Origin of the sequence: Streptomyces anthophorae, assembly GCF_049310305.1 — a bacterium.
Classification (GTDB): domain Bacteria; phylum Actinomycetota; class Actinomycetes; order Streptomycetales; family Streptomycetaceae; genus Streptomyces.
This window is the reverse complement of record NZ_JBLWQQ010000001.1, coordinates 7,947,723-8,003,124: the sequence shown is the minus strand read 5'-3', so window position 1 is coordinate 8,003,124 and position 55,402 is coordinate 7,947,723. Positions and strand designations below refer to the sequence as shown.

The 55,402-nt window shown below is 71.6% G+C and carries 55 protein-coding genes (2 of these 55 only partly in view); 33 read left to right on the top strand and 22 right to left on the bottom strand.

The features are described 5' to 3' along the window. The 3 genes from ACNYS0_RS36325 to ACNYS0_RS36315 all read right to left on the bottom strand — a co-directional run. A protein-coding gene (locus ACNYS0_RS36325; protein ID WP_422479981.1) for a DUF6421 family protein crosses the window boundary here: on the bottom strand, positions 1-845 show its 5' portion. 565 nt of this gene lie to the left of the window's left edge; only the first 845 of its 1,410 coding nucleotides appear in the window; it begins with the start codon at positions 843-845; its stop codon lies beyond the left edge, outside the window. An 81-nt stretch (positions 846-926) separates the two neighbouring features. After that, positions 927-1,931 (bottom strand): alpha/beta hydrolase, encoded by a 1,005-nt coding sequence (locus ACNYS0_RS36320; RefSeq protein ID WP_422479979.1) that lies wholly within the window; start codon positions 1,929-1,931, stop codon positions 927-929. Positions 1,932-1,990: 59 nt separating this feature from the next. Beyond that, positions 1,991-3,175 (bottom strand): LLM class flavin-dependent oxidoreductase, encoded by a 1,185-nt coding sequence (locus ACNYS0_RS36315; RefSeq protein WP_422479977.1) that lies wholly within the window; start codon positions 3,173-3,175, stop codon positions 1,991-1,993. Between the two features lie 143 nt (positions 3,176-3,318). On the opposite strand from ACNYS0_RS36315, the gene ACNYS0_RS36310 reads away from it, so the two are divergent. From ACNYS0_RS36310 to ACNYS0_RS36295, 4 genes are all read left to right on the top strand, one after another. Beyond that, positions 3,319-3,861 carry a heme-binding beta-barrel domain-containing protein gene (locus ACNYS0_RS36310; RefSeq protein ID WP_422479974.1) on the top strand — a complete coding sequence of 181 codons (543 nt, stop codon included), beginning with the start codon at positions 3,319-3,321 and terminating at the stop codon, positions 3,859-3,861. 26 nt (positions 3,862-3,887) lie between these two features. Beyond that, on the top strand, positions 3,888-4,490 hold the full coding sequence (locus ACNYS0_RS36305; RefSeq protein WP_422479972.1) for a PadR family transcriptional regulator: 603 nt from the start codon (positions 3,888-3,890) through the stop codon (positions 4,488-4,490). Between the two features lie 77 nt (positions 4,491-4,567). After that, positions 4,568-4,693, top strand: coding sequence for a hypothetical protein (locus tag ACNYS0_RS36300; protein WP_385764718.1), 126 nt, complete (start codon positions 4,568-4,570; stop codon positions 4,691-4,693). A 62-nt stretch (positions 4,694-4,755) separates the two neighbouring features. Further along, positions 4,756-5,439: a glycerophosphodiester phosphodiesterase gene (locus ACNYS0_RS36295; RefSeq protein ID WP_399238825.1), complete on the top strand. Its 684-nt coding sequence runs from the start codon at positions 4,756-4,758 to the stop codon at positions 5,437-5,439. Positions 5,440-5,473: 34 nt separating this feature from the next. Here the strand turns inward: ACNYS0_RS36295 and ACNYS0_RS36290 are convergent, their stop codons facing one another. Then, complete coding sequence (locus tag ACNYS0_RS36290) at positions 5,474-6,010, bottom strand: GNAT family N-acetyltransferase (protein WP_422479970.1); 537 nt, start codon at positions 6,008-6,010, stop codon at positions 5,474-5,476. 80 nt (positions 6,011-6,090) lie between these two features. Here ACNYS0_RS36290 and ACNYS0_RS36285 point away from each other — a divergent pair, with 80 nt between their 5' ends. From ACNYS0_RS36285 to ACNYS0_RS36260, 6 genes are all read left to right on the top strand, one after another. Beyond that, positions 6,091-6,483 (top strand): VOC family protein, encoded by a 393-nt coding sequence (locus tag ACNYS0_RS36285; protein WP_422479968.1) that lies wholly within the window; start codon positions 6,091-6,093, stop codon positions 6,481-6,483. A 251-nt stretch (positions 6,484-6,734) separates the two neighbouring features. Then, the gene (locus tag ACNYS0_RS36280) at positions 6,735-8,165 is read left to right on the top strand and encodes an NAD(P)/FAD-dependent oxidoreductase (protein ID WP_422479966.1); all 1,431 of its coding nucleotides are present in this window, start codon (positions 6,735-6,737) and stop codon (positions 8,163-8,165) included. 325 nt (positions 8,166-8,490) lie between these two features. Next, positions 8,491-8,799, top strand: coding sequence for a WXG100 family type VII secretion target (locus tag ACNYS0_RS36275; RefSeq protein WP_422479964.1), 309 nt, complete (start codon positions 8,491-8,493; stop codon positions 8,797-8,799). Continuing rightward, complete coding sequence (locus tag ACNYS0_RS36270; protein ID WP_422479962.1) at positions 8,796-10,097, top strand: putative T7SS-secreted protein; 1,302 nt, start codon at positions 8,796-8,798, stop codon at positions 10,095-10,097. The genes ACNYS0_RS36275 and ACNYS0_RS36270 overlap by 4 nt, the downstream gene beginning before the upstream one ends. 103 nt (positions 10,098-10,200) lie before the next feature. Continuing rightward, positions 10,201-10,767, top strand: coding sequence for a hypothetical protein (locus ACNYS0_RS36265; RefSeq protein ID WP_422479960.1), 567 nt, complete (start codon positions 10,201-10,203; stop codon positions 10,765-10,767). Between the two features lie 4 nt (positions 10,768-10,771). Continuing rightward, complete coding sequence (locus ACNYS0_RS36260) at positions 10,772-12,031, top strand: hypothetical protein (protein WP_422479958.1); 1,260 nt, start codon at positions 10,772-10,774, stop codon at positions 12,029-12,031. Positions 12,032-12,110: 79 nt separating this feature from the next. Here ACNYS0_RS36260 and ACNYS0_RS36255 read toward each other — a convergent pair whose 3' ends face one another. After that, positions 12,111-13,511: an MFS transporter gene (locus ACNYS0_RS36255; protein ID WP_422479956.1), complete on the bottom strand. Its 1,401-nt coding sequence runs from the start codon at positions 13,509-13,511 to the stop codon at positions 12,111-12,113. 357 nt (positions 13,512-13,868) lie between these two features. On the opposite strand from ACNYS0_RS36255, the gene ACNYS0_RS36250 reads away from it, so the two are divergent. Genes ACNYS0_RS36250 through ACNYS0_RS36240 form a run of 3 tightly spaced genes read left to right on the top strand, consistent with a single transcriptional unit; the run spans position 13,869 to position 16,680 of the window. Further along, on the top strand, positions 13,869-14,984 hold the full coding sequence (locus tag ACNYS0_RS36250) for a Gfo/Idh/MocA family protein (protein ID WP_422479954.1): 1,116 nt from the start codon (positions 13,869-13,871) through the stop codon (positions 14,982-14,984). Next, positions 14,981-15,946, top strand: a complete 966-nt coding sequence (locus ACNYS0_RS36245) for a DUF6807 domain-containing protein (RefSeq protein ID WP_422479952.1) — start codon at positions 14,981-14,983, stop codon at positions 15,944-15,946. Before ACNYS0_RS36250 ends, ACNYS0_RS36245 begins: the two co-directional genes overlap by 4 nt. Continuing rightward, a complete protein-coding gene (locus ACNYS0_RS36240; protein ID WP_422479950.1) occupies positions 15,940-16,680 on the top strand; it encodes a cupin domain-containing protein in 741 nt (246 codons plus the stop codon). Before ACNYS0_RS36245 ends, ACNYS0_RS36240 begins: the two co-directional genes overlap by 7 nt. Before the next feature lie 31 nt (positions 16,681-16,711). Here ACNYS0_RS36240 and ACNYS0_RS36235 read toward each other — a convergent pair whose 3' ends face one another. Next, the gene (locus ACNYS0_RS36235; protein ID WP_422479948.1) at positions 16,712-17,248 is read right to left on the bottom strand and encodes a MarR family winged helix-turn-helix transcriptional regulator; all 537 of its coding nucleotides are present in this window, start codon (positions 17,246-17,248) and stop codon (positions 16,712-16,714) included. A gap of 56 nt (positions 17,249-17,304) precedes the next feature. Beyond that, positions 17,305-18,969: an FUSC family protein gene (locus ACNYS0_RS36230; RefSeq protein WP_422479946.1), complete on the bottom strand. Its 1,665-nt coding sequence runs from the start codon at positions 18,967-18,969 to the stop codon at positions 17,305-17,307. 164 nt (positions 18,970-19,133) lie between these two features. On the opposite strand from ACNYS0_RS36230, the gene ACNYS0_RS36225 reads away from it, so the two are divergent. The 5 genes from ACNYS0_RS36225 (at position 19,134) to ACNYS0_RS36205 (ending at position 23,097) form a co-directional block, all read left to right on the top strand. After that, positions 19,134-19,691 (top strand): DUF5134 domain-containing protein, encoded by a 558-nt coding sequence (locus ACNYS0_RS36225; protein WP_422482868.1) that lies wholly within the window; start codon positions 19,134-19,136, stop codon positions 19,689-19,691. 86 nt (positions 19,692-19,777) lie between these two features. After that, positions 19,778-20,713 (top strand): M56 family metallopeptidase, encoded by a 936-nt coding sequence (locus ACNYS0_RS36220; RefSeq protein WP_422479944.1) that lies wholly within the window; start codon positions 19,778-19,780, stop codon positions 20,711-20,713. 63 nt (positions 20,714-20,776) lie between these two features. Next, positions 20,777-21,457: a phosphatase PAP2 family protein gene (locus ACNYS0_RS36215; RefSeq protein ID WP_422479942.1), complete on the top strand. Its 681-nt coding sequence runs from the start codon at positions 20,777-20,779 to the stop codon at positions 21,455-21,457. A gap of 33 nt (positions 21,458-21,490) precedes the next feature. Next, on the top strand, positions 21,491-22,186 hold the full coding sequence (locus ACNYS0_RS36210) for an HAD family hydrolase (RefSeq protein ID WP_422479940.1): 696 nt from the start codon (positions 21,491-21,493) through the stop codon (positions 22,184-22,186). Between the two features lie 194 nt (positions 22,187-22,380). Next, positions 22,381-23,097: a TetR/AcrR family transcriptional regulator gene (locus ACNYS0_RS36205; protein ID WP_422479938.1), complete on the top strand. Its 717-nt coding sequence runs from the start codon at positions 22,381-22,383 to the stop codon at positions 23,095-23,097. Here ACNYS0_RS36205 and ACNYS0_RS36200 read toward each other — a convergent pair. Beyond that, on the bottom strand, positions 23,085-24,584 hold the full coding sequence (locus ACNYS0_RS36200) for an LVIVD repeat-containing protein (RefSeq protein ID WP_422479936.1): 1,500 nt from the start codon (positions 24,582-24,584) through the stop codon (positions 23,085-23,087). The two genes, ACNYS0_RS36205 and ACNYS0_RS36200, sit on opposite strands and share 13 nt — an antisense overlap. A gap of 108 nt (positions 24,585-24,692) precedes the next feature. On the opposite strand from ACNYS0_RS36200, the gene ACNYS0_RS36195 reads away from it, so the two are divergent. The 3 genes from ACNYS0_RS36195 to ACNYS0_RS36185 all read left to right on the top strand — a co-directional run bounded on the left by ACNYS0_RS36195 (position 24,693) and on the right by ACNYS0_RS36185 (position 28,245). Further along, entirely contained in the window at positions 24,693-25,337 is a 645-nt protein-coding gene (locus tag ACNYS0_RS36195) for a DUF305 domain-containing protein (protein WP_422479934.1), read from the top strand. 82 nt (positions 25,338-25,419) lie between these two features. Then, entirely contained in the window at positions 25,420-26,772 is a 1,353-nt protein-coding gene (locus ACNYS0_RS36190) for a ferredoxin--NADP reductase domain-containing protein (protein WP_422479932.1), read from the top strand. An 87-nt stretch (positions 26,773-26,859) separates the two neighbouring features. Beyond that, positions 26,860-28,245: a nucleobase:cation symporter-2 family protein gene (locus ACNYS0_RS36185; RefSeq protein WP_422479930.1), complete on the top strand. Its 1,386-nt coding sequence runs from the start codon at positions 26,860-26,862 to the stop codon at positions 28,243-28,245. Here the strand turns inward: ACNYS0_RS36185 and ACNYS0_RS36180 are convergent. Then, positions 28,165-28,539 (bottom strand): ArsR/SmtB family transcription factor, encoded by a 375-nt coding sequence (locus tag ACNYS0_RS36180; protein ID WP_422479928.1) that lies wholly within the window; start codon positions 28,537-28,539, stop codon positions 28,165-28,167. The two genes, ACNYS0_RS36185 and ACNYS0_RS36180, sit on opposite strands and share 81 nt — an antisense overlap. A gap of 172 nt (positions 28,540-28,711) precedes the next feature. On the opposite strand from ACNYS0_RS36180, the gene ACNYS0_RS36175 reads away from it, so the two are divergent. After that, positions 28,712-29,794: an NADH:flavin oxidoreductase/NADH oxidase gene (locus tag ACNYS0_RS36175; protein ID WP_422479926.1), complete on the top strand. Its 1,083-nt coding sequence runs from the start codon at positions 28,712-28,714 to the stop codon at positions 29,792-29,794. Between the two features lie 55 nt (positions 29,795-29,849). Here the strand turns inward: ACNYS0_RS36175 and aztD are convergent, their stop codons facing one another. The 4 genes from aztD to aztB are packed head-to-tail and all read right to left on the bottom strand — an operon-like array spanning position 29,850 to position 34,159. After that, the gene (aztD, locus tag ACNYS0_RS36170; RefSeq protein ID WP_422479924.1) at positions 29,850-31,049 is read right to left on the bottom strand and encodes a zinc metallochaperone AztD; all 1,200 of its coding nucleotides are present in this window, start codon (positions 31,047-31,049) and stop codon (positions 29,850-29,852) included. A 34-nt stretch (positions 31,050-31,083) separates the two neighbouring features. After that, on the bottom strand, positions 31,084-32,049 hold the full coding sequence (aztC, locus tag ACNYS0_RS36165; protein WP_422479922.1) for a zinc ABC transporter substrate-binding protein AztC: 966 nt from the start codon (positions 32,047-32,049) through the stop codon (positions 31,084-31,086). Continuing rightward, a complete protein-coding gene (locus ACNYS0_RS36160; RefSeq protein ID WP_422479920.1) occupies positions 32,046-33,269 on the bottom strand; it encodes a hypothetical protein in 1,224 nt (407 codons plus the stop codon). The genes aztC and ACNYS0_RS36160 overlap by 4 nt, the downstream gene beginning before the upstream one ends. Continuing rightward, a complete protein-coding gene (gene aztB, locus ACNYS0_RS36155; protein ID WP_422479918.1) occupies positions 33,266-34,159 on the bottom strand; it encodes a zinc ABC transporter permease AztB in 894 nt (297 codons plus the stop codon). The genes ACNYS0_RS36160 and aztB overlap by 4 nt, the downstream gene beginning before the upstream one ends. 14 nt (positions 34,160-34,173) lie before the next feature. On the opposite strand from aztB, the gene aztA reads away from it, so the two are divergent. Beyond that, positions 34,174-34,917 carry a zinc ABC transporter ATP-binding protein AztA gene (aztA, locus tag ACNYS0_RS36150; RefSeq protein ID WP_422479916.1) on the top strand — a complete coding sequence of 248 codons (744 nt, stop codon included), beginning with the start codon at positions 34,174-34,176 and terminating at the stop codon, positions 34,915-34,917. A gap of 15 nt (positions 34,918-34,932) precedes the next feature. On the opposite strand, the gene ACNYS0_RS36145 is transcribed toward aztA, so the two are convergent. Together ACNYS0_RS36145 and ACNYS0_RS36140 are read right to left on the bottom strand one after the other, a co-directional pair. After that, positions 34,933-35,415, bottom strand: a complete 483-nt coding sequence (locus ACNYS0_RS36145; RefSeq protein WP_422479914.1) for a nuclear transport factor 2 family protein — start codon at positions 35,413-35,415, stop codon at positions 34,933-34,935. Positions 35,416-35,445: 30 nt separating this feature from the next. Beyond that, a complete protein-coding gene (locus ACNYS0_RS36140) occupies positions 35,446-36,258 on the bottom strand; it encodes a helix-turn-helix domain-containing protein (protein ID WP_422479912.1) in 813 nt (270 codons plus the stop codon). A gap of 118 nt (positions 36,259-36,376) precedes the next feature. Between ACNYS0_RS36140 and ACNYS0_RS36135 the strand changes: the two genes are divergently transcribed. After that, complete coding sequence (locus tag ACNYS0_RS36135; RefSeq protein ID WP_422479910.1) at positions 36,377-36,736, top strand: nuclear transport factor 2 family protein; 360 nt, start codon at positions 36,377-36,379, stop codon at positions 36,734-36,736. A 25-nt stretch (positions 36,737-36,761) separates the two neighbouring features. Here the strand turns inward: ACNYS0_RS36135 and ACNYS0_RS36130 are convergent, their stop codons facing one another. Next, entirely contained in the window at positions 36,762-38,705 is a 1,944-nt protein-coding gene (locus ACNYS0_RS36130) for an ATP-binding protein (RefSeq protein ID WP_422479908.1), read from the bottom strand. 181 nt (positions 38,706-38,886) lie between these two features. On the opposite strand from ACNYS0_RS36130, the gene ACNYS0_RS36125 reads away from it, so the two are divergent. Next, a complete protein-coding gene (locus ACNYS0_RS36125) occupies positions 38,887-39,939 on the top strand; it encodes an Lrp/AsnC family transcriptional regulator (RefSeq protein WP_422479906.1) in 1,053 nt (350 codons plus the stop codon). Positions 39,940-39,949: 10 nt separating this feature from the next. On the opposite strand, the gene ACNYS0_RS36120 is transcribed toward ACNYS0_RS36125, so the two are convergent. The 3 genes from ACNYS0_RS36120 to ACNYS0_RS36110 all read right to left on the bottom strand — a co-directional run bounded on the left by ACNYS0_RS36120 (position 39,950) and on the right by ACNYS0_RS36110 (position 42,484). Beyond that, the gene (locus ACNYS0_RS36120) at positions 39,950-40,723 is read right to left on the bottom strand and encodes an amino acid ABC transporter ATP-binding protein (RefSeq protein WP_422482867.1); all 774 of its coding nucleotides are present in this window, start codon (positions 40,721-40,723) and stop codon (positions 39,950-39,952) included. 61 nt (positions 40,724-40,784) lie between these two features. Beyond that, positions 40,785-41,573, bottom strand: coding sequence for an amino acid ABC transporter permease (locus ACNYS0_RS36115; protein ID WP_422434403.1), 789 nt, complete (start codon positions 41,571-41,573; stop codon positions 40,785-40,787). Between the two features lie 62 nt (positions 41,574-41,635). Further along, entirely contained in the window at positions 41,636-42,484 is an 849-nt protein-coding gene (locus tag ACNYS0_RS36110; protein WP_422482866.1) for a transporter substrate-binding domain-containing protein, read from the bottom strand. Positions 42,485-42,683: 199 nt separating this feature from the next. Between ACNYS0_RS36110 and ACNYS0_RS36105 the strand changes: the two genes are divergently transcribed. From ACNYS0_RS36105 to ACNYS0_RS36095, 3 genes are all read left to right on the top strand, one after another. After that, entirely contained in the window at positions 42,684-43,655 is a 972-nt protein-coding gene (locus ACNYS0_RS36105; protein ID WP_422479904.1) for a LysR family transcriptional regulator, read from the top strand. A 36-nt stretch (positions 43,656-43,691) separates the two neighbouring features. After that, the gene (locus ACNYS0_RS36100; RefSeq protein ID WP_422479902.1) at positions 43,692-44,135 is read left to right on the top strand and encodes an RrF2 family transcriptional regulator; all 444 of its coding nucleotides are present in this window, start codon (positions 43,692-43,694) and stop codon (positions 44,133-44,135) included. A gap of 109 nt (positions 44,136-44,244) precedes the next feature. Then, on the top strand, positions 44,245-45,423 hold the full coding sequence (locus ACNYS0_RS36095) for a globin domain-containing protein (RefSeq protein ID WP_422479900.1): 1,179 nt from the start codon (positions 44,245-44,247) through the stop codon (positions 45,421-45,423). 4 nt (positions 45,424-45,427) lie between these two features. Here the strand turns inward: ACNYS0_RS36095 and ACNYS0_RS36090 are convergent, their stop codons facing one another. Further along, complete coding sequence (locus tag ACNYS0_RS36090; protein ID WP_422479898.1) at positions 45,428-46,042, bottom strand: nucleotidyltransferase domain-containing protein; 615 nt, start codon at positions 46,040-46,042, stop codon at positions 45,428-45,430. A 134-nt stretch (positions 46,043-46,176) separates the two neighbouring features. On the opposite strand from ACNYS0_RS36090, the gene ACNYS0_RS36085 reads away from it, so the two are divergent. Next, positions 46,177-47,004, top strand: a complete 828-nt coding sequence (locus ACNYS0_RS36085; protein WP_422479896.1) for a transporter substrate-binding domain-containing protein — start codon at positions 46,177-46,179, stop codon at positions 47,002-47,004. A gap of 3 nt (positions 47,005-47,007) precedes the next feature. Here ACNYS0_RS36085 and ACNYS0_RS36080 read toward each other — a convergent pair whose 3' ends face one another. Next, positions 47,008-48,573, bottom strand: coding sequence for a M81 family metallopeptidase (locus ACNYS0_RS36080; protein WP_422479894.1), 1,566 nt, complete (start codon positions 48,571-48,573; stop codon positions 47,008-47,010). Continuing rightward, a complete protein-coding gene (locus ACNYS0_RS36075; protein WP_422479892.1) occupies positions 48,570-49,757 on the bottom strand; it encodes an ROK family transcriptional regulator in 1,188 nt (395 codons plus the stop codon). The genes ACNYS0_RS36080 and ACNYS0_RS36075 overlap by 4 nt, the downstream gene beginning before the upstream one ends. Positions 49,758-49,969: 212 nt before the next feature. Between ACNYS0_RS36075 and ACNYS0_RS36070 the strand changes: the two genes are divergently transcribed. The 4 genes in view from ACNYS0_RS36070 to ACNYS0_RS36055 are tightly spaced (at most 47 nt apart) and all read left to right on the top strand, a layout consistent with a single transcriptional unit that may run on beyond the window. Then, on the top strand, positions 49,970-51,811 hold the full coding sequence (locus tag ACNYS0_RS36070) for a peptide ABC transporter substrate-binding protein (protein WP_422479890.1): 1,842 nt from the start codon (positions 49,970-49,972) through the stop codon (positions 51,809-51,811). Then, positions 51,808-52,758: an ABC transporter permease gene (locus ACNYS0_RS36065; protein ID WP_422479888.1), complete on the top strand. Its 951-nt coding sequence runs from the start codon at positions 51,808-51,810 to the stop codon at positions 52,756-52,758. The genes ACNYS0_RS36070 and ACNYS0_RS36065 overlap by 4 nt, the downstream gene beginning before the upstream one ends. Continuing rightward, the gene (locus ACNYS0_RS36060) at positions 52,755-53,660 is read left to right on the top strand and encodes an ABC transporter permease (protein ID WP_422479886.1); all 906 of its coding nucleotides are present in this window, start codon (positions 52,755-52,757) and stop codon (positions 53,658-53,660) included. Before ACNYS0_RS36065 ends, ACNYS0_RS36060 begins: the two co-directional genes overlap by 4 nt. A 47-nt stretch (positions 53,661-53,707) precedes the next feature. Then, positions 53,708-55,402, top strand: the 5' portion of a protein-coding gene (locus tag ACNYS0_RS36055; RefSeq protein WP_426883768.1) for an ABC transporter ATP-binding protein. 339 nt of this gene lie beyond the right edge of the window; only the first 1,695 of its 2,034 coding nucleotides appear in the window; it begins with the start codon at positions 53,708-53,710; the stop codon falls past the right edge of the window.

Sequence of the window (55,402 nt, the reverse complement as noted above, 5' to 3'; positions counted from 1 at the left end):
TACATCCAGAACGGCTGGCGCTGCTTGATCATGAACGGGTCGAAGGGCAGGTCGCCGTGGCTGTGCGTGCGGTCGTGGACCATGTCCCACAGCACGAAGGCCTGCTGGCAGCGCTCCTGGTCGGCGACCATCTCCTCGATGTCCTTGGGCAGTTCGACGCCCAGGATGTCGACGGCCGCCTCGGTGACGCGGCGGAAGCGGGCCGCCTCGCGGTCGCAGAAGATGCCGCCCCAGGAGAAGCGCTCGGGGGCCTCGCGCACGGCGATCGTCTCCGGGAAGAGGACCGCCGAGTTCGTGTCGTACCCGGAGGTGAAGTCCTCGAAGGTGATGCCGCAGAACAGCGGGTTGTCGTAGCGGGTCGCCTCCAGCTCGGCGAGCCACTCCGGCCACACCATGCGCAGCGCGACGGCTTCCAGATTGCGGTCCGGGTTGCCGTTCTGCGTGTACATCGGGAAGACCACCAAGTGCTGGAGGCCGTCCCGGCGCTGGGCCGCGGGCTGGAAGGCGAGCAGCGAGTCCAGGAAGTCCGGGACCCCGAAGCCGCCGTCCGACCAGCGGCGCAGGTCGCGCACGAGCGCCTCGTGATACGCGGCGTCGTGCGGCAGCAGCGGGGCGAGCTCCTCGACCGCCGATATGACACGGCCCAGGATCCGCTCCGCGTCGGCCTTCGCCGGGGCGCCCTCGGCCTCGAAGTCGATCGACCCGTCCGCGCTCTGCAGGGGCCTGAACTCCTCCACGGCGTCCTTGAGCAACGGCCAGGCCGGGTGTTCCACCACCCTGGGTCCGACCACCTGGACCGGAGAATCCGTCCCCTCCGCGCCAGCCTGCACAAGAATTTCCGTCATGTCCCAACCTCCACGGGAGAACCTCGCGTAAGAACACCGTATGCGCGCGAGGTTCTCGACCACAAGAGGGACCTCCGGAAATTATCCTGCGCCACCCCCTAGATCACCGCTGTTTTTCCTGTGGCGAGCGGTGGCGGCGATCGCCTCTGTCGCGCCGGCCAGGGCCTGCCGGGCGTCGTCGAGGAGTTCGGGGAACCCGAAGAATCCGTGGAACATCCGCGGAAAGTGCCCCTCCGTGACCGCGACGCCCGCGTCCCGCAGCGCCTTGCCGTACGCGCGTCCCTCGTCGCACAGCGGGTCGCAGCCGGCGGTGACGATGTGCGCGGCGGGCAGCCCGGCGAGGTTCTCGGCCAGCAGCGGCGATACGTGGGGGTGGGCCGGGTCCCCGTCCGCGCCCAGGTACTGCTCGCGGAACCAGCCGCAGTGGGCGGCGCTGAGGAAGTAGCCCTCGGCGTTGGCGTCGAAGGAGCCGGACTTCTGGCGGGCGTCGGTGGCCGGGTAGACGAGGACCTGGCACGCGATGGCGGGGCCGTCCTCGTCGCGCGCGATCTGGGCGACGACGGCGGCGAGGTTCCCGCCCGCGCTGTCGCCCGCCACCGTGAGCGCCTCCGGGTCGGCGCCCAGCTCGGGCGCGTGGTCGGCGACCCAGCACACGGCGGCGTACGCGTCCTCCACGGCGGCGGGGAACGGGGCCTCGGGCGCGAGCCGGTAGTCGACCGACACGACGACGGCGCCCGCATCCCGGCACAGTGCACGGGCCGTGTGGTCGTGGCTGTCGAGGTCGCAGATGACCCAGCCGCCGCCGTGGAAGAAGACGACGACGGGGCGGGGACCCGGAGCGGCGTCAGGCTCCGGCAGGTACACGCGTACCGGTATCGCGGGCGCACCCGGCGGCCCGGGTATCTCGCGGTCCTCGACGGCCCCGACCACGGGCGCGGGGAACGGCGAATCCGGGGCCGCGGCGAGGATCCGGCGGGCCTCGGCGGCATCGGTGACGGCGCCGCCGAGGTCGGGGAAGGCGGCGGTGATGGCGTCGACGAGGGGCCGGGCCTCGGGGGCGAGGCGGTCGACCGGGTCGGGGGTCATGGGCGGCTCCTTGGTTCGGCGGTGGTTGCTACGTGGGTGGGCTGGGCAGGCGGGCCCGCTCAGCCGGGGGTGACGTCGCGGGGCTCTGCCCCGGACCCCGCGGGCTCTCGTCCAAGAGCGGGGCTCGATGTGCGGAAGTGCGGTATCACCTTCTCGCCCCACTGCCGCAGCGTCTCCATGCACGCCTCCTGCGGCACCGTACCCATCTGGATCAGGCACATGATCTCGTCGGCGCCCGCGTCGCGGAGCCGTTCGACGTACGCGATGGCGTCGTCGGCGGTGCCGTACGCGTGGTCGGCGTTGAAGGTGGCCGTGGCGGTGGGACGGACGGGGATGTGGTGCTCGTGGAGGCGGGCGACGACCTGCTCGGCGGCCCGGCGCATCTCCTCCGCCTCGTCCGCGCCCTCGACGACGGCCTCGTCGGGGATGCCCGCGCCGCCGTACCAGTGGCCGATGGACTGCGCGAAGAAGCGCTGACCGCGGATGCCGATGCTGCGGGCCGTCTCGCGGTCGTCGAGCACGATGGTCGGGCAGAGCACAGAGAAGTGGTCGTTCACGACGGAGGAGACATGACGCTCCGGGGTGCGGGCCGCGAGCGCCGCGTCGTAGGCGCCGCGCATGTCGGCGATCGCCTCCGGGCCCGCGAACCCCATCACCAGGGCGCCGACGCCGAGTTCGGCTGCCTGGCGCAGCGTCTCCGTGCGGCTGCACGCGAGGAAGAGCGGCGGGTGCGGGGTCTGCGCGGGGCGGGGCAGGATCGGGTGCGGGTCGATGTCGAGGAGCGGGCCGTGGTGCTCCAGCTCGTCCTTCTCCCACGCCTTCCCGATGATCCGCAGCGCCTCCTCGACCTCCTGCGTGGTCCGCTCCTTGTCGACCCCGCACAGCGACGTCTCCTGCGTGGTACCGCCGCGCCCCGCCCCGAGGTCGAGCCGCCCGCCGGACAACAGGTCGAGCATCGCGGCGCGTTCGGCCACGCGCGCGGGGTGGTTGAAGTTGAACGGCATGCACACCACGCCGTGCCCCACGCGGATCCGGGTGGTGCGCGCCGCGACCCAGGTCAGGAAGATCTCCGGCGCGGACATGTGCGCGTACCACTTGAGGGAGTGATGCTCGACCGCCCAGATCCGGTCGAACCCCATCTCCTCCGCGAACACGGCCTGTTCGACGCTGTCACGCAGCAGTTGGTGCTCGCGCTCGACGGTGGGGTCGGCGAGCTGGGCCTCAAAGATGACGGAGAACTTCACTGTGCCTCCCGTGGGTTGGGGCGCCATATGACTCATAGCTATATGACGACTCGTCATAGATGGGAAGGGTCGCGACGCTCCGCGCGGGCGGCCCGGGCACGCTCTACGCTTCCCAGGTAACCCCCTAGCCCCAGGAGTCATCCGTGTTCGACCCCGCACCCCCGCCCCCGTACCCGTACGCCGGGACCCCCGAGCCGCACCCCCTGCTCACGCCCGTTCTCGGTCTGATCGGGAGTTGGCACGGGCGAGGGCAGGGGGAATACCCCACCCTGGACGGGGACTTCGCTTATGCGCAGGAGGTGACGTTCAGCCACGACGGCAGGCCGTTTCTGCACTACGACGCGCGGGCCTGGCTGATCGACGGCGACGATGCCCCCGTGCGGCCCGCCGCACGGGAGAGCGGGTGGTGGCGGGTGCAGCCGGAGGGGCGCGTCGAGGCGCTGATCACGCAGCCCACCGGGATCGCGGAGGTACTGGTGGGGCAGGTCGTCGACGGGACCGTCGAGCTCGCGACGCACACCGTCGCCGGCACCCCGACCGCCAAGCAGGTCGACGCCACGGGGCGCCGCTACACGCTCACCGATGACGGGGCCCTGGCGTTCAGCCACGACATGGCGGCCGTCGGGCAGCCGCTCCAGCACCATCTCTCGGCGCTGCTGCGTCGCACGGAGGTCTTGCGCCCGTGACCTGAAGCTGGCTTCAATGCGGAGCCATGCCGACCACGCAGCTGCCGCCGACCGCCTGGGCCGTGCTCGGGCTGCTGTCCTTCCCGCCCGGCGAGCGGACCGGGTACGAGCTGAAGAAGTGGGCGGACGCGTCGCTGCGCTTCTTCTACGGCTCCCCCGCGTTCAGCCAGATCTACGCCGAGCTGCGCAGACTCGAACAGCTCGGCTACGCCACGTCCAGGCGCTCGGGTCCGGAGGAGCCGCGCACCAAGCGCACGTACGCCATCACGCGCGCGGGCAGGGACGCGCTCGCCGCGTGGGCGGCGGACGACCGGGACACGGCCGCCGTCTCGCTGCGGCACCCGGTACTGCTGCGGGTCTGGCTGGGGCATCTCGCCGCCCCCGAACGGCTGCGCAGGCTCGTCGAGGAGCATGTGGCGCGCACCGAGGGCGAGTTGAAGGAGGTGCGGGACGCGGCGGCGCGGGCGCAGGGCGTGGAGGCGTGGGCGCACCCGCAGATCGCGCTGCGCTGGAGCGAGCGGCACCTCGCGGCCGAAGTCGAGCTCGCGCGGGGCATGTTGGCGGACCTGGACGCGCTGTCCGGCTCCCCAGAAGTCAACGCCAGCGGGGACGCGCCCACCACCGGGTGAGCGGGCTCGCGCCGCGGGTGACCCGCCCGGTATGACGGCCGTACCCCCTGCCCGTACCGCCCGGAGGCGCATCCGCCATGAGTACCCGTGCCGTCCTCGTCGCCGCCGTGATCACTGGACTGATCCTCGGGGTGGTGGGCACCAGAACCGACGACTCCGGTCCTTCTCGCAGGCACGGTTCCCTCGCGCGGACGGCCCGTTAGTGTACGAGTCTGTCGCGTCCGCGCGGCAGCACCGAGCGCCAGTCGACGGAGGCGAGACGACCTTGAACTTCCTCACCATCGGGCATCGCGGAGCCATGGGTGTCGAACCCGAGAACACCCTGCGGTCCTTCGTCGCCGCCGAGCGCGGGGGCCTCGACATCATCGAACTGGACCTGCACCTGAGCAAGGACGGCGCGCTCGTCGTCATGCACGACGCCGACGTCGACCGGACCACGGACGGCCACGGGCCGATCGCCGAGAAGACCCTCGCCGAGATCCGCGGCCTCGACGCCGGACGCGGCGAGCGCGTACCCGTCTTCGAGGAGGTCGTCGACGCGGTCGGCACCCCGTTGCAGGCCGAGATCAAGGACACCGCGGCGGCGCGGGCGCTCGCCGATGTGATGCTGCGCCGCGATCTGGTGCACCGGGTCGAGGTGATCTCGTTCCACGACGAGGCGATCGCCGAGATCGCCCGGCTCGTGCCCGGCGTGCGCACGGCGCTGGTCGCCAGCCGCTACGGCACGGGCGTCGTCGAGCGGGCCGTCACCGCGGGGGCCACGACCCTGGTGCTCAACATCCGGCGGCTCACGCAGGAGATCGTCGAGCACGCCCGCAAGGCCGACCTGCGGATCATCGGCTGGGTCGTGAACACCCAGGACGATCTGCGGCTCGTGCGGGCACTCGGCCTCGACGGCGCGACCACGGACTACCCGGAGATCAAGCGGACGGGCCGCTTCACCGCGTGACGAACGGCGTGACCAGGCCTGACGAACGGCATGACTAGTCGGCGAGCGGCTTGACGAGCAGTTCGAACTTCAGGTCGTCGCGCTGCGGAATGCCGAAGCGCTCATCGCCGTACGGGAACGGGGTGAACCGTCCCGTACGGCGGTAGCCGCGGCGCTCGTACCAGGCGATGAGGTCCTCGCGGGCGTCGATCACCGTCATGTGCATCTCGCTGACGCCCCAGGTCTCGCGGGCCCTGCGCTCGGCCTCCGCGATGATCGTCTTGCCGAGCCCCGCGCCCTGCTGGGCGGGGCTGACCGCGAACATGCCGAAGTACGCGTGGTCCCCTCGGTGCTCCAGCTGGCAGCAGGCGACGACCGCCCCGTCCCGCTCCACCGTGAGCAGCCGGCTGTCGGGGTCCTCGATGACCTCGAGCACGCCCTGCGGGTCGGTCCGCTGCCCTTCCAGGATGTCCGCCTCCGTGGTCCAGCCGGCCCGGCTGGAGTCCCCTCGGTAGGCCGATTCGATGAGCGCGACGAGCACGTCGACGTCCTCGGGTTCGGCGTCACGGAAGGCGAGGTCGACGATGGTCATGGGGCGGTCTCCGACTTCTTGGGCGGCTGGCGTACGGGCGCGCCGTCGAGATTAACGCGACCGCACTACGCTGCGTCGGCATGGTTCACGTACTGAGCAGCAGGGTCCTGATCCGGCCGACCGACCCCGAGCGGTCGCGGGCGTTCTACGGGGAGGCGCTGGGCCTCGCGGTCTACCGGGAGTTCGGCACCGGGCCAGAGCGGGGCACCGTGTACTTCCTCGGCGGCGGGTTCCTCGAGGTGGCGGGCCGCGCCGCGGAGCCCGTGGTGCCGGGCCTCAAGCTGTGGATGCAGGTGGCGGACGTGCACGCGGCGCACCGGGAGCTGGCCGAGCGGGGCGTCACGGTCACCCGGGAGCCGGTCGAGGAGCCGTGGGGCCTCATCGAAATGTGGATCACGGACCCGGACGGCCACGAGCTCGTCCTCGTCGAGGTGCCGAGGGAGCATCCGATCCGGTACCGGCCGGGGATCTGAGGCCCCTGGACGCCCGCCCCTGACACCCTCCTCGCTCGAACGGCCTATACCGCGGCGTCCCGCGTACACGGTCGTTCGGGTGCGGTGGGGCGCGGGTGGGGTGCCTCGGACGGTCCCCTGATTCGCGTGCGGTGACCCGGCGGGGGACGGAGGATGGCGTGAGTTCGGGATTCGGGCGTGCCGAATCCGGATACGCAGGGATCGACGACGCATCACCGGTCCCACGCAGCCCACCCCAGGAGAGATCCGACATGACCACTCCGCGGAACACCAGCGCTTCCCGTTCGTCGTCCGTCCCCCGGATCCTGATCATCGGCGCGGGATTCGCCGGGATGGAGTGCGCGCACAAGCTGGAGAAGGAGCTCAAGCCCGGAGAGGCGGTGCTGCGGCTCATCAGCCCCACCGCGCACCAGCTGTACCTGCCACTGCTGCCGCACGTGGCCTCCGGCGTGCTCACGCCGCAGTCCGTGGCCGTGCCGCTGCGCCGGATGCTGCGGCGCACCCAGATCGTGCCGGGCGGCGCGATCGGCGTGGACCCGCAGGCGAAGGCCGTCGTCGTACGGAAGATAAACGGCGAGGTCAGCGTCGAGCACTACGACTACCTGGTGCTCACGCCGGGCAGTGTGACGCGCCAGTTCGACATCCCGGGCCTGGACAAGTACGCGGTCGGCGTGAAGACGCTCGCGGAGGCGGCGTGGATCCGCGACCACGTGATCACGCAGCTGGACCTGGCTGCGGCCAGCTCCGACCCGGCCGAGCGCGCGGCGCGGCTCCAGTTCGTGGTGGTCGGCGGCGGCTACGCGGGCACGGAGACGGCGGCGTACCTGCAACGCCTGACGACCGCCGCGGTCAAGCGCTATCCGGGGCTCGACCCGAAGCTGATCAAGTGGCACCTCGTCGATGTCGCGCCCAAGCTCATGCCGGAGCTGGGCGAGCGGCTCGGCGACAAGGCCATGGACATCCTGGAGCGGCGCGGACTGCACGTCTCGCTCGGGGTGTCGGTGGCGAGCGTCACCGAGGACACGGTCACCCTCACCGACGGGCGCGAGCTGCCCTGCCACACGCTGATCTGGACGGCAGGCGTCGCACCGAGCCCGCTGGTGGCGACCCTCGGCGCCGAGACCAACCGCGGCCGGCTCGTGGTGACACCCGAGCTGACCGTGCCCGGCCTCGACGGGGTGTTCGCGCTCGGCGACGCGGCCGCCGTGCCCGACATCGTCAAGGGCGGCGACGCGATGTGCCCGCCGACCGCGCAGCACGCGATGCGGCAGGGCTGGGCGGCGGCCCGCAACATCCTCGCCGCGGTGCGCGGCACCCCGCTGACGCCCTACCGGCACAAGGACCTCGGCCTCGTCGTCGACCTCGGCGGCATCCAGGCCGTGTCGAAGCCGCTGGGCATCCAACTGACGGGACTGCCCGCCCAGATCGTGGCACGCGGCTACCACATCGGCGCGCTGCGCACCCTGACCGCGCGCTTCCGCACGGCGGCCAACTGGACCCTCAACGCGGTCGCGGGCGACGACTTCGTCCGCACCGGCTTCCAACGCCACCGCCCCGCGACGCTCCGGGACTTCGAGATGACCGACGCGTACCTCTCCCCCGAGGAACTGCACGAGGTCGTGGCGGCACGGGTGGACGGCCGATCAATGTCACCGGAGAAGCCACACCTTCCGATCACCTGACGCCACTGGGGCGGATGGCCCCGTCCCTGTCGTCTTCTGGGCAGCCTCGATCTCGGGGCTGCCCACCTTCTTTCCCGACACCTTGAGCAACTGGCTGCCGGAGTTGGGGATTTGCTGACAGAGCTCCATCCTTTCGAGTGCTGATACCGAAGCCAGGGGCAGCCATCAGGACCGAGCCAGGATTCACGCAACCAGCACATCCTCCAGAACTCCCCCTCTGACCTGGGCACTTGGCGCCCCGACGACGCACAATCGGGGCCCCAAGATCGCGTAGACTCCCCGCTCGCCCGGTTCGGGCAATCAGGAAATGGCATGGGGGAGATCGATGACGGGGTATTCCGTCGAGCCAGAAGTGCTGCGTTCCGCGGCCAAGAAGATCCGCGACGCGGTGACCGGAGCGGACAAGGTCCATCTCGACAAAATCGCCGAGGACACACCCGACTTCGGCCATTCCGCTGCCGAGGTGGCGTTCGACGAACTGATGGCCACGTGGCACCAGGCGTTGACCAAGACCCTCAAGGACGACGGTGAGGGATCGGCCGACAAACTGGCCGACACCGCGCTCCAGTACGAACGCCAAGAGCAACTCGTCCACGGATCGTTCGCGACCCAGCCCGGGCCGGTTGTTCTGTGACGGCCAAACTGGGCGAGACCAGCGACCCGAAGGAACTCGTCCCCGGTGACCCGGCCCAGCTGTACGGATCCGCCGGACAACTGACCAAGAGAGCCAGTGCCGTTGAGGCCATCGGCGACGATCTGCGCTCCGTGCGCACGCCCGGATGGAACGGTGACGCCAGCGACGCCTTCTGGGACGACTTCTCGCCGCAGAAGAGCAAGTGGTACCGCGGCGCGGACTCATTGCGGAAGGCATCGTCCGCTCTTCAGGACTACGCCGGCGTACTCGAGTGGGGTCAGGAGCAGGCCGCGGAGGCCGCGGACCTGTACGACGCCGGTGACGAGGTCGGCGCCGAGGACAAGCTCGAGTCGGCGCGCAGCCAGGTCGAGTCGGCGGGCGACACGGCGAAGAAGCGGTTCGAGAAGGTCGGCGGTTCGGACTCCGACGCTCCCGCCTGGCTGTACTGGGCGGCGCAGGACGCGCAGTCCCAGGCCGGGGAGTCCGCGCTGTCCTTCTGGGAGTCGAAGCAGTTCGACCACAACCCATGGCGACTGCCTGGCCAGGCCGAGCCTCACGCGGGCGAGGAGGACAAGAGGGGCAAGTACTACAGGGGCTGGGGCGACAACCAGGACCAGCAGGCCACCGAGGAACGGCGCGACAAGGCCCTCGGGCTCAGCGCGGGCCTCGGGTCGGTCTCCGGCGACGCGAAGGTGTGGGGCGCGGCGGCTTCGGGACACGGCAGCGCGCTCGGCGGAGACGTGTCCGGACGGGCGAGCTTCGACACACTCGGCGTGGAGGGCAGCGCCGGGGCCGGGATCGAGGACAGCAGGCTTCAGGCTCAGGCGTCCGCGAAGGCGTACTTGGCGCAGGGTTCCGCCGAAGGCAAGTACGAGGCCGGGGTGTTCGAAACGTCCGGCAAGGCCACGGGGTTCGTCGGCGCCGAGGCGAACGCCGCCGCGTCCGTGGGCAAGGACGGCGCCCACGCCGGTGGCGAGGCATTCGCCGGGGCCAAGGCAACCGCGGAGGGGCATGCCTCCGTCGCTGGTGTCGGTGTCGGTGGCAGCGCCGAGGGCTGGGCGGGAATCGGAGCCGAGGCACACGCCGACGCCGGCATGAAGGACGGCACGTTGGTCATCGGGGCCGACGTCGGCGCGGCGCTCGGAGTCGGCGGGCATCTTGGCGGACAGGTCGAGATCGATCCCGGCAAGGTGGCCGACACCCTGGGAGACGCCGGGAGTGCCGCCAAGGACTGGACCGGCGACGCCAAGGACTGGACCGCGGACAAGGTCGACGCGATCGGCTCCGTCTTCGGATGAGTCGCCGGTGCGTGTCCGTTCCCCGACATCGGCACCGGCTTCGGCCATCACCCACGCGAACTGCTACGAATTGTGCACGTGCACGTCAAGGAGTTGATTCACCATGCCGGAGACCCTTCCGGTACCGCTGACCTGTGAGGTCCCACCGGGCTGGCAGTCGGCCCCGCCCGAGGAGGTCGGGGCTCCGCACGCCGCGTTCGTCGCCCTCCACCTCGCCTCGCGGGGCTCGGGCTTCGTCCCGAACATCACCATCACGGGCCGTCCCCGCGAAGCCGCCGTCGACCTGCACGAACTCGCCGACGAGTCCCTGCAGCGGCTGCGGGACACGGTGGGCCCCGTCGAGCTCGTCAAGCGCACCGATGTAGGCCCCGGCTTCGCGCAGGGACTCGCGGGTGCGGCCGGCGTCGTGCAGAACGTGCGGGTCTACGCGCAGCAGAACGGCCATCCCGTGCAGTTGTGCCAGAGCCAGGTCCTGCTGCTCGTCGAGGACGTTCACCGGCCTGACCGCTATGCCGAGTTCGAGATCGCGCTGACGGCACGGGCCGACCAACTGGACGAGGTCCTGGACGACTTCCAGGACTTCCTCCACACCGTGCGCCCGGTGGCCCCCGGGACGGAGTCAGGAACCGACGCCGGCGGGACGCCGACGCCGGGCGATGGGGAGGTGTGACGCCGTGTTCGCCTTCCTCGTCATTTTGGCATTCTGGTTGGTCTTCCTCGTCGTGACCTCACTGTGGCAACGGTGGCGACGCAACAGGGAGTTGGGCAAGTACGCGGAGCTGACCTCACGACTGGGGTGGCAGCTCGTCAAGAAGCCCTCGAACGGCGAAGCCGACCGGTTCCTGGGCGACGCGCCGTTTCCGGTCGGTTCCCGGAGGGGGGTGTCCTTCGAGGACTACTGCTACGGCCCCTACCGCGGGCGCGACGCGGCGGCGGTCGAGGGGCGTGTCGTCTCCACCTCCATGCCCCACGGCGACATGGGCGACGGATCCAGCGACGACAGCAGCAGCTCGACGTACGCCGTGTGGGCGGTCCAACTCCCGCACTCCGTCGGGGCGTTCACGGTGCAGCGCACCGGGACGCTGCGGCGGAAGTTCGGGGCGGGCGACGATGCGCTCATCGGGCACCCGGAGTTCGACGAGCGGTTCACCGTTCGAACGATCCAGCCGTCCGTCGCCGCGGCCGCGCTGAACGGGCCGCTCGCCGAGTTCCTGCTCAATGACCGGCGGGCCGCGAAGTACCCGCTGCGGTTCACCGACACGGAGCTGATCAGCTGGGACAAGGACGAGCAGTCGCCGAAGGAGATCGAGCCGGCGCTTGAGTTCCTGAACGACGTCGCCGATCTGGTGGCTGCCCAGCAGCCGGTCGGCGTCGGTGCCACGGGGCCCGCGTGGGGCCCGTCGGGTGCCGGTGGCGCCCAGGTCACGGATGGCAGCGCCGCACCCGCGTCCGCCGCCGAGGAGCTGATCGCCCTCGTACGTCAGCGGATCGCCGACTCCGGTGCCCCGTACCGCATCGAGCCCACGCAGTCGTGGTTCAACATCGTGCCGGATCCGGCGGACCCTCGCTGGCAGGGGTGCGACGAGGCGCGCGTGTGGCGCGTGACGCCGGACGCGGACAAGCGCAGGATCAAGGTCTCCTACGACAGTCACTCGCTCGGCCCCGACGGCAGCATGGGCCCCAGGTCCCGGAGCGGACAGGCCTATTGGAAGGACTTCGAGCGCGTGACCGATGCCGGGTCCACGGCCCTGGACCCGAGCCCGCGCAACAAGGACTTCGGTGTCGCCGTCGTGGCGCGGGTCGGCGCCGAGGCGGGGTGGCGGGGGCCGCGCAATGACGCCTGGCTCGGGTACATCCTGTTCGGCGTCATCGCCGTGAGTGTGCTCGGCGCGATCGCGGCAGGTCTTGCCGTGCTGACGGGCGCGGCGCACTGACGGACCGAAGCTCGACGAAAGGCTCGGCCGGGGTTTCCCGGCCGAGCCTTTCGCGTAGGCGGCGGGTAGAACCACCGCCTCACTTCCCCGCCGCCCGCACCTCCTCGTACGCCTCACGCGACAGCGGCTCCGCATCCCTGGCACCGAGCCGCTCCAGCGGGATCCGGTACGTCTCCGGGGACTTCCACGTCGCGACCGAGGCGACGACGGTGATGGCGAGGCAGAACGTGCCGATGGTGAGCGGCACGTTCGAGGAGCCGGGCGGCGCCACCATCGTGAAGATCGTCGGCAGGAACGCGACGATCGCCAGGCCGATGTTCTGCGCCAGCGCGAACCCGGTGACGCGGCGGGCCGCAGGGAACAGCTCCTGGAAGAAGCAGGCGAACGTGGCGTTCCAGGACTGGTAGGCGACACCCCAGGAGAGGACCGCCAGGAGGAAGGTCAGGGGCACGTTGCCGGCGCTGACCGCCCACAGGTACGGATAGCAGAGCAGGCCCGCCGCCAGACCACCCGCGATCATGATCGGGCGGCGCCCGAACCGGTCGGAGAGGTGGCCGAAGACCGGGACGACGAACATGCCCGCCACGTTCGCGGCGATCTGGATCCAGAGGTAGACGGTCGTGCTCATGCCGACGCCGTAGCCGGACTGCGTCGCGTAGGCGCCGCCGAACACCGAGACCGTGACGCCGATGACGTTGACGAGCGTCATGCACACCGCGCGGAGGATCTCGCGCCAGTTCTCCCGGAACGCCTCGACGAACGGCAACTTGCGCGCCTCGCGGCCGGTCTCCCCCTGCTGCTCCTCGAAGGCCTTCGTCTCCTCGACGCGCCGGCGGATCAGGAAGCCGGCGATGACCACCACGGCGCTGAGCACGAACGGGATGCGCCAGCCCCAGGACGTGAAGGCCTCGTCGGACAGCAGCATCGACATGGGCAGGAAGATCGCGGCGCCGAGGATCTGCCCGGCGACCGTTCCGTGCAGGGCGAAGCTCGCGAGGAAGCCGCGCCTGCCGTGCGGCGCGTGTTCGATGATCATCGCGCTCGCGCCGCTCAGTTCCCCCGCCACGGCGAAGCCCTGTACGAGGCGGACGAGGGTCAGCAGGATCGGCGCGATGATGCCGACCTGGCTGTATGTGGGCAGCAGCGCCACCACGAACGTGGAGACGCCCATCAGGAGCATGGCCAGGACGAGGACGTTCTTGCGGCCCTTCTTGTCTCCCCAGTGGCCGAGCACGGCGGCACCGATGGGGCGCGCGACGTAGCCCACGGCGTACGTGCCGAGCGACGCCAGGACGGCGATCGTCGCGTTGCCCTCGGGGAAGAAGATCCCGGGGAAGACGAGCGCCGCCGCCTGGGCGTAGATGAACCAGTCGTAGTACTCGAGGGCACTTCCGATCCAGCCGCTGGCCGCGGCCTTCCTCGACATCGCCCGCCCGGCGGCGGGTGTGTCCGCGGTACGCGACTCCTTTGACGCGGTCACGCTCATGGCTCTCCTTGGTGTGATCAGGCCACGGCACCGAGTGGAAAGTGCTTGCACGGCAGACGGTCGTCACCGTTCTTGAAACGCTCCATTGATGGCGGCCTTACGGCTCCGCGCTCGACGGCGACGGACGATCGCCCCGTAGGCGGGTACATACGAACCCGGGGCGTATGGCCCTGTCAATGGATTCCGGAAGCTTTCCCGTCGGGGAGCGCGATGAGATTGATTCGATTCAAAGTGACTACCGCTCCCCCGAACTCCCCCGCCCGGACCCCCTTGTCCGGACCCGCGCACCCCGCTTAGGGTCGACGCAACGGAAAGCGCTTTCCCTCCGACAGCTCTCCGCGAGGAACCCGCATGCCAAGCCCCGCCAGCCAGGGATCCCGTCTGCGTGCCGCCGTCGTCGGCACGGGCGGGATCGTCACCGGCAGCCACCTGCCCGCCCTCACCTCCCTGCGCGACCGCGTCGACCTCGTCGCCGCCGTCGACGTGGACCAGGACCGCCTCGACGGATTCCGCGCCCGGGCCGCCGACGCCGGGTTCGCGGACGTCTCCGCGCACACCGACCTGAACGACATGCTCGAAGCGGCGCGCCCCGATCTCGTCCTCATCGGCACCCCGCCGGTGTTCCACCGCGAGCAGACCGTCGCGGCACTCAAGTCCGGCGCCTGGGTGCTGTGCGAGAAGCCGCTCACCCTCTCCCTCGCCGAGTACGACGAGATCGCCGCCGCCGAGGAGGCGAGCGGCACCTACGCGTCCGTCGTCTTCCAGCACCGCTACGGCTCGGGCGCCGTGCACGCCCGCTCGCTGCTCACCGAAGGCGCGCTCGGCCGCCCGCTCGTCGCCCACTGCCAGACGACCTGGTACCGCGACGCCGCCTACTACGAGGTGCCCTGGCGCGGAAAGTGGGCCAGCGAGGGCGGCGGCCCCGTGATGGGCCACGGCATCCACCAGTACGACCTGATGCTGCACCTGCTCGGCGAGTGGACCGAGATCCGGGCGATGGCGGCCCGCCTGGTGCACGACACGGAGAGCGAGGACGTGTCGACCGCGCTCGTCCGGTTCAAGGACGGCGCCCTCGGTACGGTCGTCAACTCCGTGCTCTCGCCGGACGAGACGAGCCGCATCCGTATCGACTGCGAGAAGGCCACGGTCGAGCTGACGCACTTGTACGGGCACGGCAACGACGACTGGCGCTACACCCCGGCCCCCGGCAGCGAGCAGCCGCCCGCGCCCACCGCCGACGTGCCCAGCTCGCACACCGCGCAACTGGCCGCGCTGCTCGACGCGTACGACGCCGGCACCCGGCCGCCCGGCAGCGGCCGGAGCGCCCGCAGCACGCTGGAGTTCGCCGCCGCGCTCTACAAGTCGGCCTTCACGGGCGACACCGTCAAGGCCGGGGAGATCGGCCCCGGCGACCCGTTCTACGCCGCGATGCACGGCGACCACCCGGATTGGAGCCCGAAGCAGTGAGCAGCGCCCCGACCTCGCTGAAGGTCACACACGTCCACGGCGACCGCATCGTCGTGCGCGCCGCCGGCACCGACCTCTTCTCCTACGTCTACAAGCCCGACCCGGAGGCCTTCGAGGCCCGCAAGCCGTATGTGCACCCGCTGCGCACCCTGGGCGGCAACCTGGTCTCGGGCTACCGGCCGAACGACCACCGCTGGCACAAGGGCCTCCAGATGACGGCCAGCCACCTGTCAGGGCAGAACTTCTGGGGCGGCAACTGCTATGTGCACGGCGAGGGTTATCTGCCGCTGCCCGACCGGATCGGTTCGATGCGGCACGACGGCTTCGACGCGGTCGACGCGTCGGACGACGAGCTGTCCTTCGCCGAGCGCCTCACGTGGATCGAGAACGGGGGCGCCGACTGGGCCCGCGAGCGGCGCGGGGTGCGGGTGCACGGGGTGGACCCGGAGTCCGGCTCGTACGCCGTCGACTGGTCGATCGAGCTGACGAACACCCGCGCCGACGGTGAGGCGCTGCGCTTCGGCTCGCCGACCACGGCGGGCCGGGAGATGGCCGGGTACACGGGCCTCCAGTGGCGCGGGCCCCGCGACTTCACCGGCGGGACGGTCTTCGGTCCCGAGGAGTCGGCGGACGCGAGCGGGTCCGTGGCGACGTACGACGCGCCGGGCGCGCTGATGGGCACGCAGGGGCCGTGGCTGGCGTTCACCGCCGAGCACGACGACGTGGACGCCCACTCGACCCTGGTGTTCGCGCACGCTCCCGAGAACGCGGACGCCGTCCACGAGTCGCACTGGTTCGTGCGCGCGGAGCCGATCCCGACGGTCGCGTTCTCCTGGGCGTTCTTCGAGGAGTTCGCGCTGCCGGCCGGTGAGACGTTCCGCTACCGGTACCGGATCGTGGTCGCCGACGGCGCCTGGGACAGGGAGCGGGTCACCACGCGCCTGAAGGAGCTGGCGTGGTGAGCCTGGACAGGCCGTTGCCCGGGGGGATCGGCCTGTCCCACATCTCCGCGTACGACTGGCAGGCGGCGGACGGCGTCTGCGGCGGCAGCCCGCATCTGCACCTCGTGTGCACGGAGGCGTACGTGGTGACGGGCGGGCGCGGCGCCGTGCAGACGCTGAGCCCGGACGGCTACCGGGACACGCCCCTTGAGGCCGGTTCGCTGGCCTGGTTCGAGCCGGGCACGGTGCACCGCATGGTGCAGGGCGAGGATCTGCGGATCACCGTCCTGATGCAGAACAGCGGGCTGCCGGAGGCGGGCGACGCGGTGTTCACGTTCCCGCCGGAGTACCTGGCCGATCCGGAGAAGTACGCGGCGGCGGCCTCGCTGCCCGGTCCGGCGGGCCCGGAGGCGGAGGCCGCGGCGCGCCGTCGCCGGGATCTCGCGGTCGAGGGCTACCTGCCGCTGCGCGAGGCGTTGGCCGCGGGCGACGCGGAACCGCTGCGGGCGTTCCAGCGGGCGGCCGCGGAACTGGTCAGGCCGCGCGTCGCCGCCTGGCGCGAGCTGTGGCGCACCGGCGCCCTGGCCACGGCCGAGCGCACGGGGGCGCAGCTCGACGCCCTGGAGCGGGGCGACGCGGACGGCTATCTGGCCGCGTCGACGGCCCACACGGCGACACCCACGCGCCACGGCGGCCTGGGCATGTGCGGGCGACGTGAGGAGTACGGCATCGACGGGGCGACGGTGCCGCGCTGAAGACGCCCCGCCTGCGGGGACGGGCCCCTGACTATTGGGGCCCGCTCCCCAGCCGACCCTCCAGCTGGAGCAGCAACTCGCCCAGCAGGGAGCTGAGTTGCTGCTCCTTGCCGTCGGCGAGGCCCGAAAGGATGGAGCCCTCGTACGCGAGTTGACTCGGGAGCAGTTCGTCGACGAGGGCGCGGCCCTCGTCCGTCAGGCTGAGGTGGGAGACGCGGCGGTCGCGGGTGTCGCCGCGGCGGGAGACGAGACCGCGTTCCTGGAGCTGCTTGAGGCGCTTGGTGACGGCGGCGCCGGAGGCGAACGTCTCGCGGGCGAGGTCGCCGGGGGTGAGCTCGCGCCCGGTCCTGCGCAGCGTGCCGAGCAGATCGAACTCGGCCCTGGTCAGGCCCGCGTGCCGGAGCGGCGCGTCCTCGGCCTGCTGGAGCAGCGCGGCGCACCGGTTGATGCGGCCGATGATCTCCATGGGGCCGGTGTCGATGTCGGGGCGTACGGCCTGCCACTGCCGTACGACGGACGACACGATGTCGAGCGGCGCCGTTGCCGCCGAGCCTTGCTGCGTGCTCATGCCTGCCTGACCGGACCTTCCTCATGGGCCGAACGTTGTGCGTCCGCCACTATCCGCTACTTCTGGGCGCCCGCACCACTCGGGTCGCCGGCCATCGCCTGCCGCCGGACCGTGGCGGCGAGCGTACGGTGCCCGGACTGCTCGGCGGCGAGCACCCGCTCCTCGGGCAGGGCGCGCTGCCACCATTCGCCGGCGGCGGTGTCGGCGGCGGCGCGCAGCTCGACGAGGGCGGCGGTGAGGCCGCGGCGGGCCGTCTCCAGGGCGGCGTGGTCCGGGGTGGGCAGCGCGAGCGTGCGCTCGGCGGACTCGCGGGCGGTGTCGGTCGCGGCGAGGGCCTGTTCGATGCCGTCGGTGGCGCGCCGGTTGGTGACGGCGACGGCCGCGACGACACCGAGCACGGCTCCGACGAGGGTGTCGACGACGCGGTCGCCGATCAGCTCTCCGGGCGCCTGGTAGCGGGCGAACTCGGTGACGAGCAGCGCCATCGGCGTCACGCACAGGCTGCCCAGCCAGTAGTTGCGGGTGATGAGCGCCTCGGCCCCGAAGGCGCAGGCGAGGCAGCACAGCACGAGGGCGAGCCGGCTGGCGTGGGCGAGCGGGACGACGGCGGCGAAGACGAGCACACCGGCGATGTTGCCGACGACGCGCTGGATGCCGCGGTTCCAGGACAGCGCGAGGTTGGCCTGGTAGATCGAGGCGGCGGTGACGAGGGCCCAGTAGGGGCGGCCGACGCCGAGGGCGAGCGAGCCGTATCCGGCGAGGGCGCAGCCGACGACCGTACGCAGGGCGATGGGCAGCAGCGGCGAGCCGGGGCCGATGCGCCGCCACAGCGAGGGCTTGCCGACCGCGAGCTCGGCCTCGATGCCGAGGAGTTCGTCGTCCATTCCCGCGATGCGTGCGGGCCGCGGCACGGAGCCCGCCCCGCGCAGCCCGGCCGCCCAGGTGCGCAGCCGGTCCGCGTCGGCGTCGCCCGGCGCGGAGATGGCGACCTCGGCACGCAGCACGAGGCGCTCCAGGGCGCGCCGCGCCTCGGTGCGCGCGCCGGTGGCGAGCAGCGACTGCCAGGCGGCGTGCACGGCGGCGGCCGCGGCGCCGCGGGCGGGCGCGTGCTCGGGCCGCTCGACGTACGCGGCGGCGGCGTTCAGCGCGCGGGCGGTGGCGCGGCGCTCGGGTCCGTGCGGCCGGACGAGGGCGGGGGCCATGCCCACGATCCAGGACACGGCGCCGGCGGCCAGCGTCAGCGCGAGGTGGCCCGGCACCTGCCCGAGGGTCTGCGGCGCGAACAGCGTCGCGGAGCTGATGAACGTGAAGATCAGGTTTCCCGGCGGTCCGATCCGGGTGGCGTCGCACAGCGTCTTCTGGGCGGCGGCGAGCAGCGCACCGATGGCGACGAGGACGACCGCGGACGAGGTGAGCGAGGCGGAGACCAGGGCGATCGCGATGCTCGCGAGCATCCCGGCGACCACCCAGGCCAGGGCACGCGCGCGTGCCGCGTACGGGAGGTTGTGCCCGTACAGGGCGCACAGGCTGCCGGCCATCGTGTACATCGCCAGGTCGAGCCGGCCCAGGGCGAGCAGCGTCATGTTCGGTATCGCGGTGGCGACGACGACGCTGGTCGCGGGCTTGAGCCAGACGTCCGAGGGCTTGTTGAGGCGCAGCACTCCGGCGAGCGGGAGGCGGTGGACGGCGGGAGTGCGAGATGTCGGTGGTGTGCTGCTCATAAGAAAACCTTAGCAGGTGTTTTACCCGTAAAGGATTAGACGTGAGCGGATGCACACTCCGCCCGCGCGACCACCCGTGCTCCCCTGCGCCGACATGCGCCCCTGCCCGCCGGGGCATCTCCCTGACGGACACCGACGACGAGACGGACACGATGGGGGACCCGGTGCACGGACCGCTCTCGGCCGCCTGGCTGCTGGTCGCGCTCTGCGCGGCGACCGGCGCGTACTGCGTGCTGCGCCTGCGCAGCGACGTCGAGGAGCAGCGCCGCACGGCCGGCGGCGAGGCCCTGATGGGATTCGGGATGGCGCTGATGGCCGTCCCCGCGGCGGTGCTCACGCCCCCGCACTGGGCGTGGCTGCTGTACGCGACCGTGTTCGGGGCCGCCGCGCTCCGCGCGCTGTGGGCCTCCCGGACGGGGGCCCATCACCTGCACCACCTGGTGGGCACGTTCGCCATGGCGTACATGGCGGTGGCGATGGCCGTCCGCCCGGCGGCCCACGCACACCACGGCGGCGCGGGCGCCCCGGCCCTCACGGGCGCGCTGCTCCTCTACTTCACGGTCTACGTCCTGTGGTCGGGCGCCGGCCTCGTTCCCACCGCGGCCGCGAGGACCGCCACCGGCCCTTCGGCCGACACCGGCTGGGGCGACCGTCCGGAACTGGCGCGGGCGTGCCGGCTCTCGATGGGGATCGGGATGCTCGCGATGCTGCTGACGATGTAGCGGGCCGATCAACGAAACCGTGGCGTGCGTCACTTGACGCCCCAGGCCATACCCGTGGGTAGCGCTCGCCTCATAGGGTGACGGCCATGACGGTCCCCGTAGCACTGTTGCTGCTCGGCGCCCTGGCCGCCCTGGTCGCGCCGAGACTGCTCGCGCGCGCGGACTGGACGGAGCGGGAGCCGATCGTCGCGCTGTGGGCGTGGCAGTGCGTCGTGGCGGGTGTCCTGCTGTGCTGCGCCCTGTCGATGACGTTGAGCGCGGCGGCCGCCTGGAGCGCCGTGCGCGGCCACGTGTTCGCGGGGGCACCGCACGGCGTCGTGGACGCGTACGCGCTGCGCGCGGCCGGGCCGTGGGCGGCGACCGTCGCCGTGACGCTCGCCCTGGGCGGGGCGTGGACGGCGGCGATGCTGGTGCGCGAGGTGCGCGGCGCCCGCGCGAGGCGGCGCGCCCGGCGTGCCGAACTCCTGGAGCGCGCACCGCTGTTGCCCGGCGAGGAGCCGGGCCCCGACCGCCTCGTCATCCTGGAGGGCAAGCGCCCGGACGCCTGGTGGATGACCGGCACGACACCGCAGCTCATCATCACCACGGCCGCCCTCCAGCGCCTGAAGGGGCGTCAGCTGGACGCGGTGCTCGCGCACGAGATGGGGCACGCGCGGTGGCGGCACGACTGGCTGCTGCACTGCTCGGGCGCGCTGGCCTCCGGTTTTCCGCAGATTCCGGTGTTCGCCTCGTTCCGGGGCGAGATGCACCGCCTGGTGGAGCTTGCGGCGGACGATGTCGCCTCGCGCCGCTTCGGGCGCATGAGCATCGCCCTCGCGCTGGTCGAACTCAACGAGGACCGCGGGGTGTTCGGCCCCTGTCCGACCTCGCACGCGCAGGTCCCGCAGCGTGTGCACCGGCTGCTCGCGCCGCCGTCGCGCCTGACACCCGCGCACCGGCTGCGCCTCACGGCGGCCGCGGCGCTGATCCCGCTCGTCCCCCTCCTGGTCACCTTCGTCCCCGCTCTGCGGGCGCTGGGATAGCACCACGCCGCGCGGCCCACCGGGGATGGCCCGTGCCGCGCCCGATGAGCGAGGATCGTTCCCATGCACCCGGCACGGCTCGACTCCCCGCCCCGACGCCCCCGCCCCGTCCGCGCGCTCGCCACGGCGCTGGCCCTGCCCTCCGTACTCCTGCTCGTCCTGGTGGCGCTCCGCTGGAGCCCGCTGATGGACCTCGACCGGGACGTCGCCCGTTCACTGCACGGCCGGGCCCTCGCCGACCCCGGCGTCACGCAGGTCAACCGCGTCCTGACCGACTGGGTATGGGATCCGTGGACCATGCGGCTGCTGTGCGCGGTGATCGTGCTGGTCCTCGTGCGGAGATCGCGGGACTGGCTGCTCGCGGGCTGGGTGGCGGCCACCTGCCTGGTCGGCACGCTGCTGCAACAGGGCCTGAAGGCGGCCGTCGACCGGCCGCGTCCCGTCTGGCGCGACCCGGTGGACTCGGCGCACTACGCGGCGTTCCCCTCGGGACACGCGTTGACGGCGACCGTGGTGTGCGCGCTCGCCCTGTGGCTGCTGCGGCGGCACGGGGCAGGGCGCGCGCTGTGGCGCACCGCGCTCGCGCTCGCCGTGGTGTCGGTGCTCGGCGTCGGCCTGACCCGTCTGTGGCTGGGCGTGCACTGGCCCTCGGACGTGCTGGCCGGCTGGCTGCTCGGGGCGCTGACGGTGACGCTGTCCACGGCGGCGTACGACAAGTGGCTCGCGCCCAACGCCCGTGCTTGACCAGCGGGTTCGACGCGCCGGAGGATCGGCGGCATGACGATCAAAGCCGTGCTGTTCGACTTCTCCGGGACCCTCTTCCGCATCGAGTCCACCGAATCCTGGCTGCGGGCCGTGCTCGACGCGGCCGAACGGGCGCTGCCGGACGCGGAGTTCACGCGCGCCGTCGCGGGTCTGGAGGCGGCGGGGGCGCTGCCGGGCGGCAGCACGCACCCGGTGAACGTCCCCGCGCACCTCGCCGAGCTCGTCGCCGCCCGCGACGTGGACGCCTCGCGGCACCGCGCCGCGTACACGGGCCTGGCCCGCCAGGTGGCGCTGCCCGACGAGCGGCTCTACGACGCCCTGTACGACCGGCACATGACGCCGGACGCCTGGCAGCCCTACCCGGACGCCCACGAGGTCCTCGCCGGTCTGCGCGAGCGCGGCCTTCCGGTGGCCGTGGTCAGCAACATCGGCTGGGACCCGCGCCCCGTCTTCGTGGCACACGGCCTCGACCAGTACGTCGACGCGTACGTCCTGTCGTACCGGCACGGCGTCCAGAAGCCGGACGCCCGGCTGTTCACGGCCGCGCTGGAGGAGCTGGGAGTGGCGCCCGGCGACGCGCTGATGGTGGGTGACGACCGGCGCGCCGACGGCGGGGCCGCCGAGCTGGGCTGCGCCGTGCACTTCGTGGACCACCTGCCGGCCGAGGCCCGCCCCGACGGGCTGCGCCCGGTGCTCGGCCTGATCTGAGCCGCCTTCACCTGACGTCGCGGCACATGACGCGGCGGCACCTGACGCCCCGGCGCACGACGCAGCCGTATTCGGACGATCCCCCGCGTCGCCCGAATACGGCCGGCCCTCCCGCGCACACCACGCCCAACGGGCCGGTGGCCGGGAAGCGCTGAGTATAGTTGGCTGCGAGCCAGTCAACGCAGGAGTCAAGAATGTCCCCCCGCAGCGCATCGGTCAATGAGGAGTTGCGCCGACGTTCCCGCGAGCGGCTCCTGCGGGCGACGTTGGAGCTCGTCGGGGAGCGCGGGTACGACGCGACGACGCTCGGCGACATCGCGGACCGCGCGCGTTCGGCGCGCGGTCTGGTCTCGTACTACTTCCCGGGGAAGCGGCAGTTGCTGCAATCCGCGGTGCACCGGCTGATGCACCGCACGCTGGAGGAGGCGCTGGAGCGCGAGCCGCGTCCCGCGCCCGAGGACGGCGACGAGCGCCTGGCGCGCGCCATCGACGCGATCCTGGGGCTCGCCCGCGACCACCCGGTGCTGATGCGCACGCACATGGCGGGGATCCTCCAGGCCGAGGGCTTCGTGCAGTGCCCGGAGCAGCAGCGGCTCGCGGCGCTGCTGCGCGACACGGTCGTACGGCACGGGACGCTCGACGTGGACACGGACTATCCGATGCTGCGCGCCGTGCTCATGGGCGCCGTGTTCTCGATGCTCGTGCCGGGCGTACCGATGCGGTTCACCACGATGCGCGCCGAGCTGTTCCGCCGCTACGACCTGGAGTGGAAGTGGGGCTGCCCGCCGGACGACGAGGATGACGCGTCGTCCGACGGGAGCCCCGCCCACGGCGGACCGGCCGATTTCTCGCGCTATTTCGAGCCGCTGTCACCGGCCGTCATGGGTGAGCCGAACGGTCAGCCGAAGTAGTCCGGCTGCGTCTGGACGTTGAGCTCGCCCAGGCGGATCTTCGACGCCGGGTCGGTCCTGGCGTCCTTGATCTTCAGGACGTCGAAGCCCTTCGCGATGTCGTTCGAGAACACGTACCCGTTGTAGTAGTACGCCGACCAGGAGCCGCCCGTGGTCATCTTGTCCGTGGTGAGCGGGCCGCGCTCGAAGTAGCCGATCTCCTTGGGCTTCGAGGAGTCCGTGAAGTCCCAGACGGAGACGCCGCCCTGGTACCAGGCCTGCACCATGAGGTCCTTGCCCTTGACCGGGATCAGAGAGCCGTTGTGGGCGACACAGTTCTCGGTGTCGGCCTGGTGGCGCGGGATCTTGAAGTAGCTCTTGAAGACGAGCTTGCGCTTGTCGCCCTTGCCGGTGATGTCGTAGATGCCGTCGGCGCCGCGGTCCGGACCGATGGCCTCGTTGCAGGTGGCCGCGCCACCGCCGCCCAGCTCGTCGGTGAAGACGACCTTGTTGGCCTTCTGGTTGAAGGTCGCCGAGTGCCAGAACGCGAAGTTGACGTTGTCCTGGACCTGGTCGATGACCTTCGGGTTCTCCGGGTCCGCGATGGAGAACAGGATGCCGTCGCCCATGCAGGCGCCCGCCGCGAGGTCCTTGGAGGGCAGGACCGTGATGTCGTGGCAGCCGGTGGTCTTGGAGACGCCCGGGTTGGTGGGCGCACCGGGGTTGCCGCCGCCGTCCGCGCCCTCACCGGGGAACAGGACCGGGAAGTTCACGACGGCCGCCTTCTGCGGCGCGTTGCGGGGCACCTTGATGACCGAGATGCCGTCGTGCGGCGGCTGGCAGTCGGGGAACGTCGCGCTCGGCGAGTACGAGGAGACGTAGACGTAGACGTTCTTCTTCTCCGGCACCAGGGTGTGGGTGTGCGAACCGCACGCGGTCTCGACGGCGGAGACGTACTTCGGGTTCGCCTTGTCGGTGATGTCGAAGACCTTCATGCCCTCCCAGGACGACTTCTCGGTCGCCGGCTGGGTGGTGGAGGCGCAGGAGTCGTCGCTGCGGGAGCTGTCCGTGGACAGGAACAGCAGGTTCCCGGAGACGGAGACGTCGTTCTGCGAGCCGGGACACAGCACCTGGGCGACCGTCTTCGGCGCCTTCGGGTTGCTGATGTCGAAGACGCGGAACCCGTCGTAGTTCCCGGCGAAGGCGTACTTGCCCTGGAAGGCGAGGTCCGAGTTGGTGCCGGGCAGCGCGTCCTTGGGGATGTTGGTGACGTGCTCGACGTTGTCCGAGTGCACCACCTCGTCCTGGCCGGGTATCTCGCCGGCGGATATCGCCTTCTCGACCTCGGCCTCGGTGCTCTTCGACACGCTCTTGGGCGCCGCCGACTTGTCGCCCGGGTCGGGCGTGGCCGAGACGGGGCCCGCGGCGAGCAGCGCCGCGAGGAGTCCGGCCGCCGCGGTGGCAACTCCCAGGCGTCTGCGCCGTGTTCGGGGGGAGTACAGGGTCACTGTTGTCTCCTTGAGTGACGGTGACTTCGCTCGTACGTGAACGATTCACGGATCTCCCCGAGTATCGTCTTCCTCATGCACAGATCAATAGCTGGCAACGTAATCGTCATGAAAGTTACCGTCGCCGCGCTGGTGGCGATGTCGGCGCTGGCATTGACCGGGTGCGACTCCGGGGAGCCCGGCGGCGCCGACCGGGCCAACTCCCGGGCGTCCGACGGACCTTCGGTCATCGCGCCCGGCAAACCGGGCGACGCGGCCGAGACCCTGTCGGCCAAGGACGCGAAACAGCGCGGCACGGACGACACCCCGAACTCCGCCGACGTCCAGTACGCGCAGATGATGATCCCGCACCACGAGCAGGCCCTGAAGATGACCGAACTGGCCCCGAAGCAGGCCGAGTCGGAGCAGGTCAAGGGGCTCGCCGAGCGGATCACCGCCGCACAGGGCCCGGAGATCGAGGTGATGCGCGGCTGGCTGAAGAAGTACCACCGCGCCGCCTCTCCCGAGGGCCACCAGGCGCACGACACGATGCCGGGGATGGCGACGGCGGCCCAGCTGAAGAAGCTGCGGGCCGCCAAGGGCAAGGCGTTCGACGAGCTGTTCCTCAAGCTGATGATCACGCACCACCAGGGGGCCGTGACGATGGCCACGGAGGTCAAGAGCGGCGGGAACAACGTGCAGGTGGAGGAGATGGCGGACGATGTGATCGCGCAGCAGACCACCGAGATCGAGCGGATGCGCGACATGTCCTGAGCGCCCCGCCGCGCCCCCTCCCCCGCCGCCCCTCCCGGTGTCATGCTGAGACACATCAGCACCTCGGCGGAGGGAGCACCACGTGCCGCACATCGCCGTCGTCGGCTCGGGTCCGAGCGGGGTCTACACCGCGCAGGGCCTCGTGCGGCAGGACCGCGTCCCGGACATCCGCGTCGATGTGCTCGACCGGCTCCCCTGCCCGTACGGGCTCGTGCGCTACGGCGTCGCCCCGGACCACGAGAAGATCAAGTCGCTCCAGAACAACCTGCGGGCCGTCCTCGAGGACGAGCGGGTGCGCTTCCTGGGCGGCGTGGAGATCGGCCCGGCGCTGCCGCCCGCGAAGCTCCTGGAGCTGTACGACGCGGTGGTGTACTGCGTGGGCGCGGCGGCCGACCGGCGGCTCGGGATTCCCGGCGAGGGCCTGCCGGGCAGCTGGTCGGCGACCGACTTCGTGGCCTGGTACAGCGCGCACCCGGACGCGGTCGACGGCGGTTTCGTACGGGGTGTGCGCACGGCCGTCGCCATCGGCGTCGGCAATGTGTCGGTGGACGTGACCCGGATGCTGGCCCGCGGCGCCACCGAACTCCTGCCCACCGACATGCCGCGTGCCGCGCTCGACACCCTCGCCGCGAGCGAGGTAGAGGACGTGCACATGGTGGGTCGGCGCGGCCCCTCGCAGGCCCGCTTCACCACGAAGGAGCTGCGCGAGCTGGGCGGCCTCCCGGACACCCATGTACGCGTCGACGAGGACGAGTTGGCGCTCGACCCGGACTACGTCGACCCGTCCGCGCTGCCCGCCGCGCAGCGGCGCAACGTGGAGGTGCTGCGCGGCTGGGCCGCCGAGCCGCCACGGGGCGCGCGCCGCAGGATCCATCTGAGGTTCTACCTGCGGCCCGTCGAGGTGCTCGCGGGCGGCGACGGCCGGGTGGCCGGGGTCCGCTTCGAGCGGACGCGGCCCGACGGGCGCGGGAGCGTGACCGGCACGGGGAACTTCGAGACGATCGGCGCCGAACTCGTACTGCGGTCGGTGGGCTATCGCGGGGTGCCGCTGGAGGGCCTGCCGTTCGACGAGCGCGGCGGCACCGTGCCGCACGAGGCCGGACGGGTGCTGCGGGACGCCCGGGTGGCGCCGGGCGAGTACGTCGCCGGGTGGATCAAGCGCGGCCCGACGGGCGTGATCGGCACCAACCGGCCCTGCGCCAAGGAGACCGTCGCCTCGCTCCTGGACGATCTGACCGGCAGGGGAACCGGTGCGGGAGCCGGTGCCGCGCGGGACCCGCTGACCGGCCTGATCGCGGCCGGGGCGCGCCCCGTGCAGTGGGACGGGTGGCGGGCGATCGAGCGGGCCGAGGCGGAGCTGGGCCGAGGGCTCGGCCGCGGACCGGTGAAGATCCCCGACTGGGACGGCCTGTTGAGCGCGGCACGGGGGTCGTAGCCGAACCGGCGCGGTACGGAGGCGAGGACACGTAGCGGCAACACGAAGGAAATCAACAAAACGTTTAAGTTCACTACGTTCTCGTGCATGACAACGCACCCCGTGGACCAGGTCCCGCCCGCACGCCAGTTGGCGGCGTTCGGGCTCCAGCACGTTCTCGCCATGTACGCGGGCGCGGTCGCCGTGCCGCTGATCGTGGGCGGCGCGATGAAGCTGTCGCCCGCCGATCTCGCGTATCTGATCACCGCCGACCTGCTGGTGTGCGGCATCGCGACGCTCATCCAGTGCGTGGGCGTGTGGCGCTTCGGCATCCGGCTGCCGATCGTGCAGGGCTGTACGTTCGCGGCCGTGTCCCCGATGGTGCTGATCGGTACGACGGGCGGCGGGCTGCCGGCGATCTACGGCGCGGTGATCGTCGCGGGCCTCGCCATGATGCTCCTGGCCCCGGTCTTCGGGCGGCTGCTGCGCTTCTTCCCGCCCCTGGTCACGGGCACGGTGATCCTGATCATCGGCCTGTCGCTGCTGCCGACGGCGGGCACGTGGGCGGCGGGCGGCTCCGGCGCGAAGGACTTCGGGGAGCCGAAGAACATCGGGCTCGCGGCGCTCGTCCTGGTGCTCGTGCTGGGCGTGCAGCGCTTCGCGCCGCCCGCTCTGAGCCGGGTCGCGGTGCTCGTCGGCATCGTGGCGGGCACGGCGGTGGCGATACCCACCGGCTTCACGGACTTCTCGGCCGTCGGGGACGCGCACTGGTTCGGGATCAGCACGCCGTTCCACTTCGGCGCCCCGGAGTTCCACGCGGCGGCGATCGTGTCGATGCTGATCGTGGCCCTGGTGACGATGACGGAGACCACGGGTGACTTCATCGCGGTCGGTGAGATGACGGGCCGCCCGGTGGACCCGCGCGCGCTCGGCGACGGGCTGCGCGCCGACGGGTTCTCGACCGTCCTCGGCGGCGTCTTCAACACCTTCCCGTACACGGCGTTCGCGCAGAACGTGGGCCTCGTCGGCATGACGAAGGTGCGCAGCCGCTGGGTGGTCGCCGTGTCCGGCGGCATCCTGATCCTGCTCGGGCTGCTGCCGAAGCTGGGCGCGGTGGTCGCCGCGATCCCCTCGCCCGTGCTCGGCGGCGCGGGCCTGGTGATGTTCGGAACGGTCGCGGCGAGCGGCCTGAAGACCCTGTCGAAGGTGGAGTTCGAGGGCAACAGCAATCTGACCGTGGTGGCGGTCTCGGTCGCCGTCGGCCTGCTCCCGGTGGGCGTGCCGACGATCTACGAGCACTTCCCCAACTGGTTCCAGACGGTGATGGACAGCGGCATCAGCGCGGGCTGCCTGACGGCCATCGCACTGAACCTGCTGTTCAACCACCTTCCGCAGAAGGCGGGTTCGGCGCCGTCAGTTCCCGTCGAGCCGGTTCTCCTGCCGGGCGGCCGCGTCGAGGATGTGGTCCAGAAGGCCGGGGAAGAGCGCGTCTAGGTCGGCCCTGCGCAGCCCGTTCATCTTGGCGGTCCCCCGGTAGACCTGCTCGATCACCCCGGCCTCGCGCAGCACCCGGAAGTGGTGTGTGGTGGTCGACTTGGTGACGGGCAGGTCGAAGGCGGAACAGGACAGCTCGGCCTCCGCGGAGGCCGCCATCTCCCGGACGACGGCCATGCGCATCGGATCGGACAGCGCGTGCAGCACCGTTTCGAGCCGGATCTCCGCACGGTCGGGGTGCGCGAGCGTGCGACCGCCGGTGGCGGTGCCGGTGTGCGGTGCTGCGGCCGTCATGGACGACTCCCCTTCGCGGAGCGGTTGGCTGGATGCCTGCGGTACGTCACGGCTCATTGTACGAGAACCATCGTAGTTTGACACCTGCCGTACTACGGTGGCTATCGTACTAGCCGAGGCCTCGTCGCGATCCACGAGGCACATCCGCGATCCACACCGAATGGAGTCCGCCGTGAGCGCACTGTTCGAGCCCTACACCCTGCGGTCCCTGACCATCCCCAACCGCGTGTGGATGCCGCCGATGTGCCAGTACAGCGCGGCTCCCGAAGGACCGCTCACCGGTGCGCCGAACGACTGGCACTTCCAGCACTACGGGGCGCGCGCCGCAGGCGGCACCGGCCTGATCATCGTCGAGGCGACGGCCGTCTCCCCCGAGGGCCGGATCTCCCCGCAGGACCTCGGCATCTGGAACGACACCCAGGTCGAGGCCTTCCGCCGGATCACGTCCTTCCTGAAGTCGCAGAACACGGTTCCGGGCGTCCAGCTCGGTCACGCCGGCCGCAAGGCATCGACCGACCAGCCCTGGAAGGGCGGCGCGCCGGTCGGCCCGGACGCGTACGGCTGGGAGGCCGTCGCGCCCAGCGCGGTGCCCTTCGACGAGAAGCACCCGGTGCCCGCCGAGCTGTCGGTCGACTCGATCAAGGAGATCGTCCAGCAGTTCGTCGACGCCACCCGCCGCTCCCTCGACGCCGGTTTCCAGGTCATCGAGCTGCACGGCGCGCACGGCTACCTGATCGGCGAGTTCCTCTCCCCGCACTCCAACAAGCGCACCGACGAGTACGGCGGCTCCTACGAGAACCGCACCCGTTTCGCCCTTGAGGTCGTGGACGCGGTCCGCGAGGTGTGGCCCGAGGAGCTGCCGCTGCTCTTCCGCATCTCCGCGACCGACTGGCTGGACGGCGAGGAGGGCTGGACCGCCGACGACACCGTCCGGCTCGCCGCCGAGCTGAAGGCCCACGGCGTGGACCTCATCGACGTGTCGACGGGCGGCAACGCGGCCGGCGTCCGCATCCCGGTCGGCCCCGGCTACCAGGTTCCCTTCGCGGCCCGCGTCCGCAAGGAAGCCGGGGTCCCGGCCGCCGCGGTCGGTCTCATCACCGAGCCCGAGCAGGCCGAGAAGATCCTCGCCAACGGTGAGGCCGACGCGGTCCTCATCGGCCGCGAGCTGCTCCGCGACCCGTCCTTCGCCCGCCACGCGGCGCGCGAGCTGGGCGCCGAGAGCCACGTGCCGGACCAGTACCACCGGTCGGTCTGAGCGAACGGCCGGGTGCCCCCGCGATCCGCCGATCGCGGGGGCACCCGCGCATGTGTCAGTGCCCGGCCACCGCTCCGGACAGCTCATTGGTGCTCTTCGGCAGCGTCACGGACGTGAGCTTCTTGCCGGTGTCCAGGTCGATGGCGTGCAGGGCCTTCTCGCCGGGGTCGGAGACGTACGCCGTGTGGTCGCGGACGAAGAGCGTGGGCCTGGGCTGCTGCCAGTCCAGGGGCTCCCGCCACTCCCCCACGGCGTCGATCTTCTTCTCGATCTTTCCGGTCGCCGGGTCGATCACGTGGATCTTCCCGTCGGTGCCCAGGACCAGCGCCTCGCCCTCCGGGCCCCTGGCCAGCGAGCGGAACGAGTAGCTGGTCCCCAGCTCGACCAGGCGGAGCTTCTTCTTCTCCATGTCGACGAGGGAGACGCGCGTGGGACGTTCCAGCTCGGCCTCCTCGTCGGTCTTGTAGTCGCCGAGGAGGACCGGGGAGGCGTCGCTGCCGGCCTGGTTGCCGATGCGCCCGTAGTCGTCTGGGGCGTCGACCTTGGTGAACGTGCCGTCCTGGTAGATCAGGATGCCGTCCTCGCAGCCGACGCCGACCGCCTCGCCCTTGGCCGCGGCCTCGCCGTGCACGCCGGGGCACTTCTCGTTGCGCGCGATCTCCTTGTTGTCCTTGTCGAGGACGAGCACGCCGGTGCGTGTCTCCTTGTCCCCCAGGGTGCTGAGGAGTTCGCCGTTCTCCAGCTCGATGGCCACGCCGTGATGCGCCTCGGCCGAGGCGTAGGTGCGGCCCTCGGGCTTCTTTCCGTCGCTCAGGTCGGCGGGGTCGAAGACGTTGACCTCGCCGGTGCCGTCGGTGAACAGCGCGGTCCTGCCCGCGTGCCGCACGACGTGGCCCGGCTCCGAGCCCTTGTACGTGATGTCGGTGAGGCGCTGCTCGGCGGCGTCCAGGACGCGGAAGCCGCTGTCGGTGGAGACGACGACGTGGTCCTTGTCCCCGGCGGGGTTGAGGCGGTTGAAACCGGGCAGCTCGATCGTCCTGGCGAGCTTCAGGCTCTTGCCGTCGAGTATGTAGAGGCCGCCGTCGAAGCCGGCGACGAGCGGGTCCTTGATCGTGGCGGCGGGTGTGGCGTCCTTGGCCGTGGACGAGCTCTTGGTGTCGTCCTCGCTCCCGCAGGCGGTCAGCACCGTGGCGAACGCCAGGGCGCAGGCCGTTCCCCCGAGGGCTCTCCTGCGGCTGGTCCGGGTCGTGTTCACTTGTGTTCTTCCTTCCCTGTCGAACGTGGTGAGGTCAGCGGGCCGTCAGGCCCTTGGTCATCGCCGTCGTGTTGGCGCGCATCATCCGCAGGTACGTGTCCGCGCCCTCGCCCTCGGCCGTCAGGGACTCGGAGTACAGCTTCAGGACCTGGACCCCGCCGCCCATCTCCTTGCGCAGCACCTCGGCGAGGCGGGTGGGTTGGGAGGAGTCGGCGAACACGGTGCGCACGCCGGCCTCCTCCATGGCCTGCGTGAGGGAGCGCAGATCGGAGGAGCTGGGCGAGGCGAGGGTGGTGCCGCTGGGGACGACGGCGCCGACGACGCGGAGGCCGAAGCGGTCGGCGAGGTAGCCGAAGACGTGGTGGTTGGTGACGATCGCGCGCCGCTTCTCGGGGACGCGGTCGAAGGACTTCTCCATCCAGCCGCTGAGCTTCGCCAACTCCTTGTCGTAGCGGTCCGCTTGGGCGCGCACCGTACTGTCGTCGACACCGTCGACGTGCTCGGTGATCTGGTCGGCGATGAGTCCCGCGGCCTTGCGCATCCGGTCCGGGTCGGTCCAGAAGTGCGGGTCGGCCCGGCCGTCCCCGGCGTCGTCGCCGGTGTCGAAGGTGAGCGGGTCGACGGCCCTGCCGACCTCGAAGGCGGCGACGCCCGACTCGCGGGCGGCGTCCACGTGCCGCAGCACGTTCTCCTCCAGGCCGAGGCCGTTGTGGACGACGAGGTCGGCCCGTTCCAGGTCGGCGGCCTGCCGTGCGGAGAGGCCGAAGGAGTGCGGGTCGGCGTCGGGCTTCATGAGGACGGTGACCTCGGCCTGGTCGCCCGCTATCTCGCGGGTGACGTCGCCGAGGATGTTCGTGGTGACGACGATGTGGGGCCGCTCGCCCTCGGTGGCGCAGGCGGTCGCGGTGGCGGCGGCCACCAGGGTCAGCAGGCCGAGCAGCAGGCTGCGCAGCCGCGCCGAGCCCACGCGCACGCGCTTCTTCGCCTCGTCCGCGCTCATCGGCCGGTCTCCGCCATCAGTGCGGGTGCGATGTCGAGGTCGAAGGTGCGGGCGATGCGCAGGTCGTCGTTGTAGTCGACCTCGAACACCCGCTTGCCGTCGGGGTCGTTGACGTAGGCGCGGCTGCGGTCGACCTCGATGACGGGGGCGTTCCCGGTGTGCGGCTTTCCGGTCAGGAGTTCCTTCGTGCGGCCGGTCTCCTTCCCCGTCCCGGTGTCGTAGCCGTGCAGTCGGCCGTCGGTCTCCAGGACCAGCAGCGGCGCCCCTTCCCCAGCGGTGTTGGCGGCGACGACGGGTCCGGTGTCCACCCGCTTCCAGGAACGCTCACCGACGTCCAGCACCCACACGGAGTCGTCCGCCTGCGCGGTCAGGTTGTCGCTGCCGGGGCGCTGCCGGAAGTCGGCTGCTCGTTCGGCCTCCGGCACGTCCTTCTCGTAGGGGATGGACTCGGCGGTGAACCTTCCGTCCTCCTCGCGTACGAGCAGTGCGCCGTCGGCACAGCCGAACACGACACCTCTCCGGGTCACGGCGTCGCCCTTCGGGTCCTCGCACGTGGCGTCCGGCGTGGTGACACGCCTGCCCTTGCGGTCGAGGACGGTGAGCTCGGTGGCGTCGCCCTCGCCGACGAGGGCCAACAGGTGCCCCTCGTACGGGACGACGGGCCCGCTGTACGTTCCGGGCAGCGCGCGGGTGCGGACGATGTCGCCGTCGTCGAGCTCGCCGCGGTCGTAGAGGACGGCCCGCCCGCTCTTGTCGGTGACCGCGGTCACGGCGGCGTCGCCGCGCACCGATGACCCACTCCCGACGGGCAGTTGGCCCACGTCGCGGATGGCCGCGCGGTAGTAGTGGACGTGGTCGCCGTGGTCCACGGTCCAGGAGCCTCCGTCGAGGACGTGTGTGGTGCCGGAGGCGTGGAGGTAGCCGAAGCGGCCGTCCGTGGCGAGGCCGGCGGCGCCTGTGACCTCGTCCGTCCTCGTCACCTTGCCGGTGATGAGGTCGAGGACGCGGGTGCTCCCGCTGTCGGGGTCGTTGAGGAGGAGCCGGGACTGCTGCTCGGCGCCCTCCTTCGCACCCTCCACGTAGCCGTGCGGGGTGGCGGACGGCGAACTCGCCCCGGGCTTGCGGTCGTTGCCCTCCTGTGTCGCGCAGCCCGTGGCGAGCAGGGCGGTGAGCGCCAGTGGGAGCGGGGCCCACTTCGCGGCGTTGGTTCTGGCGGTCAAGACATTGCCTCCGACTTCCTGCGGTCGACTTCGAGTACGGGGGCGGGGTCGGCGGCGCCGCCGGGGCGGGCCCCGCGGCGGTGGCGGACTCCGGACGCGAGGTGGGAGAGGAAGAAGAAGCTCACCGCGAGCGCCGACACGGTGGCCCCCGCGGCCGTGCCCAGATGCCAGGACACGAGCAGCCCGCCGAAGGTGGCCGCGGAGCCGAGCAGCGCGGCGAGGACCATCACTCCGGGCACACCGCGCGCCCAGGGCAGGGCCGCAGCGGGCGGCGCGATCAGCAGGCCGAGGACGAGCAGCGTTCCGACGATGTGGAACGAGGCGACGATCGCGAGCCCGAGCAGTCCGAGCAGCACGGCATGCGCGAGCCGGGGGCGCAGCCCCAGCGTCCGGGCCTTGCGGGCGTCGAAGGTCAGGGCGAGGAAGGCCCGGTGACCGAGGAAGGCCACGAGGAGCGCCGCGCCCAGCGCCACGCCGAGCAGGGCGAGGTCCTGTTCGCGTACGGCGAGGACATCGCCGAAGAGGAAGCCGGTCAGGTCCACCGCGAAGGACTGCGAGCGCGACACGATGATGACACCGAGCGACAGCATGCCGACGAACAGCAGGCCGATCCCGGTGTCCCGGGAGAGCCGCCTCGCCCGGCCGAGGGCGGTCACGCCCGCCGTCATCACCGCCGCGCTCGCGAGCGCCCCCACCATCAGGTTCCCGCCGAACAGCGCGGCCAGCGCGACACCCGGGAGGAGCCCGTGGGACATCGCGTCCCCGAGGAAGGCCATTCCCCTGAGCACCACCCAGGTCCCGGCGAGCGCGCAGATCGCGGACACCAGGATTCCGCCCCACAGGGCGCGCTGCACAAAGGCCACCTCGAAGGGGGCCGTCAACCACTCCATGCGAGGACATTACAATGACAATCATGTTCAACAAACCGACTGCCCCGCCCTCCCCGCAGCGGAACGGGGACGGCCGCGTGCACCTCACCGATGTCTGCGCCGGCTATCCAGGACGCCAAGTTCTCCACCAACTCACCGCGCACATACCCGTGTTGGCGAGCGTCGCGCTCGTCGGCCCGAACGGCAGCGGGAAGTCGACGCTGCTCGGCGTGGTGGCCGGTGTGATCCGCCCCACATCGGGAGAGGTGCGGCATCGCGGAGAGCGGCGGCCGGCCTTCGTCCCGCAGCGCGGCGCCGTCGGGGACATGCTTCCCCTGACCGTGCGTCAGACGGTGGAGATGGGGCGCTGGGGCGGGCTCGGGGCGTGGCGCCGCCCGGGGCGCCGGGACCGGGCCGCCGTCGAGGCCGCGCTCGACCGGCTCGGCATCGGGGACCTCGCCGCACAGCAGTTGGGCGAGCTGTCGGGCGGTCAGCGGCAGCGCACGCTGATCGCACAGGGGCTCGCCCAGGAGTCCGACCTGCTGCTCCTCGACGAGCCGACCACGGGTCTCGACCCGCAGGCCCGCGACCGGATCGGGGCGCTGCTCTCAGGGCTCGCGGACGAGGGCGTGACCGTCGTGCAGGCCACCCACGACCTCGAAGCCGCACGCGCGGCGGACCTCTGCCTGCTGCTGCGCGACGGGCACCTCGCCGGACAGGGGCCGCCCGAGGAGGTGCTCACCGAGTCGGCGCTCGCCCGGGTCTGGCAGCCCGCGTGACCCCGGGCGCGCGATTCACCGGGTGCGGCCCACGTGTTCGGTCGGCCCGCCGAAGGGGAGGACCAGTGTCCGGCTCGCCATGCGCCAGTGGCCGTCCGTCCTGCGGAAGGTGTCTTCGTAGTGCCCGACGTTCGCGGGCGGCCGGGACGGGACGACCGCGTCACCGGTGTGGCCGTCGACCCGGTAGGTGGCGAAGTACGTGATGGCCGTGGCGGTGTCCGGTGAGTCGAGGGTGACCAGGATGTTCGTGCACATCCGCCGGGACAGGCGGTCGGCCGGGCGGCCGCCGAAGTAGGCGCGCAGGGCCTCCCTGCCCTCGATCCTGCGGCCGTCGTGGGGCCACTCCCAGACGCCGTCGGGGGTGAAGAGCTCGCAGACCGTGCCCGGGTCCCCGAGATCGAGACGGCGCACGAACTCCAGGATCAGCCGCTCGCAGGAGCGCTCCGCCAACAGGCGTTCCAGTGGGCCGAGTCCGTCCGGCGCGTCTTCCTCGATCATGTGCCAGTCCTACCAAGAAGGCCCGTGCGCCTACGAGTTGTTTTCGAAGCGGCTCCGCGTCGCGTCGTCCGCCGGCAGGAACGTCTCCAGGTGCAGCCCTTCGAGCGCCGCGTCGGCGGGCGTGGTGAGCTGCGCGGAGGTGCTGAAGAACCGCAGCGGTGCGGCGTCCGGCACGGTGAGTTCCAGCGTGAGGACGGGGCTGCCCGTGGGAGCGGTACGGGGCACCTCGGCAAGGTGTCGCGCGGTCTCATCGGCCAGCGCGAAGTGCCGCGGGTCATGGGTGCGTTCGGCGCGGTGGACCAGCTGGTGGTGCAGGTGGGAGGCCCACTCCGTGAAGTTGCGGATCCTCGGGGCCAGACCCTGCTCGTGCACGCACAGCCGGATGACGTTGATCGGGGGTTCGAGGAGCCGGGGCGCACACCCTTCGAGCAGCGCCGCCACGCCGTCGTTGGCGTCGACGACGTCCCAGTAGGTGTCCAACAGCAGGGCCGGGTAGGGCATATGGGCGTCGAGGAGCCCCCGCAGCCCGTCCATGACGACCGCGAGCGAGGCGTCCGCCAGGTCCCGGTCGCGGTAGTGCGGGGCGTAACCGCCCGCGAGGAGCAGCTGGTTGCGGGCGCGCAGCGGCACGTCCAGGTGGTCCGCCAGGTGCAGGATCATCTCGGGCGTCGGGTGCGCCCTGCCGGTCTCGACGCGGCTGAGGTGCCGGGTGGAGACGGCGGAGCGGTTGGACAGCTCCTGCTGGCTGAAGCGGCGGCGTTCGCGCCAGCCGCGCAGCAGCGGGCCGACCGTGCGGGCGTCCGGGGTGTCCGACGGGGCGAGGGAGTCCACGAGGGTGCTCATGACGGCAGCGTACGGCGACGGGGCGCGCCCTCCATGACCTCTGAGGTCATGGAGCCCGCGCCGCGGTGCGGCCAGTGTGGTGGACGTCAGCACACCACGGCACACCGGAGGTTCCACCATGACCGCACACCACGCCGTCGACGCCTACCTCGCCACCTGGAACGCGCGGGGTGAGCAGCTCACGAAGCTCGTCGCCGAGCACTGGGCGTCCGACGCCACCTACACCGACCCGCTGGCCGAGGTGGCGGGCCACACCGCGCTCGTCGCGCTGATCGAGGGAGTGCACGAGCAGTTCCCGGGCTTTGTGTTCACCGCAGTCGGCGACGTGGACGCCCACCACCGGCAGTTGCGGTTCCAGTGGGGCCTGGGTCCCGAGGGGGCCGAGCCGCCGGTGATCGGGTTCGATGTGCTCGTCCTGGACGAGGCGGGCCGGATCCAGGACGTGCGAGGCTTCCTGGACAAGGTGCCGGCGGCCTGACACCGCACCGCCCCGGCCGGACACCTCACGGGCCGGCCGCGCGGGCGTCGGAGCCCCTCCTCGTCCCGGCGCGCCCCCGGGCCACGGCGGCCGCGGCGCGCCTGGGCATCGACCGCCGGGGGCCGGCCGGGGAGGGCAGCGCCGCCTCCGCGCGACGGCGGACCGGTGCGCAGTACGCGGCCGCACGCGGGCCCGCGCCCCGCAACTCGTCCGCACTGCGCAGCAGTTCGGCGGCCAGAGTGGCCCGGCCGCGGGCCGCCGCGATGTCCGCGGCGAGTTCGGCGGTGCACGCGGCGCCCTCCGTGTCGTCGTGGGCGAGGTGGCTGTGCAGCGCGCGGCCCGCCTCCTCGGCGGCGACCTCCAGCGGGCCGCCCTCCCACCGCAGCAGCTCGGCCTGCGCGTGCCCGAGCCAGGCCTCGGCCCACGGGTCGTGCACCTCGGCCGCCCCCGACCTCGGCAGCACCAGTTCCTGCGCGGCCTCCGGGTCCGTACGGACCAGGGCGAGCGCCAGGGCCGCCCGGTTCCCGGCGCCTCCGGGCCCGAACCCCGGTGACTCGCCGAGGAGTTCGATGGCCGACCGGAACGCCTCGGCCGCCTCGCGGGCCCGTCCTTGGCGCAGCGCGGCGACGCCCCGGGCGTGGTCGAGCAGGCCGAGGCAGCGCTCGTCGCCGTCCCGCTCGGCCGCGAGCCGGCCGTCCAGGAGGGCGACCTCGGCGGCTTCGTCGTCGTCGCACAGCAGCTCCAGGTATCCGGCGAGCCACCAGGCACGGCCGGGGACCGGGTCCCGGTGCGGGCGCAGCACCCGCCGCAGCGCCGCCCGCCCCTCCCGGGCCCGGCCGCACGCGACCCACAGGAACCAGAGGTGAACCACGGTGTCGAGGGCGACGCCCGCCTCCGCCGCCGCGGAGAGGGGGCCCGTGCGGGGGTCCATCGCCCGCTGGAGGTCGGGGAGTTGGCGCAGCACGAGGGCGCGCGCCTCCCGCTGGCGGCCCCGGCTCCAGTACTCGGCGGCCCGCCGGGCGAGCCGGGCGCACCACGCCCGGTGGTGCAGGTCGAGCGCCCAGCGCTCCCCCGCCGCCTCCAGTGCGCGCAGGCACACCTCGCGCATCGGCCCGGTGAGCCGTGACCGCGGCCCGCCTGCGGGGTCCCCCTCGCGGCCCGGCACGAGAGCGAAGGGTGCGACCCGCTCCATCAGGACCGGGATCCGTGCGGCGGGCAGCGCCCCCGAGGCACACACCTCGCGCACCGCCCGCAGGTCGAACTCCGCCTCGAACACGGCGATTCGGCGCAGGAGTTGACGCTCGCCGCGGGTGCTGCGCGCGTAGGACCGCTCGGCGGCCGCCAGCGCCCGCGAGCTGTACGGGCGGCGCTCCACCACCGCCAGCTCCTCAGGGCCGCGCAGCCGCCGCCCGGCGTCCAGGAGCGCGCCGGGCAGCCCGTCCAGGCGACGGGCGAGGGCGGTGGCCCGGGTGGCGGTGTCGGGATCGGTCAGGAGCCGGCCGCCCGCGGCGTCGGCGAGCAGCCCGACGGCGGCGCTCGCGCTCAGCGGCGGCAGCCGCTGCACCGCCTCACCGCGCAGCCAGCTCGGCCGGTCGGAGATGCGCAGCACGGTGAGCCCCGGCACGTCCTCGAGGAGCGCGGCGAGCAGGTCGGTGCCCGCGCCACCGAGGTGCTCCCAGTCGTCCAGGACGAGCAACGGGCGCGCACGCAGGTGCCGCCCCGGCCGGACGCCGAGCCGGTGCCGCAGCCGGGCCCCGACCCCGGCCAGCACACTCGCGTCGAGCCCGGCCCCCGATTCCCACACCACTTCGCGCCGGCCACGCGCACGTACGTGCTCGACGGCCTCCCGCGCGAGCCGGGTCCTGCCCGCCCCCGAGGGCCCCACCAGGGACACCAGTCGCCAGGACGCCAACCGCGTGAGCAGCGCCGCCAGTTCGCGCTCACGCCCCTTCAACTGCCCTTCAGCCATGCCGACCCACACCCTCGCAGAGTTTCGCGTTCCGATGGACGACCACTGCGGCGTGTACTTCCCTGAGTACTGCGCCCCCTATCGTCCGGCGACTGGTGACGCATCCGGCGCGCCGCGCAACCCATGGTTACTCTGTAGTGAAAGAGCGCGTGGCATATGCGCGGATTCACCAGGGAGAGCCGTGAGAACAGGCGAATTCGCCGTTTCGGAGGCGGATCTGACGCTGATCCATGCACTCCAGCTCGCGCCGCGCGCCAGCTGGGCGCAGTTGGCGGAGGGGATCGGCCACTCCGCGGGCACTCTCGCCCGGCACTGGGCGCGGCTGACGGAGGCGGGCATCGCGTGGAGCGGCGTCCTGCCGGACGCCGTTCGCGGCGGCGGGACGACCCTGTGCTCCGCGTGGATCCAGGTGCGCTGCACGGCGGGCGGCATCGCGGCCACCGCCGCCGAACTCGCCCGCGATCCGGGCACCCTGTGCGTGGTGCGTCTGGCGGGTGCGGCCGACCTGTTGGTCTTCCACACCTGTTACGACACCGCGGCCCTCGACCGCCATCTGGGCGAGCGGGTGCATGCGCTCCCCGGAGTCCGGGCCACCCGCGCCGACCTGGTCACCAGGATGCACGGCCCGGTCTCCCCGCTCCACCTCCACCAGCTCGGCCCGGACCTGCGCAGGAAGGTGGCCTCGCTGGCCCCGCGCCTCTCGTCCGGCGGCACACCGCAGGACGGGATGCCGGACGCCACCGACCGCGCCCTGCTGCACGCCATGGCCGGTGACGCCCGGCTCGGCACGACGGCCCTCGCCAAGGCGTGCGGGCTCAGCGAGGCGACGGCGCGACGGCGCCTCGACCGCCTTGAGAGCCGCTCGGACCTCCACTACGTGGTCAAGCTCGCGCCCCGGTTCACGCCCCGGCCGCTGCTCGGCTTCCTGTACCTGGACGTGCCTCCGGAACAGGCCGCCCAGACCGCCGCGGCGGTACTGCGCCAGCGCGGGACCCGCAACGTGTCGTCCGTGACGGGCCCGCACAATCTCCTGGTGTGCGCCTGGCTCCGTTCTCCCGCCCAACTCGCCGAGTACACCGAACGGTTGAGTCGCACGGTCCCCTCGGTCCGGGTCGCCGGGACGACCCTGGCCCTGCGCATCCAGAAACTGGGCGCGCAGATCCTGGGTCCTGACGGGACGCGGGAACGCCTTGTGCCGCCCGACCTGTGGGGAACGGACCCGCTCGCCGGCTGAACGGCGCGGGCTACTTCCCCGGCTCCACGTCCGCAGGCGGCGCGTCCCCCGGGTTCACGACCCGCGCGAGGAACGAACGGGTGCGCTCGTGGCGGGGGTTGCCGAGCACCTCGTCGGGGGTGCCCTCCTCGACGACCACTCCGCCGTCCATGAACACGACGCGGTCCGCGACCTCGCGGGCGAAGCCCATCTCGTGGGTGACGACCATCATCGTCATGCCCTCGTCGGCGAGCGAGCGCATCACGGCGAGCACATCGCCGACCAGCTCCGGGTCGAGCGCGCTGGTCGGCTCGTCGAACAGCATCAGCTCGGGCCCCATCGACAGGGCGCGGGCGATGGCGACGCGCTGCTGCTGGCCGCCGGAGAGCTGGGACGGATAGCTGGTCTCCTTCTCGGCGAGACCGACCCGTTCGAGGTTGGCGCGCCCCGTCCGCTCCGCCTCCGCCCGGTCCCGCCCGAGGACCCGGCGCTGCGCGATGGTGAGGTTCTCCAGGACGTTCAGGTGCGGGAAGAGGTTGAACTGCTGGAAGACCATGCCGATCCGGCGGCGTACGCGGTCGATGTCGAGGTCCGGGTCGGTGAGGTCGGCGCCGGCCACCACCACCCGCCCGGACGTGGGCTCCTCCAGCAGGTTGGTGCAGCGCAGCAGCGTGGACTTGCCGGAACCCGAGGGGCCGATGACACACACCACCTCGCCGTGCGCGACGGTGAAGTCGATGCCGCGCAGCACCTCCAGGTCGCCGAACGACTTGTGCAGTCCCTGGATCTCGATGGCCGCGGTCATGCCTGTGTCCTCGTCCTCGGTGCCGTTCCGTGCGTCCTTGGTGTCACCTGTCATCCCCCGCTCACCTGGCCTTCGCGTGCCGCGCCTCGAGGCGGCGCACCAGGTAGCCCAGGGGGACGGTGACGAGGAGATAGCACAGGCCCGCGACGAAGATGGGGGTGCTGTTGGCGGTCTCGCCGGCCAGGTCCCGGCCGAACTTGGTGAGTTCGCGCGTCTCCAGGGAGACACCGAGGAAGAGGACCAGCGAGGAGTCCTTGAACAGCAGGACCAGTTCGTTGGTGAGCGGCGGCACGATGATCCGGAAGGCCTGCGGGATCACGATCGAGCGCATCGCCAGCGTCCGCGACATGCCGAGGGTGCGGGCGGCCTCCATCTGGCCGCGGGGCACGGCCTGGATGCCGGCCCTGATCGTCTCGGCCATGTACGCCGCGGCGACCAGGCCGAGGGCGATGGCCACCTGCCCGTAGACACCGCCGGGCAGGGCGGTGCCGGGGAAGGCGAGGGGCACGCCGACGCCGATGAAGATGAAGATCAGCAGGGCGGGCAGGCCGCGGAAGAACTCGATGTAGATGGAGGCGAGCCACCGGTAGGGGGCCACCGACGACAGCCGCATCAGGGCGATGACCAGACCGAGCACGAGGCCGACACCGAACCCGGTGAGGGTGTAGATCACCGTGTTGACCAGCGCGGTCGTGATCAGGTCCGGGAACATCCGGCGGGCCACGGACGGTTCGAGGAACTGGTGCTGGAGCTGCCCCCAGTCGGCGAGCGTCGCCGCGAGCACCACGGCGACGGCGAGGACCGCGTACTGGACGGCTTGCGTCACCTTGCGCCTGCGGCGCGGCGACATCCGCTTGCGGGGCGTGGCCTCTCCCCCCGAACCGCCGCCCACCGAAGGCGATTTCACGGAACTCACTTGTCGGCGCCCTTCGGCATCGGGCCGATCCACTGCTCGTACAGCTTCTTGTACGTGCCGTCCTTCTTGGCCCGGCCGATCGCCTTGTTGACCGCGGCGAGCAGCTTCGGGTTGCCGCCCTTCTTCACGGCGAAGCCGTACTCCTCACCGGTCGGGACGGTGCCGAGGAGCGTGAACTTCTCCTTGACCGCGGAGTCCTTGAGCCAGTTCTGGACGACCGGGTAGTCCTGGACGATCACGTCGACCTGGCCGGTGCGCAGCCCGTTGAGTTCGGCGTCGGAGCTCTCGAAGGACTGGGAGTCGACGCCCTTCTTGTGGGCCAGGTCCTCGCCGGTGGTGGCGGCCTGGGAGCCCAGCTTCAGCTTGCCGCCCTTGATGTCGTCGAGGGTCTTCGCGTCGACCCCCTTGCGGGCGAGCAGCGCTTGGTCAGCGTCGAAGTAGGGGTCGGAGAAGTCGAGGTTCTGCTTGCGCTCGGGCGTGATGGTCATGCCGGCCGCGGCGACGTCGCACAGGCCCGCGTTGAGGTCGGCCCCGGTCTTGATGGTCTCGAAGGACTTGTCGATGATGTCCTGCTTCACCCCGAGCTGCTTGGCCACGAGGTCGATCAGGGAGACGTCGAAGCCGACGACCTTGCCGTTCTTCTCCGACTGGAAGGGCGCGTACGGCAGGTGCGTACAGGTCGTCAGCTTGCCCTTGTGGACCAGCTTCACTCCGCCCTCGGTCGTCGTGACATCGGCGCTCTTGCTGCACGAGGTCGTCAGGGTCACGAGGCAGGCCGCGACGGCGAGCGGGACACAGCGGCGGGCGAGGCGTGCGGTTGAGGTCACGGTGCTTCCCTGGGACATGGAGGGGCCGGCGAGGCGCGGCACGGGCGGGGCCGAGAGCACGTCGGTCCGGGGTGCGGGACCGGCACTGACCTCGGAAAACATGGGGTTCGGACACAGTGACGCACGGGCGCGGCAAGGTCTACATCGCATTTCTTTGCCCACCCCAAGAAACGCTTTCCGATCTTGACTTGCGGGATGAACTCCATAGCTTGTACGCATGTTTGACTCGCGGCACATCCAGACGTTCGCCGAGGTCGTGCGCACGGGCTCCTACGCGGCGACGGCGCGGGACCTCGGATACACGCAGCCCGCCATCAGCCAGCAGATGAAGGCGCTCGAACGCGCCGCGGGCACGCCGCTGTTCGTCCGTGCGGGGCGCGGGCTGCGGCTCACGGACGCCGGGCAGGTGCTCGCCCGGCACGCCACGGGCATCCTCAGCTCCATCGAGACGGCGCACGGCCAGCTGAAGGCGATCACACGCCTGGAATCGGGGCGCGTGCGGGTCTGCGCCTTCCCCGCCGCGAACGCCACGCTGCTTCCGGCGACCGTCGCCCGCCTCGCCGCCTCCCATCCCGGCATCCGTGTGGAGCTCCTTGAGGAGGAGCCACCGGACTCGCTGCGCGCGCTGCGCGAGGGTCGGTGCGATCTGGCGCTCGCCTTCTCCCCGAGCGACCCGGACGACACAGAAGACGCAGAAGACGCAGACGGCTCCGACCACCCTGGACACCGGGACGGCGAGGAGGGGCTGACCGGGCTCCCCTTGCTCGACGACCCGCTGATGGCGCTTCTCCCCGCCGACCACGCCCTCGCGGAGAGCGGCCGCGTGGACCTCGGCCTGCTGGAGCGGGAACGCTGGATAGCCGGATGCCGACGCTGCCGTGGCCACTTCGTCGCCGCGTGCGCGCGGGCCGGGTTCGCGCCGGACATCGCCTTCACCACCGACGACACCCTCGCGGTCCAGGGCCTGGTGGCCGCCGGGGCGGGCACCGCGCTGGTGCCCGGCATGGCGCTGCCGCTCCTGCGGCACACCGGGGTCGTGGCCCGCCCGCTCGCCCCGACGCTCGGGCGCCGCGTGTCGGCCTTCGTCCTCGAAGGGCACGAGGCGGCGCCGGTCACCGCACTGCTGTTGCGGACGCTGAGCGAGGCGGCGACGGCCGCGGAGCCGACAGCGGAACCGACCGCCGTTTAATTTGTCTTTCAAATGCAACATCAATAACCTGCGTCCATGCGGTTGACGCGATTCACGGATCTCGCCCTGCGCGTACTGATGCGCCTCGCGGTCGAGGAGGGCGAGCTGCCCACCACCCGCGAGGTGGCGGGCGCCATGGAGATGCCGTACACGCACACCGCGAAGGTCGTCGCCAAGCTCCAGCGGATGGGGCTCGTCGAGGCGCGGCGCGGCCGGGGCGGCGGGCTCGCGCTCACCGGGGCCGGGCGGGCCGCCTCCGTCGGGACCCTCGTGCGCGAACTGGAGGGCCCCGGGGACGTCGTGGAGTGCGAGGGGACGACACCCTGCCCGCTGCGTTCGGCCTGCCGGCTGCGGGGTGCGCTGCGCGAGGCGCAGGAGGTGTTCTTCGCGGCGCTCGACCCGCTCACCCTCACCGATCTCGTCAAGGCCCCGACCGGCCCCTTGCTCGTGGCCCTTTCGCCCCCTCCCGGGACGGGCTGACCCCGGCACCATGAGTACCGGGCAGCCGCCCGCGACCCACCCCCCTCAAGCCGGGAAACACCCGCGCGCTTGAATATGCATCTGAGAGTCATATTAAGGAGCCCTGCCGATGCTCACCGACCGGTCGGCCACCGTCGTTCGCGCCACCCTCCCCGCCGTGGGCGCCGCCATCGAGGACATCACCGGCCTCTTCTACGAGAAGCTGTTCGCGGCCCACCCCGAGCTGCTGCGCGACCTGTTCAACCGCGGCAACCAGGCGGCCGGCACCCAGCGCCAGGCCCTCGCCGGTTCGATCGCCGCGTTCGCCGGCCACCTCGTGAACCGTCCGGACGACCGGCCCGACGTGATGCTGGCCCGCATCGCGCACAAGCACGCCTCCCTCGGCGTGCGCGCCGAGCAGTACCCGGTCGTGCACCAGCATCTCTTCGAGGCCGTCGCCGAGGTCCTCGGCGACGCCGTCACCCCGGAGGTCGCCGCCGCCTGGGACGAGGTGTACTGGCTGATGGCGAACGCCCTCATCGCGATCGAGCAGCGGCTCTACGCGGAGCGGGGCGCGGTCGACGGCGACGTCTGGCGGGAGTGGGAGGTGGTGTCCCGCGCCGAGGAGACGCCCGACGTCGCGTCCTTCCTGCTGCGTCCTGCCGACGGCGCCCCCGCACCCGCGTTCAGGGCGGGCCAGTACGTGTCCGTGCAGGTCGAACTCCCGGACGGGGCACGGCAGATACGCCAGTACAGCCTCACCGGCGCGCCCGCCGCCACCGGGCGGTCCATCGCCGTCAAGCGGGTCACCGACGGCGAGGTGTCGAACCACCTGCACGCGCGCGTGCGCGAGGGCGACCGGCTGCGGGTCTCGGCACCGTACGGCGACCTCGTCCTGCCCGCCGACGAGGCGCCCCTGCTGCTCGCGTCCGCCGGTATCGGCTGCACCCCGATCCTCGCCATGCTGGAGGACCTGGTGGCCGCGCGGCACGCGGGCCCGGTCACCGTCGTGCACGCCGACCGCTCCCCCGGCACGCACGCGCTGCGCACCGAGCACGCGGCCCTCGCCGCCAAACTCCCCGACGCCACCGCCGCGTTCTGGTACGAGGAAGGGGTCCCGGCCGGCGGGCGCACGGGCCGCGCCGATCTCGCGGAGGTGCCCGTCGCACCCGGCACGCGCGCGTACCTGTGCGGTCCGCTGCCCTTCATGCGCGCGATGCGCGAGCAGTTGCTCGCCAAGGGCGTGGCCGCCGCCGACCTCCACTACGAGGTGTTCGGCCCGGACCTGTGGCTGGCCGCGACGGCCTGACAGGTCAGCCGAGCAGCCGCTGCCGCCACGGGTGGCCGTCCCCGTACGTCGTGGTGAGCGCATCGGCGAGCCACCGGCGCTGCCCCGCGCCGAGGACGGGCAGCGCAGCCTCGAAGTCCGTCTCGTCCTTGGGCCGCGGCCCCTTGGCCTTGTAGTGGAGCTGCACCTCCGGGGCGACGACGGGCGTGCCGTCCTCCGTGACGAACCCCAGGGCGTCCAGCGGCCGCCGCACGCGCGGATCCCGGCGCGACACCCACTCCCCGCCCTCGGACTCCTCCAGCATGAGCTGGACGCGCCAGCGGGTGTCACCGGCGGGGCGGCACCAGATGTCGTGCACGCCCGCCGGGAGCAGCTCGCCCCGCTCCCACGGGCGCAGGCTGCCCGGCGGGTCCGCCGCCCACAACTCCCAGCCGTCCAGGACCCGGTGGGCCAGGCGCTGGTCACGTCGCAGCAGCATGACGTCGATGTCGCCGTGCTCGCGCAGCACCCGCCCCACGGCCAGCTCGACCGCGACCCCGCCGGCCACCCACCAGGGTTCCTCGATGCCCCCGAACCGGGCCACGACCTCGCTCAAGGGAGCGGGGTCCCAGGGATCGAACGGTGCTCGGAGTCGTCTCATGCGCACGATTCTCCCGTCCGGCCGGTGCCCTGACCGAGCCGTGGACACCGGCTTCACCGGTGTGAACTCTTCTGGCAGGGTGAGCCGCTGGACGATCCGTTCAGCCTGCAACCAACTGCCGAGGAGTAGTCGCGATGAGCCGCCGCGCGTCCAGACAACGTGTCGCCACCCTGTCCGCCCTGGTCTGCCTGCTCGGCCTGACCGCCGCCGCTCCCGCCGCGCCGTCGGCGGTGCACACCTCCGCGGGCAAGAAGGCGAGCCTGCTCGACTCGGTGCCGAAGTCCGGTGTCCTGCGCGTGTGCACGACCGGCGACTACAAGCCGTTCACGTACAAGGACCCCCAGGACGGCTCGTACAGCGGCATCGACATCGACATGGCGAAGGACCTGGCCAAGAGTCTGGACGCCAAGGCCCAGTGGGTGGACACCACGTGGGCGAACATCGCCACGGACCTGTCGGCGGGCAAGTGCGACGTCGCCGTCGGCGGTGTCTCGATCACGCTGCCGCGCGCCCGCCAGGTGTACTTCAGCGAGCCGACCCGCGAGGACGGCAAGACGCCGATCGTGCGGTGCGAGGACAAGGACAAGTACCAGACGCTGAAGGACATCGACCAGGCCGGGACGACCGTCATCGTCAATCCCGGTGGCACGAACGAGCAGTTCGCCCGGGCGCACATCAAGAACGCCACCATCAAGCTCCACCCGGACAACCGCACGATCTTCGACGAGATCGTGGCGGGCCGGGCGGACGTCATGATGACGGACGCGAGCGAGACGCTCTACCAGTCCAAGCTCCACCCCGAGCTGTGCTCGATCCACCCCGACAAGCCGTTCTCGTTCGCGGAGAAGGCCTACGCGACGCCGCGCGGCGACCGTGACTTCCACGGTTACGTCGACCAGTTCGTGCACCTGGCGACGCACGACGGCACGTACGAGAAGTACGAGTCGGAGTGGCTGGACTGACCCCTACAGGAGGGTGGGCGTGAGGTCGGGCCCGGTCCCGGCCTCGTACGCGTCCTCGTCGAACGGGTACAGCGGGCGCTCCACCCGGTGGTGTCCCAGGCGCAGCAGGTCCTGGTCGACACCGCCGGGGGTGAGCGCGAGCAGCCAGTCCGCCGCCATGTCGTGCAGTTCGGGCTCCAGGTAGCCGATCTTGACGACGACCACGTCGTACGTCCGCGGGTCGATGCCGAGACCGCCCTCGGCCGGGCCCGTGAAGTCGGCGAGGGTGTGGAACGGCTTGCGGCGCTCGACGAGGATCACGGTGAGGCCGCCGACGCGGACGGCCGCCGTGTCGACTCCCCGGTCGTAGGCCCCGCCCTCGGCGCGGTCCTTCTGGTCGGCGGCGCGCTGCAACGCCTCGACGGTGCCGGTGAGTTCGTACGGGCCGCCGTGGTTCGCGTCGACCTTGCCGCCGACGGAGAGGGTGACCTCGGCGCCGACACCGGCCTCGAAGCAGACCGCGACGGCGACCGGGTCCGTGATGCCGGGGTGGACCGCCGTGACCTTCCCCGAGCGGATCGCGTCGTTCTCAAGCAGCTTGCCCAGCATGTACGCGAGGTCGCCCGCGCCGCCCGCGGTCGGGTTGTCGCCGGAGTCGCTGATGAGGAAGGGGCGCCGGTCGGAGGCGACGGCCTGCTCGATGCACTCCTCGGCGCTGCCGGTCGGACCGACGAAGAGGAAGTCCTTGCGGGCGTCCCAGTAGCGGCGGGCCAGCGACTCGGCCTCCTGCGCGGCGAGTTCGGCGTCCTCACCGGTGACCACGATGACCGCCTTGCAACGCGGCTCGTCGGCCCACGCGTAGCCGACCCACATCGCCGCGTCGAGGATGCCGTCCTTCTTCTCGATGTCGGCGAGCGAGGCGTACAGGGACTTGGCGGGCTCCAGGCGGGTGCTGGTCTTCTCGCCGGGCAGCAGGACCGGGACCTGGACCCAGGCGCGGTGCGGGCGGACGCCCTCGCGCAGGCAGTGCACGAGGTTGCGGGCGGCGCGCTCGCGGGTGTCCCAGGCGTCCTCGTGCGGGGCGAGGCGGTGCGCGGTGAGCAGGTCGATCGGCTCGGCGAAGCGGCGCGAGACGTTGCCGTGCAGGTCCATGCCCGTGGAGATCATCGGGCGGCCGCCGTCCGGCGTCCCGTGGTGGTCGAGGGCCGCGCGGACCGCCTCCGTGAGGTCGCCCTCGGCGTCGGTGAGGCCGATGACGCTCATGGCGCCGTGGATGTCGTAGACGAGACCGTCGAGCGGGCCCGCCTCCCGTATCCGGGTGACGAGTTCGTCCTTGAGGATCAGGTACGACTCGGCCTCCACCGGACCACCGGGCAGCGAGGTCGCGTGCAGCAGCGGCACCCACTCGACCAGCTCGGCGAGGTCCGAGTCTCCTTGCGTCCACGTGTAGCGGTCGAGGAGGTCCTGGCCGCGCGTCTGCCGGAAGTCGTCGGTGGTGGAGCGGTGCGGGCAGAACGTGGACGACTCGATGCCGATGCCGCCGATACCGATGCGCAGGCGGCGGCCGGTGACCGGGGTGGTGCTCGTCATGCGTGGACGCTCTCTTCCTTAAGGGCGGGGGCGGTGGACGACAGGTTCCGGTGCAGCGCCGTGAGGCCCGCGCCGAGCAGGCCCGCGTCGCGGCCCGCGGCCGTCGTGGTGATCTCCAGGTCGGCCGTCGCGAGCGGCAGGCAGCGCTCGTAGAGCACGCCGCGGACGGCGGCGACGAGGGGCTCGGCGGTGGCGAGGACGCCGCCGATGGCGACGGCCCGCGGGTTGAAGAAGTTGACGACGACCGAGAGGACGGTGCCGATGTGCCGTCCCGCGGTGCGTACGAGGGTGGTCGCGACGGGGTCGCCGTCGGCGACGAGCTGAAGCAGCTCGGTGGTGTTGGCCACGTCGACGCCCTGCGCCGCGAGTTCGCGGATGAGGGCGGCGCCGCTCGCGACGGTCTCCAGGCAGCCGATGTTCCCGCAGGAGCAGGGTCGCTCGCCGGCCTCCTCCACGCGGACGTGGCTGATGTCACCCGCGCTGCCGTTGGCGCCGTCGTGCGGCCGGCCCGCGACGATGACGCCGCTGCCGATGCCGCGTCCCGCCTTCACGACGACCATGTGGTCGAGCTCGGGGCGGGAGGTGCGGTGCTCGCCGACCGCCATCATCGTGGCGTCGTTGGCGACGGTCACCGGCATGCCGAGCCGCTCGGCAAGGACGTCGCGCAGCGGGTAGCGGTGCCAGCCCGGCATCCGCGAGGGGCTCAGCACGCGGCCGTCCGCCGGGTCGACGGGGCCGGGGAACGAGACACCGAGCGCGCGCACGGCCCGCCCCGACTCCCGCTGCTTCTCCGCGAGATCGGCGACCTGGGCGCACAGCCAGTCGACGGCGGACTCGGGCCCCGCGGTGATGTCGTGCGGCAGGTCGACGGCGTCGTGCACGGCCGCGCCGAGGTCCACGGCGCCGAGCCGCGCGTGCCGGCTGCCGAGGTCGGCGGCGAGCGCGACGCCGCCCTGCGCCTTGACCCGCAGCAGGCGGGGCCTGCGCCCGCCGCGCGAGGCTCCCTCGCCGGACTCGGTGAGCACGCCCTGGGCCACCAGCTCCTGCACGCGCAGCGAGACGGTGGAGGGCGCCAGGCCGAGTTCCCTGACGAGGTCGGCGCGGGAGGAGGCGGCTCCGGACGAGACGAGCCGGAGTATGTGCTGGGCCGAACCCGGCTCGCCTTCGTTCGCGGTGTCCGCCATCGGGTCCCCCTGGAGACTTACTTCGGCTGGTTCATTCGATGTCGAACCGAACACTAACCATCGACGAACCAAGTACGCCAGGCCCCACCGGTTTTTAAACTACTTTCCGAATGAATCTATTGACTTGCTTCGAACGGTCGACTTAGCGTTCGGGCGCCCCTCGTCGAATCTTCACACGGGGCTGGATCCCGTCCCCTTGGAGGCCCTTCGGCATGCGCTCTCTCAGGTCAAAGGCGTCCGCGGCGCTCGCCCTCGTGGCGGCGCTCGTGGCGCTCACCGGCTGTACGCACGAGGCCGGCCGCATCGCCATGGGCCGCACGGGCGGCACCCCCGTCGAGGGCGGCACGGCCACCATGGCCCTGCCACCCGCGGCGACCCCGAACTGGATCTTCCCGATCGGCGCCCCCGGCTACGGCGGCTCCTACAACTACGCGATCCAGTCGCAGCTCTACCTGCCCGTGTACGACGCCGTGCAGGAGAAGGGCGAGCTGGTCACGCACGGTCCGAGCACGCTCGGCCTGGAGCCGAAGTACAGCGACGGCAACAAGACGGTCACCGTGCCGCTGCGCAAGGGCGTCACGTGGTCCGACGGCACCGAGGTGACCGGTCGCGACCTCGAGTTCTGGTTCAACCTCGTCAAGGCGAACAAAGCCGACTGGGGCGGCTACTCGGTCGGCAACATCCCGGACAACGTCAAGAAGTTCGAGCTCGTCGGCGACCACGCGGTACGGCTGCACCTCAAGCGCGCGTACAACCCGGACTGGTTCACGGCGAACCAGCTCTACTACATGCGCGCCCTGCCCCAGCACGCCTGGGACGCCACGAGGGACGGCGGCAAGGTCGGCGACTTCGACCGGACCACGAAGGGCGCCAAGGCGGTCTTCGCCCGCCTCACCCGGCACGCCAAGAGCCTCGGCTCGTACGGCACCGACCCGCTGTGGAAGACCGTCAACGGGCCCTGGAAGCTGGCCGGCTGGCGGGACAACGGGCAGGTGACGCTCGTACCGAACGAGAAGTACACCGGCCCGAAGTCGGAGCGCCCGCACCTCGACAAGGTCGTCTTCAAGCCCTTCACCACCGCCGACTCCGAGTACAACGTGCTGCGCTCCGGCGGCGTCGACTACGGCTACATCCCGCCGTCGGTGATGGCGCAGAAGGAGAAGTTCGAGTCCAAGGGGTACCGCGTCGACCCGTGGGAGGGCTGGGCGGCCACCTACATCGTCTACAACTTCAACTCCACGCACGCGGGCCCGGAGATGAACCAGCTCTACATCCGGCAGGCGATGCAGCACCTCGTCGACCAGAAGGCGATGAGCAAGGTCATCTGGCAGGGCAGCGCGACCGCGACGCTCGGACCGGTCCCGGTCACGCCGAAGAGCCAGTACCTGTCGAAGGAGATGGCGCACAACCAGTACCCGTTCTCCGTCTCCAGGGCGAAGTCGCTGCTGTCGGCGCACGGCTGGAGGACGGTCGACGGCACGGCGCGCTGCGCGCGGCCCGGCACGGGCGACGACCAGTGCGGCAAGGGCATCGGGAAGAACGACCCCCTGGAGCTGACCCTGCTCTCGCAGTCCGGCTCGACCGAGACGACGAACATGATGCAGGAGCTCAAGTCCTCGCTCAGCAAGGCCGGCATCGATCTCACCGTGCGCCAGCAGCCGCTCAACTCCGTGCTCGGCAACTCCGTTCCGTGCAGGGCGAAGGACCCCGGATGCAGCTGGGACATGTCCTTCTTCGGCACCGCGGGCAGCTGGTACTACCCGCTCAACCCGAGCGGCGAGCAGCTCTTCTCCACCGGTGCCTCCTCCAACTTCGGCAACTACAGCGACAAGAAGGCCGACCGCCTCATCCGTGGTGTGCAGTACGCGCCCGACATGAAGGCCATCCATGAGTACGGCGAGTACCTGGCGGAGCAACTGCCGGTGATGTGGATGCCGAACCCCGCGTACCAGGTGTCGGTCATCCGCAACGATCTGCGCGGCGTCGAGCAGAACCCCACCGTGACCTTCCAGCCGTCGCACTGGTACTTCGTCAAGAAGGGAGCCGAGAAATGACCGGCTTTCTGGTCAAGCGTTTCCTTCAGGCGCTCGTCGTCCTGTTCCTCGTCTCGATCATCGTCTTCACCCTGCTGCACCTGCTGCCGGGCGGCCCCGCCCGCGCGATCCTCGGCCCCAAGGGCACGCCGCAGCAGATCGAGCACTTCAACCACGTGCAGGGCTACGACCGTTCGCTGCCGACGCAGTACCTGATGTACCTGAAGCGGCTGGTGACGGGCGACCTCGGCGAGTCGTACAAGCTCAACTCGCCGGTGCTCGACCTGCTCACCCAGCGCCTGCCGAAGACGCTCCTGCTCACTCTCATGTCGACGGTGCTCGCGGTGATCATCGCGGTACCGCTCGGCCTGCTCCAGGCGGTGCGGCGCGGCAAGGCGTCCGACTACGCGCTGACCGGTCTCGCGTTCCTGATGTACGCGACGCCCGTGTTCTTCCTCGGCCTCATCATGATCATCCTGTTCGCGCAGGTGTTGCCGATCTTCCCCGCGGAGGCCCCGCAGGGCGAGACGATCGGTGAACTGCTCGGCGACCTGCCGGGGTTGATCCTGCCGGTCGTGACCATGGCGTTCGGCATCGTCGCCATGTTCAGCCGCTACATGCGCTCGGCGGTCCTCGACAACCTCACCGAGGAATACGTGCGCACGGCCATGGCGAAGGGACAGTCGAGCCGCCGGATCATGGTCAAGCACGTCCTGCGCAACGCCCTGATCCCGCTCGCCACCCTCCTCGGCCTCTACCTGCCGACGCTGTTCAGCGGCGCCCTCGTCGTCGAGTCGATGTTCAACTACCCGGGCATGGGGCTGCTGTTCTGGAACGCCGCGCAGGGCTCGGACTTCCCCGTCCTCCTCGGCGTGACCCTCGTCGTCGGCATCGCGACCGTCCTCGGCTCGCTGCTCACCGACATCCTGTACGCCGTCCTCGACCCGCGGATCCGGAGCGTGTCATGACCACTGCTGTGACGACCTCTGCCACACCCGGGCAGGAGGAGGCCGCGCAGGCCACACCCTCGCTGGCCCGCCGCACGCTGCGCGTGTTCACGGGCAACAAGCTGGCCCTGGGCGGCGTGATCCTGCTCGTCCTGCTCCTGGCCTTCTGCTACCTGGGCCCGCTGCTCCACCCGACCGAGCAGGTCCACACCGACCTGTCCCGGGCGAACCTCGCGCCGGGCGCCTCCGGTCACCTCCTGGGCACCACCGACCTCGGCTACGACATGGTGGGCCGGCTCATGGTCGCGGGGCAGACGTCCCTGGAGATCGGCCTGGCAGCAGGCCTGTTGGCGACCTTGTTCGGCACCGTGTACGGCGCCGTCGCCGGATACTTCGGCGGCTGGGTCGACGCCACGATGATGCGGATCACCGACGCCGCGCTCGCCATCCCGGCGATGTTCCTCCTCGTGGTCGTCGCCGCCATCATCACGCCCAGCAAGGGCATCCTGATCCTCATCATCGCGGGCGTCGCCTGGCTCTCCCCCGCCCGCCTGGTGCGCGGCGAGGCGCTGTCGCTGCGCAACCGCGAGTACGTACAGGCGATGCGGATGATGGGCGGAGGCGGCGCCCGCGCGGTCTTCAAGCACATCGTCCCGAACGCCATCGGCACGGTCATCGTCAACTGCACGTTCCAGATCGCCGACGCCATCCTCTACGTCAGCTACCTGGCCTTCCTCGGCCTGTCGATCCCGCCGCCGTCCGCCGACTGGGGCTCGATGCTGTCCTCCGGCATCACCTACACGCAGAACGGCTACTGGTGGCTGATCTTCCCGCCGGGCATCGCGATCGTCCTGGTCGTCGCCGCGTTCAACTTCATCGGCGACGGACTGCGCGACGCGTTCGAAGTACGGCTGCGCAAGTGACGTACGAACCAAGGGATTTGACCGGCGAGAAGGGCCGCACCACGACCATGACGACTCCCCTGCTCCGCATCGAGGACCTCCGCGTCGACATCGCCACGCGCGACCGCACCGTCCACGCCCTCGACGGCGTCTCCCTCGAACTCGCGCCCGGCGAGGCCCTCGGCATCGTCGGCGAGTCCGGCTGCGGCAAGACGATGACGGCCCTGTCGGTCCTCGGCCTGCTGCCGCCCGGCGGCGAGGTGACCGGCGGCCGCATCCTCTTCGACGGCCAGGACCTGGCGGCGGCGCCCGCCCCGGTCCTCCAGGACGTGCGCGGCAACACCATCGGCATGGTGTTCCAGGACCCGCTGACCTCCCTGAACCCGACGATGACCATCGGCGCGCAGGTGGCGGAGCCGCTCCTGCTGCACCGCGACGTCTCCAAGAAGGAGGCCTGGGCTCGCGCCGAGGAGACGCTGCGCCTGGTCGGCATGCCGCAGCCGGCCGAGCGGATGAAGGCGTATCCGCACCAGCTGTCCGGCGGCATGCGCCAGCGCGTCGCCATCGCCATGGCCCTGGTCTGCGAACCGAAACTCCTGATCGCGGACGAGCCGACGACAGCCCTGGACGTCACGACCCAGCACCAGATCCTGGAGCTCATCGACGATCTGCGCGAGCGGCTCGGCATGGCGATGATCCTGGTCACGCACGACCTCGGCGTCATCGCGAACCGGGTCGACAAGGTGGCCGTGATGTACGCGGGCCAGGTGGCGGAACAGTCCGATGTGCGCGGCCTGTTCGCCCGCCCGCGGCACCGCTACACGGAGGCGCTGTTCGCGGCGCTGCCCGAACGCGCGGCGGACAACGCGACGGAGCTGCACACCGTCCCCGGCCTCCCGCCGAGCCTGACCGTGCGGCCCACCGGGTGCCGGTTCGCGCCGCGCTGCCTGTTCGCGACGGACGACTGCCGCACCCTTGAGCCGTTCCTGGAGGAGGACGAGGTGCAGGGCGCGGAGCACCGGTTCGCGTGCTTCCACCCGGTGCCGCACGAGGTGGACGCGGCGGACGCCGACGAGGTGATCGCGCCGCCCCCGATCCCGTCGCAGTCGGCCCCCGGCGACGTACTGGTCGAACTCGACGCGCTGGTCAAGGAGTTCCCGCTCAAGGGCGGCCCGTTCTCCCGCAGCCGCGGCACGGTCAGCGCGGTCGGCGGGGTGTCGCTGAGCATCCGCAAGGGCGAGACGTTCGGCATGGTCGGCGAGTCGGGCTGCGGCAAGACGACGCTCGGCCGGATCGTGGCGGGCCTGGAGGAGCCGACGGCGGGCTCCGTACGCTTCGAGGGCCGGGACCGCGCCTCGTTGTCCCGCTCGGAACGGCGCGCACACCGCCGCGACGTCCAGCTGATGTTCCAGGACTCGACGGCGGCGATGGATCCGCGGATGCGGGTCGGCGAGATCCTGCGCGAGCCGCTCGTCATCCAGGGCGTCGGCGACAAGGCCGAGCAGGAGAAGCTGATCGGCGAACTCCTCGACGCGGTGGGCCTGCCGCGCGGTGCGGTGCACCGCTACCCGCACGAGTTCTCCGGCGGCCAGCGCCAACGCCTGGGCCTGGCAAGGGCGTTGACGCTCTCCCCCGATCTGGTGGTGGCGGACGAACCGGTGTCGGCGCTCGACGTCTCGGTGCAGGCGCAGATCCTGAACCTGATGCGGGAGCTGCAACGCGAACGCGGCCTCACCTACCTGTTCATCTCGCACGACCTGGCG

Coding starts and splice junctions, on each gene's coding strand:
- ACNYS0_RS36320 (WP_422479979.1), bottom strand. CDS start 1,931: ATGACCCCCGACCCGGTCGACCGCCTCGCCCCCGAGGCCCGGCCCCTC.
- ACNYS0_RS36305 (WP_422479972.1), top strand. CDS start 3,888: ATGCCGACCACGCAGCTGCCGCCGACCGCCTGGGCCGTGCTCGGGCTG.
- ACNYS0_RS36300 (WP_385764718.1), top strand. CDS start 4,568: ATGAGTACCCGTGCCGTCCTCGTCGCCGCCGTGATCACTGGACTGATC.
- ACNYS0_RS36290 (WP_422479970.1), bottom strand. CDS start 6,010: ATGACCATCGTCGACCTCGCCTTCCGTGACGCCGAACCCGAGGACGTC.
- ACNYS0_RS36285 (WP_422479968.1), top strand. CDS start 6,091: ATGGTTCACGTACTGAGCAGCAGGGTCCTGATCCGGCCGACCGACCCC.
- ACNYS0_RS36280 (WP_422479966.1), top strand. CDS start 6,735: ATGACCACTCCGCGGAACACCAGCGCTTCCCGTTCGTCGTCCGTCCCC.
- ACNYS0_RS36275 (WP_422479964.1), top strand. CDS start 8,491: ATGACGGGGTATTCCGTCGAGCCAGAAGTGCTGCGTTCCGCGGCCAAG.
- ACNYS0_RS36265 (WP_422479960.1), top strand. CDS start 10,201: ATGCCGGAGACCCTTCCGGTACCGCTGACCTGTGAGGTCCCACCGGGC.
- ACNYS0_RS36250 (WP_422479954.1), top strand. CDS start 13,869: ATGCCAAGCCCCGCCAGCCAGGGATCCCGTCTGCGTGCCGCCGTCGTC.
- ACNYS0_RS36235 (WP_422479948.1), bottom strand. CDS start 17,248: ATGAGCACGCAGCAAGGCTCGGCGGCAACGGCGCCGCTCGACATCGTG.
- ACNYS0_RS36230 (WP_422479946.1), bottom strand. CDS start 18,969: ATGAGCAGCACACCACCGACATCTCGCACTCCCGCCGTCCACCGCCTC.
- ACNYS0_RS36220 (WP_422479944.1), top strand. CDS start 19,778: ATGACGGTCCCCGTAGCACTGTTGCTGCTCGGCGCCCTGGCCGCCCTG.
- ACNYS0_RS36215 (WP_422479942.1), top strand. CDS start 20,777: ATGCACCCGGCACGGCTCGACTCCCCGCCCCGACGCCCCCGCCCCGTC.
- ACNYS0_RS36210 (WP_422479940.1), top strand. CDS start 21,491: ATGACGATCAAAGCCGTGCTGTTCGACTTCTCCGGGACCCTCTTCCGC.
- ACNYS0_RS36205 (WP_422479938.1), top strand. CDS start 22,381: ATGTCCCCCCGCAGCGCATCGGTCAATGAGGAGTTGCGCCGACGTTCC.
- ACNYS0_RS36195 (WP_422479934.1), top strand. CDS start 24,693: ATGAAAGTTACCGTCGCCGCGCTGGTGGCGATGTCGGCGCTGGCATTG.
- ACNYS0_RS36185 (WP_422479930.1), top strand. CDS start 26,860: ATGACAACGCACCCCGTGGACCAGGTCCCGCCCGCACGCCAGTTGGCG.
- ACNYS0_RS36180 (WP_422479928.1), bottom strand. CDS start 28,539: ATGACGGCCGCAGCACCGCACACCGGCACCGCCACCGGCGGTCGCACG.
- aztC (WP_422479922.1), bottom strand. CDS start 32,049: ATGAGCGCGGACGAGGCGAAGAAGCGCGTGCGCGTGGGCTCGGCGCGG.
- aztB (WP_422479918.1), bottom strand. CDS start 34,159: ATGGAGTGGTTGACGGCCCCCTTCGAGGTGGCCTTTGTGCAGCGCGCC.
- aztA (WP_422479916.1), top strand. CDS start 34,174: ATGACAATCATGTTCAACAAACCGACTGCCCCGCCCTCCCCGCAGCGG.
- ACNYS0_RS36145 (WP_422479914.1), bottom strand. CDS start 35,415: ATGATCGAGGAAGACGCGCCGGACGGACTCGGCCCACTGGAACGCCTG.
- ACNYS0_RS36140 (WP_422479912.1), bottom strand. CDS start 36,258: ATGAGCACCCTCGTGGACTCCCTCGCCCCGTCGGACACCCCGGACGCC.
- ACNYS0_RS36135 (WP_422479910.1), top strand. CDS start 36,377: ATGACCGCACACCACGCCGTCGACGCCTACCTCGCCACCTGGAACGCG.
- ACNYS0_RS36130 (WP_422479908.1), bottom strand. CDS start 38,705: ATGGCTGAAGGGCAGTTGAAGGGGCGTGAGCGCGAACTGGCGGCGCTG.
- ACNYS0_RS36120 (WP_422482867.1), bottom strand. CDS start 40,723: ATGACCGCGGCCATCGAGATCCAGGGACTGCACAAGTCGTTCGGCGAC.
- ACNYS0_RS36115 (WP_422434403.1), bottom strand. CDS start 41,573: ATGTCGCCGCGCCGCAGGCGCAAGGTGACGCAAGCCGTCCAGTACGCG.
- ACNYS0_RS36110 (WP_422482866.1), bottom strand. CDS start 42,484: ATGTCCCAGGGAAGCACCGTGACCTCAACCGCACGCCTCGCCCGCCGC.
- ACNYS0_RS36105 (WP_422479904.1), top strand. CDS start 42,684: ATGTTTGACTCGCGGCACATCCAGACGTTCGCCGAGGTCGTGCGCACG.
- ACNYS0_RS36100 (WP_422479902.1), top strand. CDS start 43,692: ATGCGGTTGACGCGATTCACGGATCTCGCCCTGCGCGTACTGATGCGC.
- ACNYS0_RS36095 (WP_422479900.1), top strand. CDS start 44,245: ATGCTCACCGACCGGTCGGCCACCGTCGTTCGCGCCACCCTCCCCGCC.
- ACNYS0_RS36090 (WP_422479898.1), bottom strand. CDS start 46,042: ATGAGACGACTCCGAGCACCGTTCGATCCCTGGGACCCCGCTCCCTTG.
- ACNYS0_RS36085 (WP_422479896.1), top strand. CDS start 46,177: ATGAGCCGCCGCGCGTCCAGACAACGTGTCGCCACCCTGTCCGCCCTG.
- ACNYS0_RS36080 (WP_422479894.1), bottom strand. CDS start 48,573: ATGACGAGCACCACCCCGGTCACCGGCCGCCGCCTGCGCATCGGTATC.
- ACNYS0_RS36075 (WP_422479892.1), bottom strand. CDS start 49,757: ATGGCGGACACCGCGAACGAAGGCGAGCCGGGTTCGGCCCAGCACATA.
- ACNYS0_RS36070 (WP_422479890.1), top strand. CDS start 49,970: ATGCGCTCTCTCAGGTCAAAGGCGTCCGCGGCGCTCGCCCTCGTGGCG.
- ACNYS0_RS36065 (WP_422479888.1), top strand. CDS start 51,808: ATGACCGGCTTTCTGGTCAAGCGTTTCCTTCAGGCGCTCGTCGTCCTG.
- ACNYS0_RS36060 (WP_422479886.1), top strand. CDS start 52,755: ATGACCACTGCTGTGACGACCTCTGCCACACCCGGGCAGGAGGAGGCC.